We start from the raw sequence: 56,640 nt of genomic DNA, 5'->3' as shown, positions 1-56,640 counted from the left end.
GGCGTTCTTCTTCAGGTCGTCGAGACCACCGCACATGAAGAAGGCCTGCTCGGGGAAGTGGTCGTACTCACCGTCGGCGATCGCGTTGAACGCGGCGATCGACTCGTCGAGCGAGACGTCCGAGCCGTCGACACCCGTGAACTGCTTGGCAGCGTGGGTGTTCTGCGACAGGAAGCGCTCGATGCGACGGGCGCGGTAGACGATGAGCTTGTCCTCCTCGCCGAGCTCGTCGATACCCAGGATCGCGATGATGTCCTGAAGGTCCTTGTACTTCTGCAGAATCGACTTCACGCGCGAGGCGCAGTCGTAGTGGTCCTGCGCGATGTACCGCGGGTCCAGGATGCGGGACGTCGAGTCCAGCGGGTCCACCGCCGGGTAGATGCCCTTCTCCGAGATCGGACGCGACAGAACGGTGGTGGCGTCCAGGTGCGCGAACGTGGTGGCCGGCGCCGGGTCGGTCAGGTCGTCCGCGGGGACGTAGATCGCCTGCATCGAGGTGATCGAGTGACCACGGGTCGAGGTGATGCGCTCCTGAAGGATGCCCATCTCGTCGGCCAGGTTCGGCTGGTAACCCACGGCCGAGGGCATGCGACCCAGCAGGGTCGAGACCTCGGAACCGGCCTGGGTGAAGCGGAAGATGTTGTCGATGAAGAACAGCACGTCCTGCTTCTTCACATCGCGGAAGTACTCCGCCATGGTCAGACCGGCCAGGGCCACGCGCAGACGGGTGCCCGGGGGCTCGTCCATCTGGCCGAAGACCAGCGCGGTCTTGTCCAGAACGCCGGCCTCCGCCATCTCGTCCATGAGGTCGTTGCCCTCACGGGTGCGCTCACCGACGCCGGCGAAGACGGAAACACCCTCGTGCAGCTTCGCCACACGCATGATCATTTCCTGGATCAGAACGGTCTTGCCGACACCGGCACCACCGAACAGACCGATCTTGCCGCCCTTGACGTACGGGGTCAGCAGGTCGACGACCTTCAGGCCGGTCTCGAACATCTCGGTCTTCGACTCGAGCTGGTCGAACGCAGGGGCCTTGCGGTGGATCGCCCACCGCTCGGTGACCTGGGACTCGGCCTCCGGCTCGTTCAGGATCTCGCCGAGGGTGTTGAAGACCTTGCCCTGGGTGATGTCGCCGACCGGGACGGTGATGCCCGCGCCGGTGTCGACCACCGGGGCCTGGCGGACCAGACCGTCGGTGGGCTGCATGGAGATCGCGCGGACCTGGCCTTCACCCAGGTGCTGGGCGACCTCAAGGGTCAGCGTCCGCTTCGCGCCCGGGCTGGCCGGGTCGTCGACCTGGACGTGCAGAGCGTTGTAGATCTCCGGCATCGCGTCGACGGGGAACTCCACGTCGACGACCGGGCCGATCACCCGGGCGACGCGGCCCGTGGCAACGGCCGTCTCAACAGTGGTGGTCATAGTGTCAGTCACTCCCCGCGGTCGCGTCGGCCAGTGCGGCACTGCCACCGACGATCTCGCTGATTTCCTGGGTAATTTCGGCCTGGCGGGCCGCGTTGGCAAGCCGCGAGAGCGACTTGATGATCTCTTCTGCGTTGTCGGTCGCCGACTTCATCGCGCGCCGCGTGGCGGCGTGCTTGGAGGCGGCGGCCTGCAGGAGCGCGTTGTAGATCCGCGACTCGACGTACCGCGGCAGCAGGGCGTCCAGGACGTCCTCGGCCGACGGCTCGAAGTCGAACAGCGGGAGGATCTCGCCCTTGGACGTGTCCTCCGACTCCGCCGTCTCGTCGAGGCTGAGCGGCAGCAGGCGGTTGTCGATCGCCGACTGCGTCATCATCGAGACGAACTCGGTGTAGACGATGTGGAGTTCGTCCACGCCACCCTCGGCGGTGTCCTGCTGGACGGCCGTGATGAGCGGTGCGGCGACCGCCTTCGCGTCCGCGTACGTCGGGCTGTCGGTGAAGCCGGTCCACGACTCCACGACCTTGCGCTCGCGGAAGTTGTAGTACGCCACACCCTTGCGGCCGACGATGTAGACGTCGACCTCCTTGCCCTCGGCCTTGAGCCGCTCGGTGAGCTGGTCCGCGGCCTTGACGACGTTGGAGGAGTAGCCGCCGGCCAGACCGCGGTCGCTCGTGATGAGCAGCAACGCGGCCCGGGTCGGCTTCTCCGTCTCGGTCGTCAGCGGGTGCTGGGTGTTCGAGCCCGTGGCAACCGCCGTCACCGCGCGGGTCAGTTCACTCGCGTACGGCGTCGATGCCGCCACCTGGCGCTGCGCCTTGACGACGCGCGAGGCGGCGATCATCTCCATCGCCTTGGTGATCTTCTTGGTCGCGGTGACGGAGCGGATGCGACGCTTGTAGACCCGGAGCTTGGCTCCCATGGATCAGGTCCCTTCCGTCGTCACTTGCCGGTGCCGGCCGGGGCGTCCTCGCCGAGCAGCTTGCCGTCCGAGGTCTCGAACTGCCGCTTGAAGCCGTCGACGGCCTCGGAGATCGCGCCGATGGTGTCGTCGGACATCTTGGCGCCCTCGCGGATGCTGATCAGCAGCTCCTTCTTCTCCCGGCGGAGGTAGTCGAGGAGCTCCCGCTCGAAGCGGCGGATGTCCTCGACCGGAACGTCGTCCATCTTGCCGTTGGTGCCGGACCAGATGGAGACGACCTGGTCCTCGACCGGGTACGGGGCGTACTGACCCTGCTTGAGCAGCTCGGTCATGCGCTTGCCGCGCTCCAGCTGCGCCTTGGAGGCCGCGTCCAGGTCGGAACCGAAGGCGGCGAACGCCTCCAGCTCGCGGTACTGGGCGAGGTCCACGCGGAGCCGGCCGGAGACCTGGCGCATGGCCTTGTGCTGGGCGGAACCACCGACACGGGAGACGGAGATACCGACGTTCAGTGCCGGACGCTGGTTGGCGTTGAACAGGTCCGACTCCAGGAAGCACTGGCCGTCGGTGATGGAGATGACGTTGGTCGGGATGAACGCCGACACGTCGTTGGCCTTGGTCTCGACGATCGGGAGGCCGGTCATCGAGCCGGCGCCCATCTCGTCGGAGAGCTTGGCGCAGCGCTCCAGCAGACGCGAGTGCAGGTAGAAGACGTCGCCCGGGTACGCCTCACGGCCCGGCGGGCGGCGCAGCAGCAGGGACACGGCGCGGTAGGCGTCGGCCTGCTTCGAGAGGTCGTCGAAGACGATCAGGACGTGCTTGCCCTGGTACATCCAGTGCTGACCGATGGCCGAGCCGGTGTAGGGCGCCAGGTACTTGAAGCCCGCCGGGTCGGACGCCGGGGCGGCGACGATGGTGGTGTACTCCAGCGCGCCGTTCTCCTCCAGCGCGCGGCGGACCGACGCGATGGTGGAACCCTTCTGGCCGATGGCGACGTAGATGCAGCGGACCTGCTTCTTCGGGTCGCCCGAGCGCCAGTTGTCGCGCTGGTTGATGATCGTGTCGACGGCCAGGGCGGTCTTGCCGGTCTGGCGGTCACCGATGATCAGCTGACGCTGGCCGCGGCCGATCGGCGTCATCGCGTCCACGCCCTTGTAGCCGGTGGCCATCGGCTCGTGGACGGACTTGCGCTGCATGACCGTGGGAGCCTGGAGCTCCAGGGCGCGGCGGCCCTCGGTCTCGATCTCGCCGAGGCCGTCGATCGGGTTGCCCAGCGGGTCGACGACGCGGCCGAGGTAGCCCTCGCCCACGGCGACCGAGAGCACCTCACCGGTGCGCTGCACCGGCTGGCCCTGCTCGATGCCGCTGAACTCACCGAGGATGACCGCACCGATCTCGCGCTCTTCCAGGTTCAGCGCAAGACCGAGCGTGCCGTCCTCGAACTTCAGCAGTTCGTTCGCCATCGCCGAGGGCAGGCCCTCGACGTGCGCGATACCGTCACCGGCATCGCTGACCGTGCCGACCTCTTCGCGCGAGGCCGCGTCCGGCTTGTACGCCTGGACGAAGTTCTCCAGCGCGTCCCGGATCTCCTCCGGCCGGATCGTGAGCTCCGCCATCTGGGTTCCCTGCTCTCCTTGTTGGGCCCGAAGTTACTTGCGGTTCCGGGGGGCTCGTCCCCCCAGGGGGTTTCCGCTTACGGCCCAACTCGGGCCGCCGTCATGCTTGTGCTGTTCTCCCGGGGCGTCTTCCGGACCGCAGCCGGACCTCTCGGTCCGGCCGACCGGTCCGGTGCCTGGCCGCCGGTTGTGCAGCTCTTGAGTTGGTGGCTGGATCAGCCGGCCATCCGCCGGGCCGCCTCTTCGAGGCGGTCCGCGATGGTCCCGTTGATGACCTCGTCGCCGATCCGTACCCGGACGCCGCCGCAGACCTCGGGGTCCACGTCGAGGTTCAGGTGGATCTGCCGTCCGTACAGCTCGGCCAGTGCGGCGCCGAGACGCTGCCGCTGCCCTTCGCTGAGCGGCACCGCCGAGGTGACCACCGCGACCATCCGGTCCCGGCGGGCCGCCGCCAGCTTGGAGAGGGCATCGAGCCCTGCCTCCAGGCTACGGCCCCGCGGCTGTGCGACAAGACGGATCACCAGGCGCTCGGTGACCGGGTTGACCCGGCCGCCCAGCAGCGTGCGCAGCAGCTCCGTCTTGGCAGCGGCTGACGCGTTGCGGTCCGTCAGCGCACGACGCAGCTCGGCGCTGGACGCGACGATGCGGCCGAACCGGAACAGCTCGTCCTCGACGTCGTCGAGCCGGTCGTCCCGCTGCGCCGCGACGAGGTCGGCGCTGAAGGCCAGTTCCTCGATCGCGTCGGGCAGGTCGCGCGAGCGCGACCAGCGGGAGCGGACCATTCCGGTCACCAGGTCGAGAGTCGCCTCGCCGACCTGGCCGCCGAGCAGCCGCTCGGCCAGCTGGGCGCGCGCCTCGCCGCCCTGCGCCGGGTCGGTCAGGACCCGACGCAGCGACACCTCGCGGTCGAGCAGAGCGGTGACGGCAGCCAGCTCCTCGGCGAGCTTCACCGCGTCGACGGAGGTGTGGTCCGTCAGCGCGTTGAACCGCTCGCGTGCGGAGGCCAGTGCCTCGCGGCTCGCTCCGTTCATCGGCCGGCCTCAGCCTTCGTCGTGTCCGACGCCGCCTTCGCCTCGAGCTCGTCGAGGAAGCGGTCGATGGTCCGGCTCTGGCGGGCGTGGTCCTCAAGGGACTCCCCGACGAGCTTGCCGGCCAGTTCGGTGGCGAGCGTGCCCACGTCCTGGCGCAGCGCCTGCGCCGCCGCCTTGCGGTCCGCCTCGATCTGGGCGTGACCGGCGGCGATGATCTCCTCACGCTGCCGCTGGCCCTCGGCGCGCATCTCGGCGATGAGCGTCGCGCCCTGCTCCTGCGCCTCCTGGCGGAGTCGCGCGGCCTCGTGGCGGGCGTCGGCGAGCTGTGCTCGGTAGTCCGCGAGCACCTGCTGGGCCTCGGCCTGCGTCGCCTCCGCGTCCTCGATCCGGCCCTCGATCTGCGCCCGGCGCTCGTCCAGAACCTTGTTGATGTTCGGGAGGAGCTTCTTGGCGAGGAAGCCGAAGACGATGAAGAAAGCGATCAGGCCGATGACCAGCTCTGGAATCGGCGGGACCAGGGGGTTCTCAGGAACCTCCACCGCCAAGTGCAGGGCGTTCACATCAGTGCCTTCCGTCTGAATGGATAGTCGATGAGTTTCGTTTACTTGTAAACGAAGCCCATGACGATGCCGATCAGGGCGAGAGCCTCACAGAAGGCGAAACCCATGATCTGGTTGGTGCGGATCAGGCCGGCGGCCTCGGGCTGGCGGGCCAGGGCCTGGGTGCCGTTACCGAAGATGATGCCGACGCCGACGCCGGGGCCGATGGCGGCGAGGCCGTAACCGATCGAGGCGACGTTGCCGACGACCGTGGTCTTCGCGTTGTCACCGGCGGCGGCGAGGTGGTTGACCATCTCGAGAGCAGCGGACATGCCGTTACTTCCTTCTCGTTTCACGTACCGGTGGGGGTTGGCCACCGGACAGCTGTTGGGCGGGAGGCGGGGTGCTCAGTGGTGCTCGGCGAGCGCGCCCTGGACGTAGTTGCAGGCCAGAAGGACGAAGACGTACGCCTGGACGGCCTGGATGAACAGCTCGAACGCCGTCATCAGAAGGGTCATGATGAACGAGGCGCCGGCGTAGACGAAGCCGATCCCGTTCAGCAGGTACCAGCTGGCGATGGTGAACATCAGGATCAGCAGGTGGCCGGCGAACATGTTGGCGAAGAGCCGGACCGCGTGGGTGAAGGGCCGGATGATCAGGTTCGAGAAGAGCTCGATGACCATGAGCAGCGGCAGGACCCAGCCGAGCGACTTGTCGTAGCCGGTGAAGTTCTTGAAGGCGCCGACGAAGCCGTGCTTCTTGAAGGTGAGGAAGACCCACAGGATGTAGACGATCGCCGCCAGTCCGGCGGGGAAGGCGATCACCGACGTCACCGGGAAGGAGGCGACGGGGATGATCGACCAGATGTTCATCATCCACACGAAGAAGAACAGCGAGACCATGAAGGGGACGTACTTGTCGCCCTCCTTCTTCCCCAGCGCGTCGTAAACGAGCCCGCGGCGCACGAAGTCGTAGCCCGCCTCGCCGATCATCTGGAGCTTTCCGGGAACCACCTTCGCCCGGCCGAATGCAGCCCAGAAGAACCACACCACAACGACCGTGCTGAGCAGGGCCAGCAGCATCGGCTTGTTGAACTCGAAGCCGCCGACGGTGAAGAGCGGCTCGAAGACGAAGTTATGAAGCCCGGGAGCATCAAAGCCGCACCCGGAAAAGATGTGGCAATCGGTCTCGACGGCGAGCATCGTTTCAGCACTCACCGCGAGCTCCTTCAGCGTGGCGCATGGGTACGGCAACCTCGTTGTGTCGGCGCGGCGTTGAGCCACGGAGCGGCACTGGACTGGTCTTACGGATTTGGGGGCGGCTGGTCGGCGCGGGGCCGGACCGGATCACAGGCATCGGCCGCGAGAACTGCCCGTTCCATCGCGTGGAATCTGGGAGCTCAGCCGCCTGCGCCATCTGCGCCGCAGTTGGCACCGGACGATAGCAGGCCCGCATGAGGCCATTTATCTCGGCCCTACGGGTCACGTCGGCGACCCCGCCGTCTCCGCCTTCTTGGCGTCTGCGGAGTCGGGGTCCACGTACAGAATCTTCGCCTTCATATGGCCGCGGGTCTGCGCCGCGATCCATACGAGGGTGGCTGCGAGCAGGGTGAACGCAAATGCCTTGGTGTCGAAGAGCGTTGTGTCCTTGAAGGCGATGAGGAACACCGCCACGAACAGGATCTGCACCGTGTACAGCAGCAGGCCCATCATCTGGAACAGCTGCGGAAGCTTCTTCGCGGTCTGTTGCAGGACAACGAGTCCGGCGCCCATCACCAGCACCACCAGCACGGTGCCGACGACGGCGCCGATCGCTCCCGTCGCGCCCGCGACCGCACCGCTCACGGCAGCGGCGATCGCGCCGGTGGCGAGGGTCGGCACAACGGCGTGAAGGAGAAGTCGGGCGTCATTCGACTGCATGGCGGCGCTCCGGCAAAGGGTGGGGGTGGTGTCGTCAGGGACGAGCGTAGACCCGGCCTGAGGGAGAACCTGAGGCCAAAGGGCCGTCGCACTACGGTCCTTCGGCTCTGTCGCCGGGTTTCGTGAACGGTATCACAAACTATTTGATGAGGTCTTTACCTGGTTCGTGTGGACCCTGTCACACCTGAGCGTGAACCTGCGCGTTGGTGCACTGACGGCCGACGGAATGCCTGGTATGGGGTCAACCGCCCCGATTTCCTCCGCACGTTCAGGCGATGGAGCGCCACTCAGCGATGACTCCCCGCCTTCCGGCGGTCCACGAAGCGTGACCGGTCGCCGATCGCGGTGGCGCCGTTGATGCCCGGCGGAATCACCGGCCGCCGCTCCTCCGACGGCGCCTCCGCGGACTCCCCGCCGGCCGTCGCGAGGGCCGCCGCCGGCTCGCTCACGACCCGGCGGTAGCGCGGCGGAACCATCCGCTCCGCCCAGCGCGGGGCGCGCGGCGTGAAGCGCGGGAGCAGGAGGAGCACCAGGCCGACCGCGCTGAGCAGCACGATGCCCAGGACGATCCACATGCTGGCGTCGTTCGCCGAGTAGGCCACCGCACCGAACGCGATCAGCGCCGACCAGAAGTACATGATCAGCACCGCGCGGCTGTGCGAATGACCGATCTCCAGCAGCCGGTGGTGCAGGTGCCCGCGGTCCGCGGCGAACGGCGACTGGCCCTTCCAGGTCCGCCGCACAATGGCCAGAATCAGATCCGCGACCGGCACCGCGATGATCGTCAGCGGGAGCAGCAGCGGGATGTAGACCGGCACCATCGCGTGGGTCGCCTCACGCAGACCGCCCGCCTTCTGGTTGAGCAGGTCCGGGTCGACCTGGCCGGTCACCGAGACCGCGCCGGCGGCCATCACCAGGCCGATCAGCATCGAGCCGGAGTCGCCCATGAAGATCCGCGCCGGGTGCATGTTGTGCGGCAGGAAGCCCAGGCACATGCCCATCAGGACGACCGAGAACAGGGTGGCGGGCGCCGCCGCCTCGATGCCGTAACCGAACCAGAGCCGGTACGTGTACATGAAGAACGCGGCCGCGGCGATGCAGACCATGCCGGACGCCAGGCCGTCCAGGCCGTCCACGAAGTTCACCGCGTTGATGGTGATGACGACCAGCGCGACGGTCAGCAGGGTGCCCTGCATGGGCGTCAGCGCGACCGTGCCGATGCCGGGGATCGGGAGGTACAGGATCGTCAGGCCCTGGAGGACCATCACACCCGCGGCGATCATCTGGCCGCCGAGCTTGACCAGGGCGTCCACGCCCCACTTGTCGTCCAGCACGCCGAGGATCCAGATCAGCGCGGCGCCCGACAGCAGCGCCTGCGGCTCATTGGTCTCGAAGACGCTCTTGAGGTTGGCCAGATGCGCGGCGACCAGCAGCCCCGCGCACAGCCCGCCGAACATCGCGATACCGCCGAGCCGCGGTGTCGGCTCGCGGTGCACATCGCGCGCGCGGATCTCCGGCATCGCACCGGCCGCGATCGCGAACTTCCGTACCGGCCCGGTCAGCAGGTAGGTCACCGCGGCCGTGACGCACAGCGTCAGCAGGTATTCACGCACGGGCTGCCCCATAGAGATAGCTGGCCATCACAGCCACACACCTTATGCGTGTCAGCCCCCTGGCCGTGAATACAGGCAAGGACGCACCCGGCCCGCGAATGGTTCCCGAGTCAGTCCTGATCCGGATAAGGCGGGAAGCGGTGCACCAGAGAGGCGGTCCCGGCGCGGGCCTCGCGGTCCTCCCGCAGCGCCGCCCCGATCAGCTCCGCGATCCGGTGCATCTCGGGCTCGCCCATCCCCTGGGTCGTCACCGCGGCGGTGCCCAGCCGGATCCCGGTCGGGCGCGCCCCGCGCTTCCCGGGAGCCTCGGCGCACGGCAGCGCGCAGGTGTCCAGCACGATCCCGGCGGCGGCCAGCCGGCCCCGGGCGGTGCGCGCGTCCACCCCGAGCGGGGCGGAGTCCGCGGTGATCAGGTGGGTGTCGGTGCCGCCGGTGGTGATCGCCAGGCCCTGGCCGGCCAGCGCGGCGGCGAGTGTGCGGGCGTTGGCGGTCACCTGATGGGCGTACGCGCCGAACGCGGGCGTGGCCGCCTCGGCGAAGGCGACGGCCTTGGCTGCGACCGCGTTCATCTGTGCACCCCCTTGGGTGAACGGGAACACCGCGCGGTCGATCCGCTCGGCCAGCCGCGCCCCGCACAGGATCATTCCGCCGCGCGGTCCGCGCAGCACCTTGTGGGTGGTGGCGCACACCACATCGGCGTACGGGACCGGGCTGGGCGCCGCGCCGCCCGCGACGAGCCCCATCGGGTGCGCCACATCGGCGATCAGATACGCGCCGGTCTCGTCGGCGATGTCGCGGAACGCGGCGTAGTCGATGTGCCGGGGATAGGAAATCGAGCCGCAGACAATGGCTTTGGGCCGCCGCTCGCGGGCCAGCGCGCGGATCGCGTCGTAATCGAGCAGTCCGGTCTCCTCGTCGACGCCGTAACCGGCGAAGTCGAACCACCGGCCGGAGAAGTTGGCGGGCGATCCGTGGGTGAGGTGCCCGCCGTGCGGCAGGGACATGGCCAGGACGGTGTCTCCGGGGCGCAGCAGGGCGGCGTAGGCGGCCAGTACGGCCGAAGACCCGGAGTGGGCCTGGACGTTGGCGTGTTCGGCGCCGAAAAGGGCCTTGGCGCGTTCCACCGCGATCCGCTCGGCGAGGTCGACGATCTCGCAGCCGCCGTGGTGCCGGGCGCCCGGATAGCCCTCGGCGTATTTGTTGCCCAACGGGGAGCCGAGGGCGGCGAGTACGGCGGTCGACGTGAAGTTCTCCGCGGCGATCAGCTGGAGCCCGTCGCGCTGTCGGGCGCTCTCCCCCAGCAGCACGCCGGCGATCTCCGGGTCCTGCCGCAGCAGCGCCGCGAAGTCCGGCGAGCCGGGCGGCCGGGTGACCGCGTCCCGGGCCGCGGCCCGCGCCCGGTCCTCGATGGTCTCGGCCGGTCCGGCGGCCTGGGCACGGCCGGCCGGGGACTGGCTGCGGGGTGACGCGGTGGTCGCGGGCATCGCTGACTCCGGGCCTCGTACGGGGACCAGGGCACGCCTCACGTGCCCCTGGGCCGGTCCGGCCCTGATCCACCGGGCAGGCCCTAATCCCAATGTAGGCGCGGCTCAGCGATCGGGCGCGGTGTGCAGGCCATCGGGGGCCCGGCCCCGGCCCCGGGCCCGCCAAGGGGCTTCCAGGGGCGTTCTAGGCGGGTGCCGGGACCCCGGTGAGGGCGGTGACGACCGGGTCGAGGGCCTGGTTGATCTCGTCGCCGATGGAGCGGAAGAAGGTGATGGGGGCGCCGTAGGGGTCGTAGACCTCGTCGGACTCCGGGTTGGGCGCCAGCAGCCAGCCGCGCAGCGCGGCGGCGGCGCCCACCAGCGCGCGGGCGCGCTCGACCAGCCCTCCATCGGGGAGCTCCGGGTCGGTCGCCGGGAGCGTGGCGGGGTCTATGGCCCGTACCAGCCGGTTGAACTCCTTGAGCGTGAAGGTCCGCAGCCCGGCGGAGTGGCCCATGGAGATGACCTGGGCGCGATGGTCGCGGGTCGCGGTCAGCACCAGGTCGGCCCGGATGACGTGCTCGTCGAGCAGCTCGCGGCCGATGAAGCCGGCCGGGTCCGCGCCGTAGTCGGCGAGCACGGTCGCGGCGTGCGCCTCCATGGGGGCGCCTTCATGGCCCCAGGTGCCCGCGCTCTCCACGAGCAGCCCGCAGCCCCGGCCGTCGCCGAGCCGCTCCTCCAGGGCGTGCCGGTGCAGCCGCTCGGTGATCGGCGAGCGGCAGACGTTGCCGGTGCTGACGTGGAGGATCCGGAACGTGGTGGATCCGGGCGAGGGGGACGAGAGGGCCGGGGAGGGGAAGGTGTCGTCGCCTGGTCCCGCTATGCCACGCCCCAGGGGCGGCATCAATTCGCCACCTCGAGCTCGGGTACCACCTTGCGCAGCTCCTCCGCGCTGATCGCGCCTGCGCGCAGCAGCACCGGGACCGGGCCGGTGACGTCCACGATCGAGGACGGCACCGCGGCGGGCGTCGGGCCGCCGTCCAGGTAGACGGAGACCGAGTCGCCCAGCATCTCCTGGGCGGCGTCGCAGTCCTGCGGGGAGGGGTGGCCGGTGAGGTTGGCGCTGGAGACCGCCATCGGGCCGAATTCGTTGAGCAGCTCGATGGCGACGGGGTGCAGCGGCATCCGCACCGCGACCGTGCCGCGGGTCTCGCCCAGGTCCCAGGTCAGCGACGGCTGGTGCTTGGCGACGAGGGTGAGCGCGCCCGGCCAGAAGGCGTCGACCAGTTCCCACGCCTGCTCGGAGAACTCGGTGACGAGCCCGTGCAGGGTGTTGGGCGACCCGACCAGGACCGGCGAGGGCATCCCCCGACCGCGGCCCTTGGCCTCCAGCAGATCACCGACGGCCTCGGCACTGAAGGCGTCCGCGCCGACACCGTAGACGGTGTCGGTCGGCAGCACGACCAGCTCGCCGCGGCGGACGGCCGAGGCGGCCTCACGCAGACCGGTCGCGCGGTCGGTCGCGTCGCTGCAGTCGTATCGCCGTGCCATTACGGGACCTCCTCGTGCGGAACGAATACTTCGGATGCATCGGATGCATCAGGCGCGGTGACGGGGCGCGTCATGGCGTCGCCCGGCGCGCGGTGGCGAATCGGGGCCTGTTGTTGAGGTCGGGGTGGTCGGCCGCGTCGGCCCAGCCCCGCTCCTCGGTGAAGATCCACGGCACCTGCCCGCCCTGGGTGTCGGCATGCTCGATGACGACGACGCCGCCGGGCCGCAGCAGCCGGTGGGCGGTCCGCTCGATGCCGCGGATGGTGTCGAGGCCGTCCTCGCCCGAGAACAGCGCCAGCTCCGGGTCGTGGTCGCGGGCCTCGGGGGCGACGTACTCCCACTCGGTCAGCGGGATGTACGGCGGGTTGGAGACGACCAGGTCGACCTGCCCGTCGAGTTCGGGAAGCGCGGTCAGCGCGTCGCCGTGATGCAGAACGACGCGGGACCCCTCGACGTTCTTGCGGGCGTAGTGCAGCGCCTCCTCGGACAGCTCCACGGCGTGCACCCGGGACCGCGGCACCTCCTGCGCGAGGGCCAGGGCGATGGCGCCCGAGCCGGTGCACAGATCGACGATCAGCGGCTCGACGACGTCCATGGCGCGCACCGCGTCTATGGCCCAGCCGACCACCGACTCGGTCTCCGGGCGGGGGACGAACACCCCTGGCCCGACGGCGAGTTCGAGGTAGCGGAAGAAGGCCCGGCCGGTGATGTGCTGGAGCGGTTCACGCGCCTCGCGGCGGGCGATCGCCTCCCAGTAGCGGGCGTCGAAGTCCGCGTCGGGGACGGTGTGCAGCTGGCTGCGCTTGACGCCGTGCACATGCGCGGCCAGTTCCTCGGCGTCGAAGCGCGGTGAGGGCACACCGGCGTCGGCCAGCCGCTGGGTGGCCTGGGCCACCTCCGCGAGCAGCAACGATCGGGAGCTCGGGGGGCGCCCCCCGGAATCGTGCGGCACTGGTCCTCCAGCCGGTATGTACTGGTCTTGCGGTCTTACTGGGCGGCGGCGAGCTTGGCCGCCGAGTCGGCGTCCACGCACGCCTGGATGACCGGGTCGAGCTCGCCGTCGAGCACCTGGTCCAAGTTGTACGCCTTGAACCCCACCCGGTGGTCCGAAATGCGGTTCTCCGGGAAGTTGTACGTCCGGATGCGCTCCGAGCGGTCGACCGTGCGCACCTGGCTGCGCCGGGCGTCCGACGCCTCCCGCTCGGCCGCTTCCTGGGCCGCGGCCAGCAGCCGCGAACGCAGGATGCGCATCGCCTGCTCCTTGTTCTGGAGCTGGCTCTTCTCGTTCTGGCAGGAGACGACGATGCCGGTGGGCAGGTGCGTGATCCGGACCGCGGAGTCGGTGGTGTTGACGGACTGGCCGCCGGGCCCGGAGGAGCGGTAGACGTCGATCCGCAGGTCGTTGGCCTGGATCTCGACCTCGACCTCCTCGGCCTCGGGCGTCACCAGCACACCGGCAGCGGAGGTGTGGATCCGGCCCTGCGACTCGGTGGCCGGCACCCGCTGGACGCGGTGCACCCCGCCCTCGTACTTCAGCCGCGCCCAGACGCCCTGCCCCGGCTCGGTGGCACCGCCGCCGCCCTTGGTCTTCACCGCGACCTGGACGTCCTTGTAGCCGCCGAGGTCGGACTCGTTGGCGTCCAGGATCTCGGTCTTCCAGCCGACCCGCTCCGCGTACCGCAGGTACATCCGCAGCAGGTCGCCGGCGAACAGCGCGGACTCCTCGCCGCCCTCACCCGCCTTGACCTCCAGGATGACGTCCTTGTCGTCGCTGGGGTCGCGCGGGACGAGCAGCAGCCGCAGCTTCTCGGTGAGCTCCTCGCGGCGGACGTCCAGCTCCTTGACCTCGTCGGCGAAGTCCGGGTCGTCCGCGGCCAGTTCCCGAGCGGTCTCGATGTCGTCGCCGGTCTGCTTCCAGACGCGGTACGTCGTGATGATCGGGGTCAGCTCGGAGTAGCGCTTGTTGAGCCGCATGGCCTCGCGCTGGTCCGCGTGGACCGCCGGGTCGGCCAGCCGCTTTTCGAGATCGGCGTGCTCGCCGACCAGTTCCTCGACCGCCTCGAACATCGTGTGTTCCTCTGCTGACTGCTGATGTGGCTTCCCGGGGCCGCTGCGCCCCGCTGCCGCTGCGCGGCGGACCGTTCCCCGCCGGGGAGGCGGAGGGTACGGACGACAAAGACGCCGGTCCGGTCCCCCCTGTCCGGGGGCGACCGGAGACCGGCGCCTTGCGGGTCGCTACTTCTTGGCGGCCGCGGCGGACTTGCCGAAGCGGGCCTCGAAGCGGGCCACACGGCCGCCCGTGTCCATGATCTTCTGCTTGCCCGTGTAGAACGGGTGGCACTCGGAGCAGATGTCGGCGCGGATGCTGCCGCCGGCGACGGTGCTACGGGTGGTGAACGACGCGCCACAGGTGCAGCTGACCTGGGTCTCGACGTACTCCGGGTGGATGTCGCGCTTCAAGGGATTCTCCTAGGTTCGGGAGTGCACCGGGTCGTGTTGCGGAATTGCGTCACGTGAACCGGGGCCGACGGTCCAGTCTGCCAGGACTGGCCGTATCTCCCAAAACCGGGGTGCGGACGCAACTATTCCCCCGGTGGTACGGCGGTCGGGACGCGGGTCGGGCGGCTACTTCACGTAGTTGCTCGTACCGCCCTTGTCACCCGCCGAGCCCTTGATCGCCGACTTCGGGATGTCCTGGTCGCGCCGCAGCGCGTCCCAGACCAGCTGCCCCTGCTTGGTCAGCGGCAGCACCCGGGAGGGGTTGATCGGGTCGTACTCCACCGGCAGCGTCACCATGTCGATGCGGTCGGAGGTGATCCCGCCGAGGGTCTTGGCGAGCCCGGTGAGCTGGGGGACCGAGTTGAGGTCGGTGTCGGTGGTGATGGCCTTGGTGGCGGTGTCGGCGATGTTGTAGAGCTTGGTCGGGTTGGACAGCACGCCGACGTTCCTGACCTGGTTCATCAGGGCCTTGATGAAGGTCTGCTGGAGCTGGATGCGACCCAGGTCGCTGCCGTCGCCCCCGGGGACGCCGTGCCGGGTGCGGACCAGGCCGAGCGCGTCCTCGCCGTTGAGGGTGTGCTTGCCGGGCTGGAGGTGCAGATGGCTGTAGCGGTCGTTGATGGGCTTGGTGGTGGTGATGTCCACCCCGCCCAGCGCGTCGATCAGTTTCTTGAAGCCGGTGAAGTCGACCTCGATGAAGTGGTCCATGCGGATCCCGCTCATCGACTCGACGGTCTTGACGGCGCAGGCCGGGCCGCCGACCTCGAAGGCGGTGTTGAACATCGCCCGCCGCTCCTCGGGGACGGTCTTGCCGTCCTTGGTGCAGCTGGGCCGGGTGACCAGGGTGTCCCGGGGGATGCTGACGACGCTGGCCTTCTGGTGGCCCTTGAAGACGTGCACGACCATCGCGGTGTCCGAGCGGGCGCCGCCCTCGTCCTTGCCGTACTCGCCGTTCTTGCCGGCCCGTGAGTCGGAGCCCATGACCAGGATGTCCATCGAGCCGTTGTCGACGTTCTTCGGCCGGTCCTGGCCGAGGGCCGCGTTGATGTCGACGCCCTTGAGGTTGCCGTTGAGCTTGAAGTAGACGTAGCCCAGCCCGGCGCCGCCGAGCAGGACCGCGCCGACCAGCGCGCACAGCGTGATCGTCAGGGCCCGGCGGCGCCGGGTCGGACCCTTGCGCCGGCGGCCGGTGGCACGTATGCCGCGTCCGCGGCCCTCGGCCGCCTGCGCGCTCCCGTTGCTGTCCGCCATCTGCTCCTCAGTCCTTGTTTCCCTCGGCTGCCCCTCGCCGTCAACCCGTGGTCACGGGTGAGTGCCTATTCAGACGGGAGGTTGACCGGAAGGGTTGCACAGGGCGTTATGAGCTCCTTCTTAGAAAATCGCCCTGCGCCGACGTGCGTCATGGGACTTTCGCCCCTCTCACCTGCACTTTCGTCCTGTGATCCAGCTTTGCCCGAACTGTGTGCGCGGTACGAACCTGTGCGGAAGGTCTCAAGGGGGACAGCTCGCCGTGCGGCACGGCTCACACGCCGCACCGCACCGCGGGGACGCCGTAAAAAACACCAGCCCCCCTCACCGGTGCGGCGAGGGGGGCTGGTGTCTGTCGTACTTGCGGCGCCTACGGCCGGCGGGCGTCAGTCGTTGCCGTTGCCCGCGGTCGGCGTCGTCTTCTGGATCTGGAGCAGGAACTCCGCGTTGGACTTGGTCTGCTTCATCTTGTCCAGCAGCAGCTCGATGGCCTGCTGCTGGTCCAGCGCGTGCAGCACCCGGCGCAGCTTCCAGACGATGGCCAGCTCGTCGCTGCCCATCAGGATCTCCTCCTTGCGGGTGCTGGACGCGTCCACGTCCACCGCCGGGAAGATGCGCTTGTCGGAGAGCTTGCGGTCGAGCTTGAGCTCCAGGTTGCCGGTGCCCTTGAACTCCTCGAAGATCACCTCGTCCATCCGCGAGCCGGTCTCGACCAGCGCGGTGGCCAGGATGGTCAGCGAACCGCCGTCCTCGATGTTGCGCGCGGCACCGAAGAAGCGCTTCGGCGGGTAGAGCGCGGTCGAGTCGACACCACCGGACAGGATGCGGCCGGAGGCGGGCGCCGCGAGGTTGTACGCGCGGCCCAGGCGGGTGATGGAGTCCAGCAGGACGACCACGTCGTGGCCCAGCTCGACGAGTCGCTTGGCGCGCTCGATGGCCAGCTCGGCGACGGTGGTGTGGTCCTCGGCCGGGCGGTCGAAGGTCGAGGAGATGACCTCGCCCTTGACCGACCGCTGCATGTCGGTGACCTCTTCGGGACGCTCGTCGACGAGGACGACCATCAGGTGGCACTCGGGGTTGTTGCGGGTGATCGAGTTGGCGATCGCCTGCATGATCATGGTCTTGCCGGTCTTCGGCGGGGCCACGATCAGCCCTCGCTGGCCCTTGCCGATCGGGGTGACCAGGTCGATGATCCGGGTCGTCAGCCCGCCCGACTCGCCCTCCAGGCGCAGCCGCTCCTGCGGGTAAAGGGGCGTCAGCTTGCCGAACTCCGGCCGCTGGCGGCCCTGTTCGGGCGCCATGCTGTTGACCGTGTCGAGCCGCACCAGCGCGTTGAACTTCTCACGCCGCTCGCCGTCCTTGGGCTGGCGGACCGCACCGGTGACGTGGTCGCCCTTGCGCAGGCCGTTCTTGCGGACCTGGGCGAGCGAGACGTACACGTCGTTCGGGCCGGGCAGGTAGCCGGAGGTCCGGATGAACGCGTAGTTGTCGAGGATGTCGAGGATGCCCGCGACCGGGATGAGCACGTCGTCCTCGGACACCTGCGGCTCGTTGCCGAAGTCGTCGCGGCCACGGCGGCCACGGCGGTCACGGTAACGGCCGCGGCGACCGCGCCGGCCGCCCTCGAAGTCGTCGTCCTCGTCGGGCCGGCGGTCGCGCTGGCGGCCACCGCCCTGGCCCTGGCCGCCGTCGCCGGCGTCGGTCTTGCGGCGCTCCCCGCGGTCGCGGTCACGCTGACGGCGGTCGCCCTTCTGCCCGCGGTCCTGGCGGTCGCCGCGGTCCTGCCGCTCGCCGCTCTTGGCGGGCCGGCCCTCGCCGGCCTCCTGCGGGACCGTCGCGGTCTCGGTCCTGACCTCGGCCTTGACCTCGGTCTTGACGTCGCCCGCGAGGGCGGTCTCCGGGCTGCCCGCGGCGGCGGTGGCGCGGCGCCGGCGGCGCTCGCCGGCCGGCTGCTCGTCGCTGACAGGCTGGCCCGGGATGTCGATCTGCTGCTGGGCCCCGGCCTTGTCCGCGGCCTTGTCCGCCCTGGCGGGCTTCTCGGCCTTGGCGGCCGGCTCGGCACCGTCCTCGCCGGTGCGCGCCTTGGAGGTCGTACGGCGCTTGGGCTTGGTCTCGGTGTCGGCGGCGGGCGCGTCGGCCTTGGCGGCGGTTCCCGTGCCGCCGGCCTGCCTCTCCTTGATGACCTCGATCAGCTGGCTCTTGCGCATCCGCGCGGTGCCCTTGATGCCGAGGCCGGAGGCAACCTGCTGAAGCTCAGCCAGGACCATGCCGTCGAGGCCGGTGCCGGAACGGCGGCGCCGCGTGGTAGCAGGCGCGGCGGGAGCGTCCGTGGCGGGCGTGGTGGCACTGCCATCGGTGCGCGCGCCCATCAGATCGGTGGTGTCGCTCACGAAGGGTCCTTCCCTGGAGCGGGCGTCGGCCTGTCTGGCTCGGCGACCGGTTGTGCTGTCCGGCTGGGTCCTTAGGTCTTGCGGACCGGGCCGGGGCGGTGGTCCCGCCGGATACGGCGGAAAGATCAGTTCATGGCTCCGGCGTGAAGATATGCGGTGTGGCTCTGTTTCGTCACGCCGATTCCGGAGCGTGCTCACTTCTGCTCAGGCCATTGCTCCAAGCAGTTTGGGAGGCTCCCGGAAGAAAGTGGTCCCGAAGGGGGACACGAAGCACCGCGCCACACTGGCGTCGAGTACTGACTTGAGGTTAACACTACCGGATCCAACAAACATTCCCCCTCTCAAAGACCGGCAATCGTCGATCACTGGTCGTGATCACCCGGCGAGCGGCAGCACACACGTACCGGCCGCGTCGAGGGTCAGCCGGTTGGCCGCCCACCCCTCTCCCGCCAGTGCCGCGACCTTGTCGGCCGCCGCGTCCTCGACCAGCGCGAGCACCGTCGGGCCCGCACCGGAGATGACTGCGGGGACGCCGTCCGCGCGCAGTCGGTTCACCAGGGCCACGCTCTCCGGCATCGCGGGGGCGCGGTATTCCTGGTGAAGTCGGTCCTCGGTCGCGGCCAGCAGCAGCTCGGGGCGCCTGGTCAGGGCCTCGACGAGCAGTGCGGCGCGGCCGGCGTTCGCCGCGGCGTCCACATGCGGGACGGTGCGCGGCAGCAGTCCGCGGGCGGTCTCGGTGAGCACCGGCTTGCCGGGCACGAAGACCACCGGAACGATGGAATCGGCGGGATCCATCCGGATCGCACGGGCGGTTCCGGTGTCCATCCAGGCGAGTGTGAAGCCGCCGAGCAGGCACGCGGCGACGTTGTCGGGGTGGCCCTCGATCTCGTTGGCCAGTTCCAGCAGCGCGGCGTCGTCGAGCTTCTGCTCGCCGCCTATGGTCACGGCGCGGGCGGCGACGATACCGGCGCAGATGGCGGCCGAGGAGGAGCCGAGGCCGCGGCCGTGCGGAATGCGGTTGGCGCAGACGATTTCCAGTCCGCGCGGCTGCCCGCCGAGCAGGTCGAAGGCGGTGCGCATGGACCGTACGAGCAGGTGGCTCTCGTCGCGCGGAAGGGTGTCGGCCCCCTCACCGGCGATGTCGACGTGCAGCCCGGAGTCGGCGACACGTACGACGACATCGTCGTACAGGCCCAGGGAAAGACCCAGGGCATCGAAGCCGGGACCGAGATTGGCGCTGGTAGCGGGGGTGCGCACCCGGACGGCGGCGGCGCGGAACGCGGGACCGGCCATCGCTCGATGACTCTCCTTGATTGATGCTGCGGTACTGACCCGGAGCACGGCGCCGCGGCACCGAGGTGCCCGGACGGCTCGTGGGGTCTGTTCTGACCTGCCCTGCACACCACTGCGTTATGCCGTGGGGAGGGGAGTTGGGTGCCAGCCTATCGAAGGAAGGTTCTGTCGCGACATAGGGCGCACAGGAGGCGCACGATGCGTGTCGCGCGCTTTCCTGTGCCCCTGGCCTGGCTTTGCAGGCTTTGCGCAATTTGCTGTACGGCGGATGACGGGGGGCCGGCCGCCCCGTCATCCCCTGCCGTACGCGCAGGTCACGAACGTCCGGTCAGCCGAGGCCGAGCCGCTCGGCGGCGGCGTCCGCGTCGATCGGGACGGTGAGCGGCTGCGGCGCTCCGGCCACCGCCCAGTCCGGGTCCTTGAGGCCGTTGCCGGTGACCGTGCAGACGATCCGCTGGCCGGGGTCGACCTTGCCCTCCTCGGCGGCCTTGAGCAGACCGGCGACCGAGGCGGCCGACGCGGGCTCCACGAAAACACCCTCCTGCGCGGCCAACAGGCGGTAGGCAGCGAGGATTTGACGGTCCGTCACAGCGTCGATGAGGCCGCCGGACTCGTCCCGGGCGCGCTCCGCGAACTCCCACGAGGCGGGGTTGCCGATGCGGATCGCGGTGGCGATGGTGTGCGGGTCCTTGACGACCTCACCGCGCACGATCGGGGCACTGCCGGACGCCTGGAAGCCCCACATCCGCGGGGTGTGCGAGGCGATGCCGTCGGCCGCGTACTCCCGATAGCCCTTCCAGTAGGCCGTGATGTTGCCGGCGTTGCCGACGGGCAGCACATGGATGTCCGGGGCGTCGTCGAGCATGTCGACGATTTCGAAGGCGGCGGTCTTCTGGCCCTCGATGCGTACCGGGTTGACGGAGTTCACAAGTGCGACCGGGTACTTCTCGGAGAGGCTCCGGGCCAGCGTCAGGCAGTCGTCGAAATTTCCGTCGACCTGGAGGATCTTGGCGCCGTGGACCAGCGCCTGGCCCATCTTGCCGAGCGCGATCTTGCCCTGCGGGACCAGCACCGCGCAGACCATGCCGGCCCGGACCGCGTAGGCGGCGGCCGAGGCGGAGGTGTTGCCGGTGGAGGCGCAGATGACCGCCTTGGCGCCCTCCTCCTTGGCGCGGGTGATGGCCATCGTCATCCCGCGGTCCTTGAACGAGCCCGTGGGGTTGGCACCCTCGACCTTGAGGTGCACCTCGCAGCCGGTGCGCTCGGACAGCACCTGGGCCGGCACGAGAGGCGTACCGCCCTCCCGGAGGGTGACGATCTCGGTCGTGTCGCTGACCGGAAGCCGGTCGCGGTATTCCTCGATGATTCCGCGCCACTGACGACTGGTGGTGGTCACGGTGGAATTGGCAGACATGGGTTCCTTTACTCCCCTTCGACCCGCATGATGCTGACGACACCGCGGACGGTGTCCAGCTCGCGCAGTGCCCCGACCGTCGACGACAGGGCCGCGTCGGTCGCTCGGTGGGTGACGACGACGAGGTCCGCTTCGCCGTCCTTACCCTGCTGACGGACCGTATCGATCGATACGCCGTGTTCGGCGAAAACCGTCGCGACCTGCGCGAGAACGCCGGGTTTGTCGGCCACGTCGAGACTGATGTGGTAGCGGGTGACGACCTCACCCATGGGGCTCACCGGCAGCGCGGTGTACGCGGACTCCCCCGGCCCGGTGGCACCGGCGAGCTTGTTGCGGCAGACCGCGACGAGGTCGCCGAGGACCGCGGAGGCGGTCGGCGAGCCGCCCGCGCCCGGCCCGTAGAACATCAGCCGCCCGGCCGCGTCGGCCTCCACGAAGACCGCGTTGTACGCCTCGCGCACGGAGGCCAGCGGATGCGTCAGCGGGATCATCGCCGGGTGGACCCGCGCGGTCACCGACGCGCCGTCCGCGGCCCGCTCGCAGATGGCCAGCAGCTTGACCGTGCAGCCCATGCGCTTGGCGGAGGCGATGTCGGCCGCGGTGACCTCGGTCAGGCCCTCGCGGTGCACATCGTCGATGGTGACCCGGGTGTGGAAGGCGATCCCGGCGAGGATCGCGGCCTTGGCGGCGGCGTCGAAGCCCTCGACGTCGGCGGTCGGGTCGGCCTCGGCGTAGCCCAGCGCGGTCGCCTCGTCCAGCGCCTCGCTGTACCCGGCGCCGGTCGAATCCATCTTGTCGAGGATGAAGTTGGTGGTGCCGTTGACGATGCCGAGCACCCGGTTGACCTTGTCACCGGCCAGCGATTCGCGCAGCGGGCGCACCAGCGGGATCGCACCGGCGACCGCCGCCTCGTAATACAGGTCGGCGTTGTGCTTCTCGGCCGCCGCGTGCAGCGCGGCACCGTCGGCCGCCACCAGCGCCTTGTTGGCCGAAACCACACTGGCGCCGTGCTCGAAAGCGGTGGTGATCAGACCCCTGGCGGGCTCGATCCCGCCGATCACCTCGATGACGACGTCGATGTCGCCCCGTTTGACGAGCGCGGTCGCATCGGTGGTGATCAGCTCGGCCGGGACGCCGTCGCGCACCTTCTCGGGGCGGCGGACGGCGATCCCGGCGAGCTCCACGGGCGCCCCGATGCGGGCCGCGAGGTCGTCGGCGTGCGTCGTCATGATGCGCGTCACCTCTGAGCCGACCACACCACAGCCCAGCAGCGCCACCTTCAGCGGACGCGTACGCATCATTCGACCTCGTCTTTTCTTCGATCCAGCGGTTTTCATGCTTGGTCATGCACCAGTCTCACGCACCGGACGGCTCTTTCCGTCGTCGGTCCGGATACCGAGACATTTATTTCATCCGGGGCCCGGTCCCGGCGATCCGCCCCTACCCGACATCCAACCGCAGGAGATCTTCCTCCGTCTCCCGCCGGACGATCACCCGCGCCGCACCGTCCTTGACGGCCACGACCGGGGGCCGCAGCGCGTGGTTGTAGTTGTTCGCCATGGAGCGGCAGTACGCACCCGTGGCCGGTACCGCGAGCAGGTCCCCCGGCGCCACGTCACCGGGCAGGAAGGCGTCGCGCACGACGATGTCGCCGCTCTCGCAGTGCTTGCCGACGACCCGGGACAGCATCGGCTCGGCGTCCGACGCGCGCGACACCAGCGCCACGCTGTACTCCGCGTCGTAGAGCGCCGTACGGATGTTGTCGGACATCCCGCCGTCCACGGACACATACGTCCGCAGCCCTTCGAGCTCCTTGACGGTGCCGACCTCGTAGAGCGTGAACGCCGTCGGCCCGACGATCGCCCGCCCCGGCTCGACCGACAGCCGCGGCACCCGCAGCCCGGCGGCCTCGCACTCGCGGGTCACGATGTCGCCCAGCGCCTTGGCGATCTCGTGCGGCTCGCGGGGGTCGTCGTCGGAGGTGTACGCGATCCCGAGCCCGCCGCCGAGGTCGATCTCCGGCAGCTCGACCCCGTGCTCGTCCCGGACCTCGGCGAGCAGCTGCACCACACGGCGCGCGGAAACCTCGAAACCGGCCATGTCGAAGATCTGCGACCCGATGTGGCTGTGGATCCCGATGAGTTCGAGGCCGTCCAGCTTCAGCGCGCGGCGCACCGCCTCGGCGGCCTGCCCGCCGGCGAGCGCGATCCCGAACTTCTGGTCCTCGTGCGCGGTGGCGATGAACTCGTGCGTGTGCGCCTCGACGCCGACGGTCACACGGATCTGCACCGGCTGCCGCTTGCCGAGCTTCTCGGCGATGTGCGCGACCCGCACGATCTCCTGGAAGGAGTCGAGCACGATCCGTCCCACCCCCACCTCGACGGCCCGGGTGATCTCCTCGGTGCTCTTGTTGTTGCCGTGCAGCGCGATCCGCTCGGCGGGCATCCCCGCGGCCAGCGCCGTGGCCAGCTCACCGCCGGAGCAGACGTCGAGATTCAGCCCTTCTTCGTTCAGCCATCGCACGATGGCCCGGGAGAGAAACGCCTTCCCCGCGTAGAACACGTCGGCGTCCGCCCCGAACGCGTCCTTCCAGGCCCGGCAGCGCGCCCGGAAGTCCTCCTCGTCCAGGAAGTACGCCGGCGTACCGAACTCCTCGGCGAGCGCGGTCACGGCCAGCCCGCCGACGGTGACCACACCGTCGGCGTCGCGCCGGACGGTACGGGACCAGACGTGCGGGTCAAGGGTGTTGAGGTCGGCGGGCGGCCCGGCGTAGTGCCCCTCGGGCAGGACGTCGCCGTGGCGGGGCCCAGCAGGATGCGCGGAACGACTCATAGCGGAAACGATCCCCTCAAAATCTTTCAGAGGTAGTCATCAGAGGCAGTCATCAGGGGTGCGCGACGGCAGTGGGACGGATACATCAGGCGCCTCACACACATCAGACGTATTCAGGAGCAGAGATGCCGAGCAGGCGCAGGCCGTTCCCCAGCACCGTCCCCGCGGCCTCGGCAAGGGCCAGCCGGGCACGGTGCACGGCCAAGGGTTTCTCCTCGCCGACGGGCAGCGGCGGGAACTCCTCCTGGCACCGCAGCCAGGCGTCCGCCGTCGCCTCCAGATGCCGCACCAGCCGGTCCGGCGCCCCCAGCCGCAGAGCACTCTCCGTGGCGGAAGGGTAGGTCGCCAAGCACGTCCGAAGCGCCTGGAGGGTCCGCGACGGCTGCCCGCCCGCCGACCCTTCCGGATCATGCGGACGCCCGGACGCGGCCGGGCCGTTCCCGGCCGCCATCACCTCGCCCGGCTCGCCCGCGAACCCCAGCTCCCCCGCATTGCGCACCATCGCCCGGGTCCGGGCATACGCGTACTGCACCCGGAACCGAGGATTCTCCTCCCGCTGCGCCGGCCGCTCCGGCACCCGCACCGGATCCTGCGCCGCCGGCCGCAGCAGCACCCAGCGCGCCTCGTCCGAACCGAGCCGCGCCACGAGCCCGGCAAGCTCGACGAGAGCGGAGGGGGAGGCCGGGGCGGGGGCCGGTGTGGACGTGAAGGTGGGGGTGGAAGCAGGGCCGGGGGTGGAAACAGAGCGGGAGCTGGAAGCAGGGCCGGAGCTGGATGCGGAAGTGGAAACGGGGCCGGAGGCGGATACGGATGGAGAAGTGGAAACGGGGCCGGAGCTGGATACGGATGGAGAAGTGGAAACGGGGCTGAAGCCGGAAACAGAAGGGCAGTTGGTGGAAACCGCACCCTCACCCGGCCACTCGATCGGACCGCCGTCGGAGCCGTCACCCGAGCCGGCGACCTGCTCACCGGGCCCAGCCGGCTGCCCACCAGCCGCTCCGATCCGCGCCAGCACCTCGGCCACGACCAGCCCGCGCGCGCCACTCCCCACCGAAGCCGCTGCCGAGGCCGCCACCGGGGCCGACGCCCCGTCCCCCTTCCGATCCATGTCCCCGGAAACCCTCAGCTCCCCGGAAGCGCCCAACTCCCCGTACGCCGCGCCCCGCGCCAGTACTTCCCTTACGAGCCCGGCCAGCGCACCGTCGCCCAGCGTGAAATTCAGGAACCCGGGTCCCGCGATCTCGACCCGGGCGATCCCCGCGCTGCCGGCCAGCCGCTTCCGCAGAATCTCGGCCACCTCCCGGGCCGGCCGCCCGGCGGGCTTGGCCAGCTGCAACGCGATGTTGGAGGCGTAGTCCCCACACCCGGGCCGCGGAGGCGGCTGCACCACGATCCGCGCCGGTACGGCCACGGAGAGCTCCCGTTCCTCAACGGCACCGCGCACGGAACGCAGGACGGTACGGGAGAGCTCGGCGGGTGTCACAGGACAAGCGTATGGGAGAAGGGGGGCGTCCATGCGACCCGGTTTCGCCCTGTGGACACCCGGCACGGTCCACCCGGCTCCGCCCCGGCCCGACGACCCGCCGCTTCAGCCCGCCGGCCGCCCCCCGGCCCCGGATTCCCCACCGCTCTCCACGCCGCTCTCGACCCCGTCCCCCACGCCGTTCCCCTGGCCTCCGTCCGCGGCCGTCAAGCCGCCCCCCGACGCCTCGCACCCGCCCTCGCAACCCCCGCCCTCGGGCCCGCGCTCCCGCTGCCGCCCTTCCCGGACCAGCATCCCGACCGTACGCACCAGCTCCGTCGGCTCGAACGGCTTCGCCAGAAAAGCATCGATGCCCACCGTCTCGCCGTTGTCCACTTCGCCCTGGGTACAGGCGCTGACGATGGCGATCGGGATGTCCCAGGTCCGCGGGTCGGAACGCAGCCGCGCGGCGGTGTGCAGACCGCTGAGCCGCGGCATCACGACGTCGAGGGTCACCACATCCGGTCTTACGTGGTGCACGACGTCCAGACATTCGGCACCATCAGCCGCGGTCACGACCTCGAAGCCCTCCAGCTCAAGGTTGACCCTGATCAACTGCCGGATCACCTTGTTGTCGTCCACGACAAGGATCCGACCGGACAAGCCAGGCACACCATGAGACTAGGGGCCGACCTGCGGCTGCGTCCCGGTTTTGCCCACTTCCGCCCCCATGCGGGGGACCTTTCCACGAGCACTGCCGGCACACCCGCCCCATGCGGTAAGGACGACCTTCCCTCGCCTCCCGCACCCCTCCCAAATCCCTGTTCATGAACACCCCATCAGAGCTGGTAGGGTTCTACCCGTCGCCGCAAGAACAGCGGCAACGCCCCCGTAGCTCAGGGGATAGAGCAACGGCCTCCGGAGCCGTGTGCGCAGGTTCGAATCCTGCCGGGGGCACTTCGACCGAAGTGCCGGAAGACCCCGTGACCAGCAGACAAGCGGTCAGCGGGGTCTTTGTGTATGTGCAGGCGGATGCCGCCGAACGCAGCCTCATGACAGTGATCACGTAATGACGACGTAATGATCTTGATGGGCTTCTTTCCAGGTCAGCGCTGCTTTCTCCGCCCCTCGTCATACCACTCGAACACGACGAAGCCCCGGATCTCTCCGGGGCTCACGTCGGCCTGTGGACAGTGCCTGGACAGGCTCAGCCGCCCTCTCCCAGCTCCTCCTCTCCCGGACCGTTCATGATCCGTTCGTTCATCTCGGCTTCCTGGCCGTCGATGCACTTGGCGTAGATCTTCAAAAGCACCTCCACCGAGTGCCCGGCCCGCGCGGCCACTTCCGCGGCAGGAACCCCCGGAGTTGAGCCACTGGGAGACTCCGGCATGCCGCAGGTCGTACGGCCGAGCGGCCAGGACCGACGAGACCTGTGCCGGCTGGAGCGCCAGCTCCCGGGCGCGCTTCCAGGCTCGCGAGTACGACGACGCCGCCACGACGTGCCCCCGCTCACTGTTGAACAGCCGCCCGTCCTCCCCCGTGCCGAACTCCTTCACATGCTCCTGGAGCAGCCGGACCAGCGGCGGCGGGATCGGCACCTGCCGGACCTCTCCCTCATCCCGTTGCTTGAGGCCCCGGCGGTCGTGCACCTCTCCCGAATCAGTCCATGCTTTGCCCGCGGTCGGACGCGTTTCCCGTAGGTCGATCCGACCCCACCCCTTCTCAGGAAGTACGCAGTCCGAGAGGCGCAGTCCCAACGCTTCACCAGGCCGAGCCGCCGCGTGGTACAAGACCCCGCAGAAGGCCCGCAGCCGTTGCCCGCCGGACCGCTCATAACCGCCCACGGAGGTGACTGCGGTGAGGAGTTCACGCGCCTGCCGCGGGTTGATCAGGACACGGCGGTCAACCGCCTGCACCGGCCGCCGCCCGTTCTTCCGCTTTCACTTGATCTTGCTCAGCGGATTGGTAGGCAACATATCCAATTCCATGGCTTTTTCGAGGAAGTTGAAGACAACCGCGCGAATCCGGCAGACCAGTCACAGTGTCGAACGACTCGCCCTTGTCGACGGCCCCGACGAGCTTGGCCCGGAACCGGTCTGCCGGCGGTTCAGTCTTGTGTGACTCACCGAACGGATATCCGTCGGCTGACCAGTGCACTACTCAAGTGGGCTTCTTAGTGATTCCGTTGACGGTGATCGGCCAGACCGACACCGTGGAGGACTTCACGCAGTCCGCTCGGCCCGCTCCTCCAGCCAGGAATTGAACACGTCCCGCCGCACCCGGAGTTCACCGTTCGGCAGCCGGATTCAGCGTGGCGCGATCCGCAATTCGCGCCAGCGGTAGAAGGTGCGCTTGGAGATGCCGCTCAGCTCTTCGAGCATCTGGCGGAACGTGAGCAGTTCCGCCCTCCCATGCGCCATGGCCGTCACCGCCTCGGACCGAGGCGGGGGGGGGCGGCCGGGGATTGAGAGTCCCCGGAAAATGCGGGTGGGCCATTGCCTGCCCCCGGTTATCCTGCCTCGTCCTGAACAGGCCAGGGAGGTCCCCCACCATGAGCAGCACCACGTCGTCCTTTCCCGAGCGGATCGAGCTCTCGGGGGAGGGTCTCGTCCTCCGCGACTGGACGGAGGAGGACCTGGCCGCGATGCCGGAGCTGTTTGACCACCCCGACATCGCGTACTGGACACCGATCGTCTCCCCCTTCGACGAAGCTGCCGCCCGCGCACGGCTGGACCGGGACCGGCGGCTGCGGGCGGAGGGCACTGCCGTCCTGCTCGCCATCACCGTCGACGGCGGCGCACCGCTCGGCGAGGTGATGCTGCGGCGTGCCCCCGAGGGCACAGAGATCGGCTACGCGGTCGGCCCGGCGCACCGCGGCCAGGGGCTGGCGGCGCGGGCGGTGCGGGTGATGGCTGCGTACGCCTTCGAGCAGCTGGGTGCGGGGCAGGTGATCCTGGAGCTGGAGGCCGAGAACGCCGCCAGCGTCGGCGTGGCCAACAAGGCGGGCTTCAGGCTGCTCGACGTGCCGTTGATCACGGGTGAGGAGAAAGGGCGGCCCTTCGCTCTGCAAACGTGGGGGCTGAGCCGCCCCTGACCCTCAGTCCCTGCGCCTGACGTCAACGGCAGTGGCCGTAGGCAGCCTTGAGGTACCGCTCATGACCGATGGCTCCGCAACTCCTGGCGGCTGAGGCCACGGTGGATCGAACGTGTAAAGCGGGGGGGGAGACAGGGGGAGGCAGACTCACCGTGGGGCGAGACGATCTCACCGTGGGGCGAGACGATTGCCACGCTCTCATGCCGGTATGGATCTGTTGGGAGATCCCGGCGTGCCGGAACGACCACGGCACGCCGGCGAAGGGGCGCGGCCCTGTCCGCGGTGAGCTAACTGCCCAGTGCTTCGATGACGCGACGAACCGACTCGATGACAGGCACACCCGCGGCGCCGATCATGGTCGCCACGCCGGAGATGTTGGTGAGAGCGCGGCGCATGGTGCTGTGCGGCACGTCCTGACCGGTTCCGATCGCGCGGAGAGATTCGTCGATGACCTCGCGGTCCTCGGGCGGCACCTGGTTCCGCAGTACCTGAATCGTGGCGATCATGTCCCTGAAGGCCGAGCGAGGGTCGGTCGGGCCCTGGTTCTTGATGATGCCCGTGTTGTGGTCACCGTACTGCTCCACCCTGGGCACGATCACCGTTCTCCGAGCGCGAGTGATGTTGTGCAGTGGATAGGCGTCCGCGCCTACCCACAGGACCCGTCGGCTCACCTTGACGTCAATGACACCGTGCTTGTCCGGCACTTCCCACCGTCCCCCAAGATCAATCCCGTACGTCCACGCCTGCTCAAGGATTGCGGGAGCCGGCCGCCTTCTCCATAGCCCCTGTGGGGCGAGCCCCGGCGTGACTCCAGCCGTGTCGGCACGCCCGTGTCTCCAGAACGGGAAGGCTCCTAGCGGACGAACTCCTCAGCCCCGTAACGCACCCGCGCCGTGGTCCAGTTGACGCCGAGCTTGGTGACGAACTTCCGTGCCAGGGCGAGGTCGGCGCGCGGGGCGATCAGGATCAGTCGCCCGCCGGTGGTGACGGAGCCGCCGCCCAGCTTTTCGCGAGCGACGGGGTCCGCCACCAACGCATCGTGGACGCGGCGGGTGTCGACACCCGGGGCCTCGATGTCGACCGCCTTGGCGTCCGGTGCCGTCCGTGGCAGACAGCGGAAGGTCAGTACCGACTCCTGGTGGTACTGCTTGGCCAGCAGGCCGGCGATGTGGTGCAGACCGGCGGCGGAGACACGGTTCACGTCGAACTCCCGCGACCGCTCGTACGTCGTCTTCTTCAGCTCCGAGGACCAGTAAACCCCGTTCAGGAGACGGGACTTGCCGGCCCGGGCGGCGTTGGCGCGGATGACGTGCCGCACCTCCCGGTCGAACCTGGCCAGCCGTGTCTTGAGTCGCGGATCGGCCGGATCGGTGATCAGGGCCCTGTTGTTGGTGGCGAAGATCTCCGCCTGGGTGGTGGGGTGAGCGGAGAGGGAGATGGGGGCTGCCCGGGCAGTACTCGTGCCCATCGCCGCCGACGCCATGACGCACACCATCGCCAGAATGCCGAACCGCCGCTGCATGCCTGCTGCCCCTCGTCTGCCGTTCCGTCACGCCGCACCGACGGGCGCGGCGTGATCACGGTAGGAGCCGACGGGTGCGCTTCGCCTGGAATTGCTCGGCACTGGCCAAGACTGTTTCCTGTCGGACTGGTTGCCATCCCTTTCGGTCCTGCGCTGACTGGCTGCCGGAGCGCCGGCGGGCCCCGCATCCTTCATCGCACGACAGCCCCACATCCCTGGCGCTGTTCAGCGGGGTCGTTGCGTATGTGCCGGGGGCGGATGCGTGCTGAGCGGTCCCAGGACGGGGGCTGCGGGCTGTTCGGGGACGGGATCTTGAGGCGGCATCTGCTCAGGTCGAATCCAGGAGTGGTGGCGGCCGGTCACCGGCACCGCGCCGGCTCCTACCCGGCGTGTGGTCAATCCTCCGGAGGCTCCGGGGCCGCCCGGCGTTCCGCCTGCCGACCGTTCTCGCCTCGCCGCGTCGTCAACCACGGCCACAGATCCGGCAGCGGTCGGGCAGGGCAGGCGAGCCGGTGCTCGATACGGCACCGCTGGGACGGATCCGGCGGGCACACACCGTAGAGGGCCACCCGCCCGTCGGACAGCACTATCCACCGGTGGTCCGCCGGCACCGTGTGAGCCAACGGCATCATGTCCGGCTCCAACAGCACCGAGGCGTGTTCCAACGTGGCCACGCGGTCCGCCGGCAGGCCGCAGTCCGGGCAGCGCGACTGCCCGCCCTCCAGCCGACGCGGTCCCTCTCCGGAAACCCCCATACAGTGAGGGTCGACGGATCGGGCCGCTGTGCGAAGAGCGTGAATCGGACGGGTCACAGGATGCGGTCGTCCATCGGTGAAACGAAACTCGACGCGGCAGGTGCAAGCGGCCACTGCTGACCAGCGGCACGCGGCCGAGACACCGCGAAGTCCCCCTCCGGCCTTTTCGGGCCGAGGGGCGAACGAGTCGAGGTGCTGATTACTCGTGCTCGCGTGACCGCTCTTTGAGTTCGTCGTGCGGGTGGCGATGTGCCGCCCGTCCGTCGACGGACTCGGCGTGGCGGCTCAGCAGGGCCTGTGCAGTGCGCCCGCGCGGTCAGTGGCTTCGTCGGGTCCGCCCGTAGTCGAGCCGGGTCGGCAGAGCCGAGGCGGCCGGGGCCGGCGGAGGGGGCGCACGTACCCGAACTTGCTGCCGGACACGGGGGTTTCCGGGCTTATGGGGTAACCGAGGTACGGGAATGTAGGGCATATGGGGGTTCTTGACGGGATGGGGGATTCCGCTGCGGCGGTCGGGGCATTACAGCGGAACCGTGGTGCCAGTGCAGTACAAAGGAGACGTGATTCCTGGAAAAGCAGGGATCTTCTCCTGTGCAAGTGATGGTTGCCCTTTTGGGTCTGCGATTTCCTCCCTGTCAGCATCGCCATCCGCCGGACGCAGCATCGTCGGGCAGCCCGTTTCGGCAGAGCTGCGCATTCACAGATGAGGGGAATGATGCGCATTGTCCACCTACGAGCCAGCACTCCGGGGACTCTGGGCAGCGATCATCATGCTCGGTGCGCTCATCGCCGCGATGCTCGGCACGGTCGCTCTCTGGACCGTGGGGGCACCCGCCTATACGTCGCTGGGTGCGGGAGGTGCCACATTCATCGGTGTGGCCACTCTGGGTTTCACCCTCAGGAAGTTCTTGACCGAGTGAGTCCGCCGGCGAGTCCGCACGTGAGTGGGCGAGCGGGGCGCACGGAATTGCCGGTTCCGCTCCTGCCTGCACCGAAGGGCCGGGCCCGGGGAGGCCGGGGCCGGCCACCGTTCCTCCCGCCACTCCTACGCCGACGGCCGCCGGCGCGCCACCGCCGCCACTCCCAGCAGCGCCGCCGCGACCGCGAGCGTCAACGCCGGGTGCGGGCCCGGGAAGTGGGCGGCGGTGTGCAGCGCGCCCATGTAGTCGAAGAGGGGAAGGCCGGTCGCGACGGTGTACCAGAGGGGCAGATAGAGCGCCTGGAAGAGCCGGTGGGTGCGGCTCAGCGTGCCCAGCGCCAGAGCCAGGGAGGGGATGAAGAGGGCTCCGGCGGTCCAGGCTGCGGCCCCGGGCAGGTCGGCGGCGGCGAGCATACGGACCAGCGGGGCGGCGCCGGCCAGGGCGGCGAGCGTCGCACCCGCGGCCCACTCGGCGAGCAGCCGGAGACCGGGGGCCGGGCAGGCGGCGAGCAGGGTGTCGGCACGGTGTTCGTGGCCCTGGGTGCCGAGCCGGGACCACAGCAGGATCGGCCAGATCCAGGCCAGCGGGAGCAGCACGCGCAGAGTGCCGGGCAGCGGGGCGGCGAACCCGGCGAGGGCGAGGAGAGCGGCACCGGCGTACCACCACCAGGGGGTGCCCTGGAGGAGGATGCCGAGTTCGCCCGCGTAGAGCCGGCCGAGCGGCGGGAAACCGGCCGCGGCCGGGGGGTGGGGCGACGGTCCGGGCCGGCGCCGCGGCGGAGCGCACAGCTGTTGCTGATGAGGAGTCAAGATGGTGCGCAGCTCCGGAGTCCGGGGTTCAGGAGAGGGCGCCTGCGGGGCCGGTCCGGACGGGTCCGCTCGACGACGGGCCGGGTCGAAGCGGGGGAACCAGAGGGCGGGGAGCACGGCGAGGGCGAGGGCGAGGAGGAGCACGGCCAGGCGGCCGAGCGTGTAGGCGGGGGTGGGGGTGAACCCGGGCCAGGGAAACGGGGTCAACGGTGCGTCGAGAAGGGTCAGTCCCAGGCTGAACTCGCCGGAGACCGGCAGGTGTTGGGCCACGGCTGCGTCGCGCAGGGACTCGACCACGGCGTTGACGCCGGTGCCCCCGAGGGGCAGGCCGGGGCCCTGGCCGCCGGTCGCCAGGGCCAGCCAGCTGCCGAACCAGACGACGTTGCCCAGCCCCGTCCGCAGCAGCGGCAGGGACTCGAAGAGCAGCGCGAGGGCGGCGGTCAGCGCGACCATGGGCAGCGCCAGGAGGGCATAGGGGCGGCAGAGCGCCAGCGGGTCGACGGTGGCGGACTCGCCGCGGGCGAGTTGCATGACGAGCGCGGTGGCGGCGAGGGCGACCAGCATGGACGTGAGGAGCAGGAGGTTGCCGAGGAACTTGCCGGCCAGGTACGCGGGGGTGCGGAGCGGGGTCGCGGCGAGCAGCCTGCCCACCCCCGAACTCCGGTCGCGTTCGAGGGAGTTGCGGGTGAGGTAGAAGCCGCCGAGGCTGATCCACAGGCCGCCCGCCAGGGCCGTGGCCGTGCCGACGTAGGCGCTGTTGTAGCGGCCCCGGTAGTCGCCGAGCTGGAGGATCACCCAGTGGGCGCCCGAGTCGGGAACGGCCACGTAGCCGAGGAGCACCGCGGCGGCCAGGGTGGCGAGGTAGGCGGGGCGGCGGACGCGGTCCCGGAAGTCGGCGAGGGCGGCAGCGGTGACACCGCGCGTCAATTCCCTTGAAAGGAGGGAGGGTTGGTGGTGCATGGCGGTCAGGCTCCCTCGGGTGCTCGGGCGGTGGGCGGGCCGTGGACGAGGGCGAGGTAGGCGTCTTCGAGGTCGGGGGGCAGCGGGGCCGCGCCCTCGTACGGCTGGTGCGGCGACAGCAGGCGGATGCGTACGCCCTCGGGGGTGCGGGCCAGGCGGCTGACGGTGTACCGGGCCTGTACCGCCGGGACGGAGGCAGGATCGACGAGGACTTCCCAGACCTGGCCGGCCACCGTGCGGAGCAGTTCTTCGGGGGTGCCGCGGGCCCGGAGGCGGCCGGCGGTGAGGACCGCGATGTCGGACGCGACCGACTCGACGTCGGAGACGATATGGGTGGAGAGCAGCACCACCCGCTCCGCCGCCAGCTCGCCGAGCAGGTTGCGGAACCGGACCCGCTCCTCGGGGTCGAGGCCGGCCGTCGGCTCGTCGACGATGATCACCTGCGGGTCGGCGAGCAGGACCTGCGCGATGCCGATCCGGCGCAGCATGCCGCCCGAGTAGGTGCCGAGGGGGCGCTTGACGGCGTCGGTGAGGTTGACGAGTTCCAGGAGGTCGTCGATACGCGCACGGGCCGCCGCGCGCGGTACGCCCTTGGCGGCGGCCAGGTAGCGCAGGAACTCGCGTGCGGTGAGGTTCGGGTAGACGCCGAAGTCCTGCGGGAGGTAGCCGAGTGCCCGGCGCAGCGGCTGCGGCCCGGCGACCGCGTCGGCGCCGTGGAAGAGGACGGTGCCGGCGGTGGGGCGGGTGACGGTGGCGGCGATCCGCAAGAGGGTGGACTTCCCCGCCCCGTTGGGGCCGAGGAGCCCGCACAGGCCGGGCGTGAGGCGGAGCGTCAGATCGTCCACGGCGGGCTGTGCGCGGCCTTTGTAGCGCTTGGTGACGGCGCGGAGGTCGAGCATGTCAGCCGCGCTCCCCGGCGGTTGCGGCGGCGCCGGTGGGGGAGACCGGCCGGCCGTCCTTGATGACGGCGGTGCCTCGCGGGACCTCGACCCGGAACCTGGCGTCGCAGAGGGCGAGACCGCTGCACCCCGCGTCGATGTCGAGGGTGTCGCCCTTGAGGACCCACCTGAGGTGCTCGGTGCCGGCCGCCGCGGCGAACCAGCGGGTCACCTTGATGTCGTGCCGGTCACCGGCGATCAGCTCGGTGGCGACCTCATGGGTGGTGAGCTTCAGGGTCCTGCCCGTGTAGGGGAAGGTCTTGGTGACGGGGGTGGCCTTGGCGGCGTCCACGGAGCAGGCGGTGAGCGGCAGGACGGCCGCGGCGGCGAGCGCGACGAGGGCGGCGGGACGGCGGGTGCGGCGGCCGGCGGGCCGGTACGGGCGGGGCATCGGAGTCTCCTGGGGCGCGGTGTCGCCGGGCGCAGGAACGCCCGGCGGCTGACGCCGGAAAGGATTCCGGGGCGGGGGTGGCGGGCACATCTGCCGATCGGCAGATATCGGGACCCTGGTTTCCCGCCCTCTCGGTGCCGGGACACCCTACTGCCGTGCGGCCGGCGGCAGCAGGCAGTTCACCCGCCAGCCCGGTCCCCGCTCGCCGGTCTCCTCCGCCACCGCCGGGCCCGCCTCCAGTGCGCCGCCGAGGGCGCGGACGCGCTCGGCGAGGGCGACGAGGCCGGTGCCGCCGCCCCGCCGGGTGGCCGCGGGCGCCCCCTGCGGTCCACCGGCGTCGTCGGCCACGGAGATCCGCAGCCCGCCGTCCGGGGACCGTCCCGCCGTCACCATCACCCGGGTCGCCCCCGGTGCATGCCGCCGCACGTTGGTCAGGGCCTCCAGCACGACCCGGTACGCGGTGTCCTCGGCCTCCCGGGACAGGGCGCCCGCCGGCTCGGCCCCCTCCCCCGCCCCGATCCGTACATCGACCCGTGCCGGGGTCATGGCGGCGAACCGCGCGACCAGTTCGGGGAGGTCGGCCAGGCCGTGGTGGCGGGTGGGCGGCGGCTCCAGCGGTGCGCGGTCGCCGGCCTCGCGCAGGGTCTGCACGGTGCGGTCCATGGAATCCAGCGCCCGCAGCCCCGCCTGCTCGATCCGTTCCAGGAGGGCGCGGTCGTTCCCGGGCCCGTCGCCGTCCAGTTGGGCGGCCTGCGCCTCCAGGACGATCCCGGTCACCTCATGCGCGACGAAGTCATGGAGATCCCGGGCCAGTTCGAGACGCTGCTCGCGCCGGGCCAGCGCGACGGCGTGCACACGCCGGGTGTCCAGCGAGCGCAGATAGAGCCCGACGCCGGTCGCGCCCGCGGCGGGGAAGAGGGCCAGCGCCACCATGACGACCGATTCCTTCGGCCCGGTCTGCACCGCGTGCAGGGTGAAGCGCAGCGGGAGCGCGACCGCCGCCGCCCCCACGAGCGCGCCGAGCGCGGCTGCCCGGGATCGGGGCAGCCGCCGTATCGCCCGGTAGAGGAGGACGAGCAGCGCGACCGACTCGAACGGCGCCCAGAGGAGGACCAGCCCCGGCGTGCCCGCGTAGGCCAGGTCCGCGGCCAGGGAGGCGAGTGCGGTGCCGCCCGCCGCCTGCGCGAGGGAGATCCGCCCCTGCGGCCAGGCCGAGATCGCGACGACGAGGGCGAGCGCCGCCATGACCGCCAACACCGAGCCGGCCGGCGGCGCCACCGCGGCCGGGGCGAGCACCGATGCCACGGCCGCGCCGCACCACCACCGGCGGCGCCGCGGACGCCGTGACACAGCTCCGTGATCCATACGGGAAAGGCTAGGAGACCGCCCCGCGACGGGGAGCGCCGGTCACCGGGATCCGCGCGACGTCGCCCTACGGCATCCGGCCCGTCGCGTACCCCATCTCCCAGGCCCGGACCGCGATGCCGACGCGGTTACGGACGCCCAGCTTCCGCTGGATGCTGGCGACATGGGTCTTCACCGTGCCCGCCGAGATGAACAGCTCACCGGCGATATCGGCGTTCGTCCTGCCTTCGGCGACCTTCCCGGCGATCTCGATCTCCCGCTCCGTCAGCGCCTCGTCGGCCCGCCGCCGCTGCCGGTTGTGCCGGCCCTGCGCTCCGGCCGGGGCGCCGGTGACGTGCTGGAGCAGCCGGACGGTGACCGACGGGCTGATCAGGCTGTCACCCGCCATCGCCGCCCGGACCCCCTCGACCAGCAGCGCCGGTCCCGACCGCTTCAGCAGGAACCCGGAGGCGCCGAACCGCAGTGCGGGATAGACGTATTCATCGAGGTTGAAGGTCGTGACGACCACCACCCGCACCGGATGCGGCGCCTCGGGACCGGCCAGCATCCGGGTCACCTCCAGGCCGTCCCGCCGCGGCATCCGGATGTCCACCAGTGCCACGTCCGGCATCAGCCGCCGTGCCGCGTCCACCGCGGCCACGCCGTCGGCCGCCTCGCCGACGACCTCCATGTCCGGCTGGTTCTCCAGGATGCGCCGCATTCCCCGGCGGACCATCTCCTGGTCGTCGGCGATCAGTAGGCGAATGGTCACGGGGGGATTGTGCCAGCCCGCGGCGGAGGAACGGACGGGGTGGGCGGTACGGGCGTGCTCAGCCGTCCAGCCGCACCGGCAGCGACTCGATGCCGTAGACGATGGAGAGTTTGCGGAAGGCGAGCTCCTCCGGGGCGGCGGCGAGGCGCATCGAGGGGAAGCGGCGGACGAGGGCGGGGTAGGCGGCCCGGAGTTCCATGCGGGCGAGTTCGGCGCCTACGCAGCGGTGGATTCCGTAGCCGAACGCGAGGTGGGAGGGAACGTTGCGGGAGGGGTCGAACCGCTCCATGTCGGGGCCGAGTTCGCCGTCGCGGTCGGCGCCGCTGAGGGAGCACAGGACGACGTCGCCGGCAGCGATCTGCACGCCGCCGATCTCCATGTCCTCGCGGGCGAAGCGGGGGAAGGCGACCTGGACGACGGTGAGGTAGCGGAGGAGTTCCTCGACATAGCGGTCGACCGCCTCGTCGCCGTCCTTGAGGGCGGCGAAGTGCTCCGGGTCCTGGAGGAGGACCAGCGCGCCGAGCGCCAGCATGCTGGCGGTGGTTTCGAAGCCGCCGGTCAGCACGCCGTCGGCGAGGCCGGCCAGCTCCTCGTCGGAGACCGAGTCGCCGTGCTCCTTCACGATCATGCCGAGCAGGCCGTCACCGGGGTTTTCGCGCTGCTTCTTGACGATGTCCCGGAAGTAGGAAAGGGATTCGGATATGGCGCCGAATGACGCGTTCGCCCCGCTGAAGAGGTCGAAACGGGCGGCGCTCAGCCGCTCGAAATCGGCCCGGTCCTCGTAAGGGACGCCGAGGAGTTCGCAGATGACCAGGGAGGGAATGGGCAGCGCGAAGGAGTGGACGATATCGACCGGTGTACCGTCCCGGCCGGCCGCTTCCATGGCGTCGAGGCGCTCTTCGACGATTTCGTGGATACGGGGGGTGAGCCGGCTCAGCCGGCGCATGGTGAATTCGGGGGTGAGCAGGCGGCGGAGGCGGGTGTGGACGGGCGGGTCGGCGAATCCCAGGCCGCCGGGATTCTGTTCGGCGCCGGCGCCGGCCTTGCCCACGAGGTTGGTGAAGTCGGAGCTGAAGGCGTTGGCCTTGCCCAGTACCGCCTTGACCTCGTCATAGCCCGTGACGAGCCAGACATTGGCGGCGATCGGCACCGGGAGCTTGCTGATGGGCTCCTTTTCGCGGACGGCCGCCAGATCGTTCACCGGATCCAGCCCCTCGCGCCGCAAGGGCATCAGGACAGGTTCGGGCAAGAAAGACATTCGAGACAGGTCGAAGCCCTTCTTGCTCGTTCTCACCAGATACATACGGCCGGCCCAGGCGATGATCCGGGAACGGAGGGTCGTCATGACGCTACTACTGCCTTTCGTCGCGGGGGACGGTCGCCCGCGCTCAGCCGCCCCCGGGGGCCGAAACGGCGCGGGACCTCCACTCGGCGTGCACGGATGTGACGTACGCCATAGCCCCTCGCGTGCGGCGCCATGGCACAGGTCCATGGCGTCGACCGGTGCGTTCGGTCGTCCGCATCAGCGTGACGAGCTCGGCCTTCTGCTATTCGTTGCGACCGAGTTTACAAACTGCCGTTGAGCTCGTTCACGGAACAACCCCGGGATGCCCCTGCGGGGCCCCTGGCTCTTCCCCAAGGACGCGGGACGGACCGCGACGGGTTGCCCGCACCGCTCCGCATCCCGGTCAAGTCCCGTGTGCGCGCCGACCTCTGCCCGGAACGCCGTATGCGACATAACGGAAATATAGGCTTCCGCTTGCTACGTTGCCGGATATGGCAGATATGACGGCGCCAGCGGCAAAAAGGGCCGCCGGCGCGCGCGCCGCGGGTGCTCCCCCGTCCTGGCCGCCGCTCCCCAAAAGGCGGGGCATCGAACTGGCCCTCCTCATGGGCGCCGTGTTCCTCAGCGTCTGCGGATATGTGGTGGTCGGCTTCGCCCGGGCGCATCCGGTGCCGAGCGGGGCAGCCGGCTACGGGGCGGGGCTGGGCGGGCTGGCGCTGCTGGCTCACCTGGCGGTGCGGCTGCGCGCCCCGTACGCCGATCCGCTGCTGCTGCCGACCGCCGTCCTGCTCAACGGGCTCGGGCTGGTGCTGATCTTCCGGCTCGACCTGGAGACGCCCGCCGACCCGGCCGCGCCCGCGCAGCTCGTCTGGTCCACCGTCGGCATCGGGCTGTTCATCGCGGTGGTGGTGCTGCTCCGCGACCACCAAACGCTCCAGCGGTATGCCAATGCGAGTGCCGCGGTGGGGCTGCTGCTGATGGTGGTGCCGATTTTCTTTCCCGCGGTCAATGGCGCCCGGATCTGGATCCGAGCGGCCGGATTTTCCATTCAGCCGGGCGAGTTCGCCAAGGTGCTGATCACGGTTTTCTTCGCCGCATATCTCGCGGCGAACCGTAATGCGCTGGCGTATACGGGACAGTCCGTGGGTCGATTGCGGCTGCCGGCCGGGCGGGTACTGGGGCCGGTGGTCACGATTTGGCTGATCAGTGTCGGGGTGCTGGTACTGGAACGGGATTTGGGAACCTCGCTGCTTTTCTTCGGGATTTTCGTGGTGCTGCTGTACGCGGCCACCGGGCGGACCGGGTGGCTCGCGGTCGGGGTGCTGCTGGCGGCGGCGGGCTCGGCGGCCGTCAGCGCGGTGGAGCCGCATGTGAACGGGCGCGTGCGGGACTGGCTGCATCCGTTCGCCGGGATCGCGGCGGGCCGGGGGCCGGGGCAGCTGGCGCAGTCGCTGTTCGCGTTCGCCGCGGGCGGGGTGTTCGGGACCGGCCTCGGGCAGGGGCACTCGTATCTGATCGGGTTCGCGCAGAAGTCGGACTTCATCCTGGCCACCTGGGGCGAGGAGTTGGGGCTGGCCGGGCTCACCGCGCTGCTGGTGCTGTACGCGCTGCTGGTGGGCCGCGGGTACCAGGCGGCGCTCGGGCTGCGCGATCCGTTCGGCAGTCTGCTGGCCGTCGGGCTCGCGGCGCTGCCCGCCCTCCAGGTCTTCGTGATCGCGGGCGGGGTGACCGGGCTGATCCCGCTGACGGGGATGGCGCTGCCGTTCCTGGCCCAGGGCGGGTCGTCCGTGGTGACCAACTGGATCATCGTCGCGCTGCTGGTGCGGATCAGCGACCGGGCGCGCGCGCCGCGGCCCGCCCCGGACCCGGCGGCGCCCGGCGCCCCGGGAGGCGCCCGGTGACCCGCGCCATCCGGCACACCGCCGCCTTCTCCTTCCTGCTGCTGGTGGCGCTGCTGGTCAACGCCGTCCGGGTGCAGGTCCTCGAAGCGGACGGCTACAACGCCAACCCGGCCAACCGGCGGGCCAGCATCGTCCGTTACGCCCAGCCGCGGGGCACCGTGGAGGTCGGCGGCAGGCCGGTCACCGGCTCCCGGGACAGCGGCGGGCGGCTGCGGTACGAGCGCACCTACACCGAGGGGCCGCTGTACGCACCGGTCACCGGCTTCTCCTCGCAGCTCTACGGCACGTCCCTGATCGAGCACGCCGAGGACGGCATCCTCGCCGGCACCGACTACCGGCTCGAACTCTTCCCCTGGTGGGACCGGCTGACCGGTACGCACCGGCCGGGCGGCCGGGTCGAGACCACCATCAACCCGGCGATGCAGCGCGCGGCGTACCGGGGGCTGGACGGCAGGAAGGGCGCCGTGGCGGCGATCGAACCGCGCTCCGGGCGGGTGCTGGCGCTGGTGAGCAGCCCCTCGTACGACCCCAACGAGCTTTCAGGCAACGGGGCTTCGGTCTCCGACGCCTGGCGGCGGCTGAACCGGGCGGCGCAGCAGCCGATGCTCAACCGGGCGCTGCGGCAGACCTATCCGCCCGGCTCCGTCTTCAAGGTCGTCACCGCGACGGCCGCGCTGGAGAGCGGCCGGGTGCGGGACCTCGACGCCCCGCTGGACATCCGCGACCCGTACACCCTGCCGGGCACCCGCACCTCCCTCGGCAACCCGGCGCCGGGCTGCGAGGACGCGGGCCTCAAGGAGGCGTTCCGGCTCTCCTGCAACACCGTCTTCGCGCGGCTGGGCGTGGACGTCGGGCTGCGCGAGATGGCCGCCACGGCGGAGCGGTTCGGGTTCAACGACCGCGGGCTGCGCATCCCCTCCCCCGTCGCGCCGAGCACCTTCGACACCCGCATGGATCCGGCGCAGCTGGCGCTCTCCTCCATCGGGCAGTACGACACCGCCGCCACCCCGCTCCAGATGGCGATGGTCGCGTCGGCGGTCGCCAACGACGGCCAGCTGACCCCGCCGTACCTCGTCGACAAGGTGACCGACGCGGGCGGGGTGCTGGTCGCCGCCGGGGCGCGGGGCCCCACCCAGCAGGTGATGAACCCGGCCACCGCCGAGCAGCTCCAGGAGATGATGACCGAGGTCGTGGCGCACGGCAGCGGCCGGCCGGCGGCGATCGACGGGTTCACGGTGGGCGGCAAGACGGGGACGGCGCAGCACGGGGTGCGCAACGAGGGCACGCCGTATGCCTGGTTCATCTCCTGGGTGCGGAAGAAGGACAACCACGAGCCGGTGGTGGCGGTGGCGGTGGTCGTGGAGGACGCGGAGGCCGAGCGCGAGGACATCAGCGGGGGCGGCAGCGCCGGGCCGATCGCGCGGGCGGTGATGGCGGCCGGGCTGCGGTGAGGGAGCTGCGGTGACGCAAGTCCGGAAGCGCAGCCGCCCGGCCCGGCCCCACGGACTCCCCGGCTCCCCGGCTGCCGGACTCCTCAACTCCAGGTCCACAATGGCCGTATGGCTTCCGAGGAGATCCCGTCCGCGCCCCCCGCGGCGCGCCCGCTGCTGTCGCTCGCCGAGGTCGAGGCGCTGGCCCGGCGCGCGCACGCGGGGCAGACCGACAAGGCGGGCCGCCCGTACGCCGAGCATCTGGCCGCGGTCGCGGCGGGCGTACGGGAGCGCGGCGGCAGCCCGGAGCAGATCGCGGCGGCCTGGCTGCACGACGCGGTCGAGGACGCCGCGCTGAGCGAGGCGTGGCTCGCACAGGCGGCGCTCGCCCCGGCGACCAAGGCGATGGTGCGGGCCGTCACCAAGCGTGCGGGCGAGCCCGTCGAGGAGTACACCGCACGGATCCTGGCCACGCCCGGCGCGCTGCTGGTCAAGGAGTCCGACCTCGCCCACAACGCCGATCCGGCGCGGCTGGCCGTCCTGGACGCGCCGACCCGGGAGCGGCTGACGGCCAAGTACGCCCGGGTGCGGGCCCTGCTGGGCCTGTCCTGAGCCGGCCCACCGGAAGTACTCCACCGGATTTCACGCACCGGATGTCACCCACCGGACGCCCGCACGGAAAGGTGTCGTACACAGCTAGTCTGCCGCGATGACTCCCCCGCAGACTTCGCAGCCGCAGTCCCCGGAACCGCCCGCGGCCCGGGTGATCGCCGCGCTGGACGGCGTCGGCGTCCGCCGCTACACCACCGGCCGGGTCATCCTCGACGGCATCGACTGGATCGTGCGGTCCGGTGAGCACTGGGCGCTGCTCGGCGCCAACGGTGCCGGCAAGACCACCGTTCTGCGCCTCATCGGTGCCCTGATGTTCCCGACCGTGGGCACCGTCGAGGTGCTCGGCCACCGGCTCGGCTCGGTGGACGTCCGCGAACTGCGGGCCGTCATCGGACTGGTCTCCGCCGCGCAGAAGGTCCCCCAGGACGCCACCGGGCACACCGTGGTGCTGACCGGCGCGACCGGTACGGTCCAGCCGCTGTGGCGCGCGTACGACGCGGCGACCCGCGAGCGCGCCCACGAGCTGCTCGCCGAACTGGACTGCAAGGAGCTGACGGACCGCCCGTTCGGCGTCTGCTCGGGCGGCCAGCGGGCCCGGATCCTGATCGCCCGCGCGCTGATGGCCGACCCTTCTCTGCTACTGCTCGACGAGCCCTTCAACGCGCTCGACCTGCCCTCCCGCGAAGACCTGATCGACGCGCTGCACCGACTGGCCCTGGCCCGGCCGGAGTTGGCGACGGTGACCGTCACCCACCACCTGGAGGAGCTGTCCCCGGCCATCGGCCACGCCGTACTGCTGCGCGACGGGCGGGTGCAGGCGCGCGGCCTGGTGGCGGAGGTGCTGACGGGTGCGCGGATGACGGCCTGCTTCGGGCGGCCGATCGAGGTGTCCCGGCACGAGGGGCGCTGGCTGGCACGGTCGGGGAGGAGCTAGGCCCGGTCGTCACACTCCCGTCGTCCGCCCGAAGGGCGAGCCGGGCGGCGTCCGGTGCGTGCTCTCGGCGTGCCGGGCGACGGCAGACGGACGGGAGTGTGACGACCGGGCCCAGGGGGTCGCGGTGGCGCCGTCGGCGGGGTCCGGCAGGATACGTGGCGCGCGAGACCCTTCCTCTCTTCTCCTCGCCACGGGGGCCACCGATGACCGCGACATCCACCGCAACATCCGCATTCCGCGCCGCATACGGGCAGACCATGGCACGCTGGCCGGTCCCGGTCGAACGGCTGGACCTGGGCGGGGAGTTCGGCACCACCCGCGTCAACGCCTGCGGGCCGGCCGGCGCACCGCCGCTGGTGCTGCTCTCCGGCGGCGGCGCCACCTCGGCCTCCTGGTACGCGCATGCCGCCGGGTTCGGGCGGACGCACCGGGTGTACGCCGTGGACCTGATGGGCGCGCCGGGGCTGAGCGTGCCCGCGGGTCGGGCGCTGCGCACCCCGGACGACCTGATGGCCTGGCTGGACACCGTGCTGGACGGGCTCGGGCTGGACGCGACGGCGCTGCTGGGGCATTCGTACGGGGGCTGGATCGCGCTGCGGTACGCGGTGCACGCACCGGAGCGGGTGGCGCGGCTGGTGCTGCTCGACCCGACGCAGTGCTTCGCCGGCTACCGGGCGTCGTATCTGCTGCGGGCGGCGCCGCTGTTCCTGCGGCCCGGTGAGGCGACCACCCGGCGGTTCCTGGCGTGGGAGACCCGGGGCGGCCGACCGGTCGCGCCCGAGCTGGTGCGGCTGATGGGGCTGGGCGCCCGGGACTTCCGGGGCGCGAGGACGGTCACCGGTCCGCGGCCGGACGTGGCGCGGCTGGGCACCGCCGCCCCGCCGGCGCTGGTGCTGCTGGCGGGGCGGAGCAAGGCGCACGATCCGCGGCGGGTCGCCGAGCAGGCACAGCGGACGCTGGCCGGCGCGCGGATCGAGACTCTGGCGGGCGTCGGGCACCACGCGATGCCGGAGAGCGAGGTGGCGGAGCTCGACCGCCTCGTCACCGGGTTCCTGGCGGAGTGAGCCGACACCTCACAACGCGGCGACCCAGTCGGGCGGTTCCTCGGGTCTCCGCGCCCACTCCTCCCCCAGCGCCGTCACTCCCGTACGGGCCGCCACCACCCTGCCCGTGATGGCGCACGCCCAGGCCCGCGATCAGCTCCCGGGCCTCGTCCTCGGGGCGGAAGAGGGAGAAGAAGCGTGGTCAGTCCGCGGCCTCCCCCTGGGCTATCGCGTCCGCGACCTCCGCCGTACGGGCCGCCTCCTCGGCGGCGAACCGCTCGGCGTCCAGCTTCTCCGCCACCTCCTCGTCCTGGGTCATCAACAGATCCAGGTTGGCGTCGCCCAACTCGAAGACGCCCATGTCCAGATAGGCGCGCTGGAGGCGTTCGCCCCACAGGCCGATGTCCTTGACGCACGGCACGATCCGGCTGAACAGCAGCTTCCGGAAGAGGTGCAGGAATTCGGAGCGCTCGGTGAACTCGGCGGCCTCCTTGCTCGGTATGCCGTAGTTCTCCAGGACCTCCACACCGCGCAGCCGGTCGCGCATCAAGTAGCAGCCCTCGATGACGAATTCCTCGCGTTCGCGGAGCTCGGCGTCGGTGAGCTGCTTGTAGTAGTCGCGCAGCGCCATCCGGCCGAAGGCGACATGGCGGGCCTCGTCCTGCATGACGTAGGCCAGGATCTGCTTCGGCAGCGGCTTGTCGGTGGTGTCGCGGATCATTCCGAAGGCGGCCAGTGCCAGCCCCTCTATCAGCACCTGCATGCCCAGGTAGGGCATGTCCCAGCGGGAGTCCTTGAGGGTGTCGGCGAGCAGTGCCTGGAGGTTGTCGTTGATCGGGTAGAGCATCCCGATCTTCTCCTGGAGGAAGCGGCTGTAGATCTCGGCGTGCCGGGCCTCGTCCATGGTCTGGGTCGCGGAGTAGAACTTCGCGTCGAGGTCCGGTACGGATTCCACGATCCGCGCGGCGCACACCATCGCACCCTGCTCACCGTGCAGGAACTGGCTGAACTGCCAGGCGGCGTAGTGCTGGCGGAGCTCGCCGCGGTCCTTCTCCGTCATCCGGTCCCAGTACTTGGTGCCGTACAGCGACATGGCCTCGTCGGGGGTGCCGAGCGGATCCTTGGGGTCGACCTCCAGGTCCCAGTCGATCCGCAGGGTGGCGTCCCACTGCTTGTCCTTGCCCTTCTGGTAGAGGGCGAGCAGCCGGTCGCGGCCGGCGCCGTATTCCCAGCTGAACCGGGCCGCGCCGGCGGCGGGCACAGCCCACAGGGGGTCGCCTGGGTCCTGTGCGTACAGCTCTCGGGTCGACACCGACGCCTCCTCCCACCCCGCCGAACACCGTGTCGCGGCCGGATGGTTGGCAGGCTCACACGCTTCTTACTCGCGGGTCAATAAGTCGTGCGCGAGGGATTGACGCCCTTGCTGACAAGCAGTCTCATAAGGGGGAGTCGCATGTGACCGCGGGTAACCCACGAGCGAGGTGTAGCCGGAGCCATGACGAGTGCGCCCACCGCAATGACCCTGACGGATACCGAAGTCCTGCGGGACGCCCTCGGGCTGCTCAAGGACCGGGAGCAGGTCGCCGAGCGCCTTCTCGACTCCTCCGCCAGGCACTCCTTCGACCCCGACACCGAACTCGACTGGGACGCGCCCCTCGAAGAGGGCAAGTGGTTCTGGCCGCCGGAACTGGTCTCGCTCTACGACACCCCGCTGTGGAGGCGGATGTCGCCGGAGCAGCAGCAGGACCTCTCCCGGCACGAGGCCGCCTCGCTCGCGTCCCTGGGCATCTGGTTCGAGATCATCCTGATGCAGCTGCTGGTACGGCACATCTACGACAAGCCGGTGACCAGCGCCCATGTCCGCTACGCACTCACCGAGATCGCCGACGAGTGCCGGCACTCCAAGATGTTCGCCCGCATGATCCAGAAGGGCGGCGCGCCGGCGTACCCGGTCTCCCGGCTCAACCACAACCTCGCCCGGATCCTCAAGACCGTCTCCACCACGCCCGGTTCGTTCGCCTGCACCCTGCTCGGCGAGGAGATCCTGGACTGGATGCAGCGGCTGACCTTCCCGGACGAGCGGGTGCAGACGCTGGTGCGCGGGGTGACCCGGATCCATGTCGTCGAGGAGGCCCGGCACGTCCGGTACGCCCGCGAGGAGCTGCGCCGCCAGATGGTCACCGCTCCGCGCTGGGAGCAGGAGCTGACCCGGATCAGCTCCGGCGAGGCGGCCCGGGTCTTCTCCGTCGCCTTCGTCAACCCGGACGTCTACACCAACGTCGGCCTGGACAGGCGCGAGGCGATAGCCCAGGTCAAGGCCAGCGGCCACCGCCGCGAGGTGATGCAGAACGGCGCCCGGCGACTGACCGACTTCCTCGACGAGATCGGCGTACTGCGCGGTGTCGGCCGCCGGCTGTGGCGCAGCTCGGGCCTGCTGGCGTGAAGGAGGCGAATACCTCACATCTGTCCCGAGCACCTGTACGAACCGGAATCCTCGGCGGTTACGCTGCTGTTCATGAACGGCAGCGGCACCGCCCCAGCAGTACCCCGACCCGCCTACCGCAGGCTCAGCGTGGAACAGCGCCGCAGCCAGCTGCTGGCCGCGGCGCTCGGCCTGTTCGCCCAGCGCGCGCCCGAGGACGTCTCGCTGGACGACGTCGCCACCGCCGCCGAGGTCTCCCGGCCGCTGGTCTACCGCTACTTCCCGGGTGGCAAGCAGCAGTTGTACGAAGCGGCGCTGCGCAGCGCCGCGGACGAGCTGGAGCAGTGCTTCGCGGAGCCGAAGACCGGCCCGCTCACCCAGCGGCTGGGCCATGCGCTGGACCGCTACCTGGCCTTCGTCGACCAGCACGACGCCGGGTTCAGCGCACTCCTCCAGGGCGGCAGCGTCGTGGAGACCTCGCGGACGTCCGCGATCGTGGACGAGGTGCGGCGCGCCGCGGCCGGGCAGATCCTGCGGCATCTGGGCGAGCCGGAGCCGGGCCCGCGGCTGCGGATGACCGTCCGGATGTGGATCACCGCCGTGGAAGCCGCCTCGCTGATCTGGCTCGACGAGGACAAGCAGCCCGCGCTCGACGAGTTGCGCGACTGGCTGGTGGACCACTTCGTCGCCCTGCTGACGGCGACCGCGGCCCGCGACCCGCAGAGCGCGCGAGTGACCCGGGCGGCGCTGCGGCTGGAGACCGCCCAGGGCCCGGCCGGCGATCTGGCGCGCCGCGTCCTGCCTCTCGTCAGCGAGGCCGGTCACCTACTGTGACCTGCGGCTTTATCACACCGGCCGGTTGACGCGCCCGGGCGGGCCACCGCCCCGCCCGGCGCCTCGCGGTGTGACACTGGGTCGGTGCGAAGCGAGAACACCCTGTTTGTCGGCGGGCCCCTGGACGGCCGGGTCCTCCCGGTCCTGGTCGGCCCGACCGGCCAGCCGCCGAAGACGTACGAGATCCCGGTGCCGAACGACGACGGCCGGCCGCCGACGCTGCACGTCTACCGCCGGGTTCCCGGCCGGGTGGGGCGGCTGGGCCTGCCGCGCGGCTGGAAGTACGAGTACGACCCGGAGGGCACCGTCAGCGGCGGCCCCAAGTGGCCCTGGACGAAGCGTAGTTGAGCAGAGGCCAGAACCGGCCGGCGGACCGTCCCCGGGTCCGCCGGCCGGAGTCGGGGCGCGGCGTCAGGCCGTGAGCGAGGCGAGGTAGGCGCCGGTCTTCTCGGGCTCGAAGAAGAAGTTCTCGAAGTCGGACGGGTCGTCGAAGCCGTTGGCGAACCGGTCGGCGACCGGCTGGAGCTGGCCGGCCGCGCCGATGAGGTTCAGCACGTGCTCCGGCGGCGGGGCCAGCATCGCGTTGGTCCACTTGGTGACGTGCTGCGCGGTGTTCCAGTAGCGGTCGAAGGTCTCCTGCATCCAGTCCGCGTCGAACGGCGCCTCGCCGTGCTCCACGATGGAGGCGAGGTAGGACGCCGCGCACTTGGCGGCCGAGTTGGAGCCCTGGCCGGTGATCGGGTCGTTGGCGACCACGACGTCCGCGACGCCCAGCACCAGGCCGCCGGAGGGCAGCTTGCCGATGGGGTTGCGCACGGTCGGGGCGTAGCGGCCGGCCAGCGTGCCGTTGGCGTCGGTCAGTTCGACCTCGGTGGCGCGGGCGTACTCCCAGGGCAGGAACGTCCGCATGAGCTCCAGGGTCTTCGCCAGGTGCTCGCCGGGGTCCTTGATGCCCTGGAACGCGTCCAGCGGGCCGCCGGGGATGCCCTCCCAGAAGAGGATGTCGGCGCGGCCGGAGGTGGTCAGGGTCGGCATGACGAAGAGCTCGCCGACGCCGGGGACGAGGTTGCAGCGCACCGCCTCGGACTCGGGGTGCTCGGGGCGCGGGCCCAGGCCGTGGACGTAGGAGACCGCGAGCGCCCGCTGGGGGGCGTCGTACGGCGAACGGGCGGCGTCCCGGCCGAACATGGACACCAGCTCGCCCTTGCCGGCCGAGACCAGCGTCAGGTCGTAGCGGCTCGCGAAGAAGTCCAGGTCGGAGACGGCCGCGCCGTGGATGACCAGCTGACCGCCGCGCTGCGCGAACGTCTCCATCCAGCCGGCCATCTTGACCCGCTGGTCGACGGACTGGGCGTGGCCGTCGAGCCTGCCGACCCAGTCGATGGCGCGCTGCGAGCCGCCGGGCGCCTCGTGGCTGCCGGGGGCGGCGACCGAGACGCCCAGGCCCTCGATGCGCGGGGCCTGGTTCTCCCAGAAGTTGAGCTGGAGGTCGCGCTCGTGCTGGAGGGCGGTGTGGAACATGCACTGCGTCGACATGACCCGGCCGGAGCGGATCTCGTCGGCGGTGCGGTTGGACATGAGGGTGACCTCGTAGCCCTGGGACTGGAGGCCGAGGGCGAGTTGGAGACCGGACTGGCCGGCTCCGACGATGAGTATCTTCCGCATGACGGGGCTCTTCTCTGCTACTGCTGCTGTACGGGGGTGAGGGGTGGCAGGGGGGAAGGGCAGGCTATTCGGGCGTGGTCGCCAGTGCGTGGCCGACGAGCGCGAGCAGCGACTCGATCACCGTGGCCCGGCGTCGCGCGTCCATGATCACGACCGGCACCTCGGGCGGTACGGTCAGCGCGTCGCGGACGTCGTCCACCTCGTACGACTCGGTCCCCTCGAAGTGGTTGACCGCGACGACGTACGGCAGCCCGCAGCTCTCGAAGTAGTCCAGGGCCGGGAAGCAGTCGTCCAGCCGCCGGGTGTCCGCCATCACGATCGCGCCGATCGCGCCGCGCACCAGGTCGTCCCACATGAACCAGAAGCGCTGCTGGCCGGGCGTGCCGAACAGGTACAGCACCAGGTCCTGGTCGAGGGTGATCCGCCCGAAGTCCATCGCGACCGTGGTCGTGGTCTTCTCCGGGGTCGCGGACAGATCGTCCGTCTCGGCGCTGGCCTGGGTCATCACCGCCTCGGTCTGGAGCGGGGTGATCTCCGAGACCGAGCCGACGAAGGTGGTCTTGCCGACGCCGAAGCCGCCCGCCACCACGATCTTGGTGGCGACCGGCGCCCGCGAGCGGTCCGTCTGCCAGCTCTGAAGCCCCGCGTCGGCGGCGGTGACCGCCGTGTCGGACGCTCCCACGGAACCGGCGGTCGGGTTCGTTCCGGCCGATATCGTGTCAGAGCCTGTGAAGTCCACTCAGCACCCTTTCCAGCAGCGCGCGCTCGGGCCGGCCGGTGCCGTGCCCGGTGCCGTAGACGCGAATCCTTCCCTGGTCGGCGAGGTCGCTGAGCAGGACGCGGACCACGCCCAGCGGCATCTTGAGCAGCGCGGAGATCTCCGCGACCGAGCGCATCCGGCGGCACAGCTCGACGATCGCCCGCATCTCCGGCATCACGCGGTCCCCCCAGCCGCCCGAGGTGAGCTCGCGGCGCTCCTCGGGGGCGTCCAGCGCCGCCACGAACGTCTCGACGAGCAGCACATGGCCGAACCGCGTCCGGCCTCCGGTGAGCGAGTACGGGCGGACCCGCGCGGGTTTGCGGTCCCCGCCGCGCACAGGGAGTTTGGGGGCTCTGCTCATGCCGATCCCTCGCTTCGCTCGGCCTCGCATCCGCTCGGCGCGCACCTCACGACGGCTCGCTCGCTTCGCTCGCTCACTGGACGTTCTCCATCGACTTGCGCAGTTCGGTGCGGAGTTCGGGGGTCAGGACGTGGCCGGCGCGGCCGACGAACAGCGCCATGTGGTAGGCGATGACGCTCATGTCGCAGTCCGGGGTGGCGTGCACTCCGAGCAGCGAACCGTCACTGATCGACATGACGAACAGGCTGCCCTCCTCCATCGCCACCATCGTCTGCTTGACGGCCCCGCCGTCCATCAGCTTCGCCGCCCCGCTGGTGAGGCTGCCGAGCCCGGACACGATCGTGGCCAGGTCGGCGCTGGAGCCCTTGGGCCCGTCGCTGTCACCAGGGCGGGCCGGCGGGCCGGCCACCCGCTCGGGGTCGGAGGACAGCAGCAGCAGACCGTCGGAGGAGACCACCGCGACCGAACGGATCCCGGGGACCTCGTCGACCAGGTTGGTCAACAGCCAGTGCAGATTCCGGGCCTGACTGCTCAGGCCCTGTCCGTGCGCAGTGGGTGCTTGCGCCTTCAATCGCGTGCCTCCTCGACAACGTGGCGATCTCCCGGGGCCCCCGCTCCGTCGGTCTCCGTCTGTGGGATGGTCTGCTCCGCTGTACGTTCCGCGATCTCGGCCGCCACATCGCGCCGGCCGTCCCGCGCCCCCTGCTGGAATCCGCCGAGCCGGCGGCGCAGCGCCTCGGCATGGGACGTGCCCGTCCTGCGCGGCGCGGCGGGCGCCTGCTGCTGCGCCACGGCCCTGGGCGTGCGCTTGGGCAGCCCGGTCGCGGTGGTCCGGCGCGGCGCCGGAACCGGTGCGGCCGGGGCCTCGCTCGGCTCCGGGGCATCGGCCTGCTCCGGGGCATCGGCCTGCGCCGGGCCGGGCTCCGGACGGCTGTGCTCGTCCGGGCCGATGGCGTACGGGCCGTCGGGGACCACGTCCTCGGCAGCCGCGGCCGGCGCGGTACGGCGGCCCTTCCGGGATGCCGGGGCGCCCTCGGCCGGGGACGCGGTGTCCTCGGGGCGCGTGTGCTCGCCGGTGGTGCTGCTGCTGGTGGTGCTGCCGGTGCCGGCCGGCGCGGCCGTGGCGTACGGGCCGGACGACTGCGGGCCGTACGGGCTCGGTTCGGGCCCGGCGGCGGGAGCGGGCTCCTCCGGGGCGGCCGGCGGCACGGCGGCGGCCGTTCGGGCCGGTTCTGCCTCCGGTTCTGCCTCCGGTTCTGCCTCCGGCTCCGGCTCCGGTTCTGCCTCCGGCTCCGGCTCCGCCGGGGTGCCGAGCCCGGCCGCGTCGATGGCGCGCTCCGCCGCGGCCACGAACGGGTCCTCGACGCGGGCCGGTTCGGCCGGTGCGTCCTGCGCGTCCTGCCGCTCGGGCGGCGGCGCGTCCTGGGCGGCGGGCGCGGCGGCGGGCGCGGGCCCGTCCTGGGCGGCAGCCGCGGGATCCGGCCGGTTCAGCCGCGTCTGGAGGGTGTTGGAGTTCGCCTCCGCGACCGAGCCCGGCAGGCTCGGCGCGGGACCCGCGCCGCCCCGGCCGGGCGCGGCGGTGGTCCCGGGCGCCGGACGGGTCGGCAGGATCGAGCCGGGCAGCACGACGACGGCGGCGACGCCGCCCTCCTTCTGGGCGCGCAGCTGGACCTGTACGCCGTGCCGGGCGGCCAGCCGCACGACCACGTACAGGCCCAGGCCCAGCGCCTCGTCGACGGTCTCGGAGGTCGAGGCGGCCTCGGCGTCCGACAGCCGCTCGTTGAGCTCCGCCAGCCGGTCGGGGGTCATCCCTATGCCCTCGTCCTGGACCGAGAGCATCAGCTCGCCGCTCTCCAGCAGCCAGCCGGACAGCTCGACATGGGCGTCCGGCGGTGAGAACGCGGTGGCGTTCTCCAGGAGTTCGGCGACCAGGTGGCTGACGTCGTCGGCGGCGAACCCGGCGACCTGGGAGTGCGGCGGCAGCGACTGGATGCGCACCCGCTCGTACCGCTCGATCTCGCTGACCGCGGCGCGCAGCACGTCCAGCAGCGGGACCGGCCCGGGGTGGTTGCCGCCGTGCTGCTCGGCGCCCGCCAGGACCAGCAGATTCTCGCTGTTGCGGCGCATCCGGGCGGCGAAGTGGTCCAGCTTGAAGAGGGTTTCCAGCCGCTCCGGGTCCTGCTCGCTCTCCTCCAGCGACTCGATGACCGCGAGCTGGCGCTCCACCAGGCCGAGGGTGCGCAGCGCGAGGTTGACGAACCGGCCGTGTACGCCCGAGCGCAGCGCGGCCAGCCGCTCCTGGAGCTCCGCGGCCTCCTCCCTGAGCGCCTCCGCCTGGTCCTGGAGGACCTCGCGCTCGGCCACCAGCCGCTGCCGGCCGCCGACCAGCCGCTTGCGCTCGCCCTCCAGTTCGGCGGTGCGCCGGGCCGTCTCGCCGACCTGCGCGTGCAGCGCGTTGACGGACCGTACGGCGGCGGCGAACTCGTCGTTGCGGCCCTTGTAGCCGATGGGCTCCTCGTGCGCGGGGTCCGCGGCCACCCGCTTGGCGCCGAGCCGCAGCGCGGCCAGCGGCTGGGTCATCGTGCGGGCGGCCCAGACGCCTGCACCGACGGCCAGCAGCAGGCAGGCTCCGGCCAGCGCGATGCGGATCTCCAACTGGTCCACGTCGTCGTCGCGCAGCGCGCCGAGGCGGTGGACGTCGGCGGTGGCCATCGCGGACTCGACGCCCCGCATCAGCCCGATCCGGGCGGTGAGCGCGGCCTGCACCCGGCTCCGGCTGAGCGCGATGGCGGCGGAGTCCAGATAGGGACGGCCGGTCAGCTGGGTCAGATAGCGCTCGGCGGCATCGGCGTCGGGGCCGTTGACGGTGCGCTGGTAGCGGTCCCGGCCGCCCTGGCTGGCGGCCTGGCTGAAGTCGTCCAGCGCGCCCTGCTCCCGGACGTTGGCGACCTGGGCGGCGGCGGTCAGCCGGGGCTGCGTACCGCCCGCCTTGAGCCCGGCCATCAGCAGCGCGCGGGTACTGGCGGCCTGGTCGGCGGCCCGGCCCAGGGCGGGCAGCGCGCGGGTGTCGGCGTCAGCGGGGTCGGCCCGGCCGGGCAGCCCGCGGGCGATGTCGTCGCCGATCGCGCCGAGCGCCTGGACGACCTGGCTGTAGGCGTCGTGGACCTGCTCGGCGGTGGCGGGCCCGGCGAGCGCCTTCTGCCGGGTCTGCGGCAGCTCCTTGAGGAGCTTGTCGGCGGCGGCGAACGCGGTGGTGCCGCCGGCCGTGCCCTGGGCGTCGGAGCGCAGTTCGTCTATCTGCCGGTCCACTTGGGCGCGCTGGGACGAGGTCGGGGCCGTGCTGAGGTTGATGCCGGTGCGCCCGGCGGCGACGTACGCGGTCATCGCGTCGCGCTCGTCGGCGAGGGAGTGCGCCAGGGTGATGGCGTGCGAGTTGAGCTGGGCGAGATCGACCAGTTGCTGGCTGGTGTCGGCGTTGTCGGCGACGGTCGCGAGGCCGGGGGCACCGGCTCCGAGGACGGCGACGGCGACCACGGCCACGGCTCCCATGAGCCGGTTGCGCACTCTCGCGGGGCGCCGCTCCGTACCGTCCGCGCCACTGCCCGTCGCGCCGGGAGCCGTATTCGGTACCGAGACCGAACCGGCCGGTGATCCCGGCTTCCCTGCGCCGCCTCGAAGCCGCATCTTCCGCACCGCTGCTCGCATTCCTGTCTCGCCTGCCCACGCCGTGCCGGCGTCGCGGACCCGGCTCTCTCTCCGCTCGCGGGGCGGACCTGCGCGAAGACCGCGGCAGCGCACAATTCCGCGAAGGGGAACAGCCCGGCTGTGCGCGTCGCGACGAACGTCCTGGACCACCCCATTTGATCCGGGAAGAGACCATTCCATCGGCGCCGCGCAGTGGCTCGGCAACACATGCCCGGCCACCTGAACGAGTGAACATCAAACGGAGTTTGACCATCAACTTCCGCGCGGTACCAATTCTGGCCGCAACCTCGCGCAACCCCCGGACGGGTTTGGAGATGCGTGCCCGCCCTGGAAGGATGCGCGCCCGCAGCCCGCAGCCCCTCCCCTCGGGCCCGTCCGTGCCCCGCTGACCTGCCGGTACGTCACCACCCGCGGGCTGCCCGGCCACCGTCGGGATCCGGCCGCCTCCGGCAGACTTTCCGCCATGCGCATCGAACTCGCCACCGAGCCCGGTGATCCCCAACGCCCAAACGAGGACTACGCGTCCGTCGCCGTGCCGGCCTCCGGCCAGGGCGGCGTCCTGATCCTGCTGGACGGCGTGACACCGCCGGAAGGGGACTACGGGTGCGTCCACTCCGTGCCGTGGTTCACCGCGCGGCTCGGCGGCGCAATGCTCGAACTGTCGGTTTCACACCCGGATATGACGCTGACTGAGGTGCTGGCAGCGGCCATCTCCAGGGCGGCCGAGAATCATCGGGGCGCCTGTGACCTTTCTCACCCCCGCACTCCGCAGGCAACGGTGGTCGCCGCACGCTGGTCCGACCGCGCCGTCGAGCACCTGGTGCTCTCCGATTCCGTACTGCTTCTGGAGAAGGCGGACGGCTCGGTGCATCCCGTGCAGGACGCCCGGCTCGGTGAACTCCCGCCCGCGGTCCGCGAACAGCGCGCCGCCGTACGGGCCCTGCCGCGCGGCTCCGCCGAACGCGCCGCCGCGGCCGGCGCCTACGTCCGCGCGGTCGAGGCGCTGCGCAACGCCGAGGGCGGCTTCTTCACCGCCGCCGCCGACCCGGCCGTCGCCGCCCGCGCGGTCACCGGCAGCACCCCGCGTGCGGAGCTCCGCTCGCTGACCGCGCTCAGCGACGGCGCGAGCCGCTGGGTCGAGGTCTTCCGGGAGGGCTCCTGGGCGGACTGCGTGGCGCTGGTGGCCGCGTCCGGCCCGCAGGCGCTGATCGACCGGGTACGGGCGGCCGAGGCCGCCGACCCGGAGGGCACGGCGCACCCCCGGGGGAAGGCCCGGGACGACGCGGCGGTGGTCCACGTGGCCCCGTGACCGGACCGCCGCGGCCGGTCGGCGCCGGCTACTGCCACCGCCCCCGGCCGCCCTCGCCGGGTGCGCCCGCCCCTTCTCCCTCGTGTTGCCCCTCGTGCTCCCCCTCCTGTTCCTGCTCGGCGTTCAGCCGGTGCAGCAGGCGGGCGAGTTCGGCGACCTCGGCACGGTCCCAGGAGGCGAGCCGGCGGGCGTAGCGGGCGCGGCGGGCGGTGCGGACGCGGCCGAAGCGCGCCCGGCCCTCGTCGGTGATCCGCACCAGGACCGCGCGGCCGTCGGCCGGGTCCGGTTCGCGGGTGACCAGCCCGAGCCGCTCCAGGGCGTGCAGCTGGCGGCTTATGGTGGCCTTGCCGACGCCGAAGAAGCCGGCGAGGTCGGTGGCGCGCTGGGCGCCGGCGTCGGCCAGCCGGACCAGCAGGCCGTAGGCGGCCGATTCGAGGTCGGGGTGCACCTCGCGGGACATTTCGCCGGACGAGGCGCGGGCCCGGCGGAGGAATACGGCCAACTCGCGTTCCAGGGCCAGGAATACGTGGTCCACGCCCATCGGTTCGCCGTCCGCCGTACCGCCGGCTCCGGTGTTGTGCACGTCAGCGCCCTTTCCCGCGTTTTCCTCTATTTCCAGCAATTCCCGCGTTTCGCTGCCTGAAAATTTCTTTCCCGGGCCGCCGAAACCGCAGTTGGGCCAGTATTTCGCAGGAGTAGACCAACGGAAGCCCCGCGACCCCCTTTTACCACGGGGGTCTACGCGCGTACCGTCAGCTCTGGCATGGCCACACCACTCAATGGCGCCAGTTCCTCCCTCCTCAAGGTCACTTCTTCGCACCGTCACCGCAGCGAGATCCACCGAGATCTACGGAGGCACGTATGCCCGTGCTCAGATCCGGAACCCCCCACCGCCCCGCGCGCTCCCTCGCGACCGCGATCGCGGCCCTCCTGGCGACCGTCGCGCTCCTCCTCGGCCTGCCCGGTACGGCCGACGCGGCGGCCGGCCGGCACGCACCCGAACCCACCCACCCCGACCAGGACTGGGCCGGCTCCCAGGTCGCCCGGCACGAGGGCGCCACGACCGGGCTCCTGCCGCCGCCGCCCTCGCTCACCGCATCCGTCGAGGGCGTCGACGTCAGCAGCCACAACGGGAATGTCGCCTGGTCCACCCTCTGGAACAGCGGCGTCCGGTTCGCCTACGTCAAGGCGACGGAGTCCACCAGCTACACCAACGCGTACTTCGCGCAGCAGTACAACGGCTCCTACAACTCCGGCATGATCCGCGGCGCCTACCACTTCGCCACCCCCGACACCTCCAGCGGCGCCGCCCAGGCCAACTACTTCGTCGCCCACGGCGGCGGCTGGTCCAAGGACGGGAAGACGCTGCCCGGCGCGCTGGACATGGAGTACAACCCGTACGGCGCGACCTGCTACGGGCTCAGCGCGGCCGGTCTGGTCAACTGGATGAAGGACTGGTTCGCCACCTACAAGGCGCGCACCGGCCGGGACGCCGTCCTCTACACCTCCACCGGCTGGTGGAAGCAGTGCACCGGCAACTCCGCGGCCTTCGGCAGCAGCAACCCGCTGTGGGTGCCGCGCTACGGCTCCTCGGTCGGCGAGCTCCCGGCCGGCTGGGGCTTCCACACCATCTGGCAGTACACCTCGACCGGCCCGGCGGTCGGTG

General features: G+C 71.0%; 52 protein-coding genes, 1 tRNA gene and 1 pseudogene (1 of these 54 running past the window's edge). 13 read left to right on the top strand and 41 right to left on the bottom strand.

The window, feature by feature from the left end; genetic code table 11:
* The 23 genes from atpD to IEZ17_RS01740 all read right to left on the bottom strand — a co-directional run.
* A protein-coding gene (atpD, locus tag IEZ17_RS01850) for a F0F1 ATP synthase subunit beta (RefSeq protein ID WP_189295591.1) crosses the window boundary here: on the bottom strand, positions 1-1,422 show its 5' portion. 21 nt of this gene lie to the left of the window's left edge; the window shows 1,422 of its 1,443 coding nt (coding positions 1-1,422); its start codon is at positions 1,420-1,422; the stop codon falls past the left edge of the window.
* Positions 1,423-1,426: 4 nt separating this feature from the next.
* Entirely contained in the window at positions 1,427-2,344 is a 918-nt protein-coding gene (locus tag IEZ17_RS01845) for a F0F1 ATP synthase subunit gamma (RefSeq protein ID WP_189295588.1), read from the bottom strand.
* Positions 2,345-2,364: 20 nt separating this feature from the next.
* A complete protein-coding gene (gene atpA, locus IEZ17_RS01840; protein ID WP_189295586.1) occupies positions 2,365-3,957 on the bottom strand; it encodes a F0F1 ATP synthase subunit alpha in 1,593 nt (530 codons plus the stop codon).
* A 215-nt stretch (positions 3,958-4,172) separates the two neighbouring features.
* Positions 4,173-4,988 (bottom strand): F0F1 ATP synthase subunit delta, encoded by an 816-nt coding sequence (locus tag IEZ17_RS01835; RefSeq protein WP_189295584.1) that lies wholly within the window; start codon positions 4,986-4,988, stop codon positions 4,173-4,175.
* A complete protein-coding gene (locus IEZ17_RS01830; RefSeq protein WP_189295582.1) occupies positions 4,985-5,548 on the bottom strand; it encodes a F0F1 ATP synthase subunit B in 564 nt (187 codons plus the stop codon). Before IEZ17_RS01830 ends, IEZ17_RS01835 begins: the two co-directional genes overlap by 4 nt.
* Before the next feature lie 41 nt (positions 5,549-5,589).
* On the bottom strand, positions 5,590-5,859 hold the full coding sequence (gene atpE / locus IEZ17_RS01825; RefSeq protein WP_189295580.1) for an ATP synthase F0 subunit C: 270 nt from the start codon (positions 5,857-5,859) through the stop codon (positions 5,590-5,592).
* Between the two features lie 75 nt (positions 5,860-5,934).
* Positions 5,935-6,729 (bottom strand): F0F1 ATP synthase subunit A, encoded by a 795-nt coding sequence (atpB, locus tag IEZ17_RS01820; RefSeq protein ID WP_189296200.1) that lies wholly within the window; start codon positions 6,727-6,729, stop codon positions 5,935-5,937.
* A gap of 279 nt (positions 6,730-7,008) precedes the next feature.
* Positions 7,009-7,446 (bottom strand): Cg1360 family ATP-synthase-associated protein, encoded by a 438-nt coding sequence (locus IEZ17_RS01815; RefSeq protein ID WP_189295578.1) that lies wholly within the window; start codon positions 7,444-7,446, stop codon positions 7,009-7,011.
* Positions 7,447-7,733: 287 nt separating this feature from the next.
* Positions 7,734-9,071, bottom strand: coding sequence for an MraY family glycosyltransferase (locus IEZ17_RS01810; protein ID WP_189295576.1), 1,338 nt, complete (start codon positions 9,069-9,071; stop codon positions 7,734-7,736).
* Between the two features lie 98 nt (positions 9,072-9,169).
* On the bottom strand, positions 9,170-10,543 hold the full coding sequence (gene glyA / locus IEZ17_RS01805) for a serine hydroxymethyltransferase (protein WP_189295574.1): 1,374 nt from the start codon (positions 10,541-10,543) through the stop codon (positions 9,170-9,172).
* Positions 10,544-10,727: 184 nt separating this feature from the next.
* A complete protein-coding gene (locus IEZ17_RS01800; RefSeq protein ID WP_373299712.1) occupies positions 10,728-11,429 on the bottom strand; it encodes an arsenate reductase/protein-tyrosine-phosphatase family protein in 702 nt (233 codons plus the stop codon).
* Positions 11,426-12,073: an L-threonylcarbamoyladenylate synthase gene (locus IEZ17_RS01795; protein ID WP_159508052.1), complete on the bottom strand. Its 648-nt coding sequence runs from the start codon at positions 12,071-12,073 to the stop codon at positions 11,426-11,428. The genes IEZ17_RS01800 and IEZ17_RS01795 overlap by 4 nt, the downstream gene beginning before the upstream one ends.
* Positions 12,074-12,143: 70 nt before the next feature.
* On the bottom strand, positions 12,144-13,025 hold the full coding sequence (gene prmC / locus IEZ17_RS01790) for a peptide chain release factor N(5)-glutamine methyltransferase (RefSeq protein WP_189295572.1): 882 nt from the start codon (positions 13,023-13,025) through the stop codon (positions 12,144-12,146).
* A gap of 35 nt (positions 13,026-13,060) precedes the next feature.
* Positions 13,061-14,140 carry a peptide chain release factor 1 gene (gene prfA / locus IEZ17_RS01785; protein WP_189295570.1) on the bottom strand — a complete coding sequence of 360 codons (1,080 nt, stop codon included), beginning with the start codon at positions 14,138-14,140 and terminating at the stop codon, positions 13,061-13,063.
* A gap of 168 nt (positions 14,141-14,308) precedes the next feature.
* On the bottom strand, positions 14,309-14,533 hold the full coding sequence (gene rpmE / locus IEZ17_RS01780; RefSeq protein WP_030065532.1) for a 50S ribosomal protein L31: 225 nt from the start codon (positions 14,531-14,533) through the stop codon (positions 14,309-14,311).
* A gap of 165 nt (positions 14,534-14,698) precedes the next feature.
* Positions 14,699-15,823: an LCP family protein gene (locus IEZ17_RS01775; RefSeq protein WP_189295568.1), complete on the bottom strand. Its 1,125-nt coding sequence runs from the start codon at positions 15,821-15,823 to the stop codon at positions 14,699-14,701.
* Between the two features lie 383 nt (positions 15,824-16,206).
* Positions 16,207-18,210 carry a transcription termination factor Rho gene (gene rho / locus IEZ17_RS01770; RefSeq protein WP_189295566.1) on the bottom strand — a complete coding sequence of 668 codons (2,004 nt, stop codon included), beginning with the start codon at positions 18,208-18,210 and terminating at the stop codon, positions 16,207-16,209.
* A 375-nt stretch (positions 18,211-18,585) separates the two neighbouring features.
* The gene (thrB, locus tag IEZ17_RS01765) at positions 18,586-19,503 is read right to left on the bottom strand and encodes a homoserine kinase (RefSeq protein ID WP_189295564.1); all 918 of its coding nucleotides are present in this window, start codon (positions 19,501-19,503) and stop codon (positions 18,586-18,588) included.
* Between the two features lie 328 nt (positions 19,504-19,831).
* Positions 19,832-20,917 carry a threonine synthase gene (thrC, locus tag IEZ17_RS01760; protein ID WP_189295562.1) on the bottom strand — a complete coding sequence of 362 codons (1,086 nt, stop codon included), beginning with the start codon at positions 20,915-20,917 and terminating at the stop codon, positions 19,832-19,834.
* Between the two features lie 8 nt (positions 20,918-20,925).
* Positions 20,926-22,218, bottom strand: coding sequence for a homoserine dehydrogenase (locus IEZ17_RS01755; protein ID WP_189295560.1), 1,293 nt, complete (start codon positions 22,216-22,218; stop codon positions 20,926-20,928).
* A gap of 139 nt (positions 22,219-22,357) precedes the next feature.
* Positions 22,358-23,749, bottom strand: a complete 1,392-nt coding sequence (lysA, locus tag IEZ17_RS01750) for a diaminopimelate decarboxylase (protein WP_189295558.1) — start codon at positions 23,747-23,749, stop codon at positions 22,358-22,360.
* Positions 23,750-23,852: 103 nt separating this feature from the next.
* On the bottom strand, positions 23,853-25,232 hold the full coding sequence (gene nrtL / locus IEZ17_RS01745) for an ArgS-related anticodon-binding protein NrtL (RefSeq protein WP_189295556.1): 1,380 nt from the start codon (positions 25,230-25,232) through the stop codon (positions 23,853-23,855).
* 105 nt (positions 25,233-25,337) lie between these two features.
* The gene (locus tag IEZ17_RS01740; RefSeq protein WP_189296195.1) at positions 25,338-25,862 is read right to left on the bottom strand and encodes a response regulator; all 525 of its coding nucleotides are present in this window, start codon (positions 25,860-25,862) and stop codon (positions 25,338-25,340) included.
* A gap of 234 nt (positions 25,863-26,096) precedes the next feature.
* Here IEZ17_RS01740 and IEZ17_RS01735 point away from each other — a divergent pair.
* Positions 26,097-26,168, top strand: a tRNA-Arg gene (locus IEZ17_RS01735).
* A 250-nt stretch (positions 26,169-26,418) separates the two neighbouring features.
* On the opposite strand, the gene IEZ17_RS44105 is transcribed toward IEZ17_RS01735, so the two are convergent.
* Entirely contained in the window at positions 26,419-26,601 is a 183-nt protein-coding gene (locus tag IEZ17_RS44105; protein ID WP_308427579.1) for a hypothetical protein, read from the bottom strand.
* An 832-nt stretch (positions 26,602-27,433) separates the two neighbouring features.
* A pseudogene (locus IEZ17_RS01725) lies at positions 27,434-27,631 on the bottom strand (helix-turn-helix transcriptional regulator).
* Positions 27,632-27,762: 131 nt separating this feature from the next.
* Between IEZ17_RS01725 and IEZ17_RS01720 the strand changes: the two are divergent.
* A complete protein-coding gene (locus tag IEZ17_RS01720) occupies positions 27,763-28,305 on the top strand; it encodes a GNAT family N-acetyltransferase (RefSeq protein ID WP_189295554.1) in 543 nt (180 codons plus the stop codon).
* 287 nt (positions 28,306-28,592) lie between these two features.
* Here IEZ17_RS01720 and IEZ17_RS01715 read toward each other — a convergent pair whose 3' ends face one another.
* The 3 genes from IEZ17_RS01715 to IEZ17_RS41925 all read right to left on the bottom strand — a co-directional run bounded on the left by IEZ17_RS01715 (position 28,593) and on the right by IEZ17_RS41925 (position 30,582).
* Positions 28,593-29,009: a hypothetical protein gene (locus IEZ17_RS01715; RefSeq protein WP_189295552.1), complete on the bottom strand. Its 417-nt coding sequence runs from the start codon at positions 29,007-29,009 to the stop codon at positions 28,593-28,595.
* 149 nt (positions 29,010-29,158) lie between these two features.
* A complete protein-coding gene (locus tag IEZ17_RS01710; protein WP_229851674.1) occupies positions 29,159-29,827 on the bottom strand; it encodes a hypothetical protein in 669 nt (222 codons plus the stop codon).
* Between the two features lie 395 nt (positions 29,828-30,222).
* The gene (locus tag IEZ17_RS41925) at positions 30,223-30,582 is read right to left on the bottom strand and encodes a DUF6083 domain-containing protein (RefSeq protein WP_229851672.1); all 360 of its coding nucleotides are present in this window, start codon (positions 30,580-30,582) and stop codon (positions 30,223-30,225) included.
* Positions 30,583-31,301: 719 nt separating this feature from the next.
* Between IEZ17_RS41925 and IEZ17_RS01705 the strand changes: the two genes are divergently transcribed.
* On the top strand, positions 31,302-31,499 hold the full coding sequence (locus IEZ17_RS01705) for a hypothetical protein (RefSeq protein WP_189295550.1): 198 nt from the start codon (positions 31,302-31,304) through the stop codon (positions 31,497-31,499).
* Positions 31,500-31,624: 125 nt separating this feature from the next.
* Here IEZ17_RS01705 and IEZ17_RS01700 read toward each other — a convergent pair whose 3' ends face one another.
* The 6 genes from IEZ17_RS01700 to IEZ17_RS01675 all read right to left on the bottom strand — a co-directional run bounded on the left by IEZ17_RS01700 (position 31,625) and on the right by IEZ17_RS01675 (position 38,016).
* On the bottom strand, positions 31,625-33,268 hold the full coding sequence (locus IEZ17_RS01700) for an ABC transporter permease subunit (RefSeq protein WP_229851669.1): 1,644 nt from the start codon (positions 33,266-33,268) through the stop codon (positions 31,625-31,627).
* Positions 33,269-33,273: 5 nt separating this feature from the next.
* A complete protein-coding gene (locus tag IEZ17_RS01695) occupies positions 33,274-34,167 on the bottom strand; it encodes an ABC transporter ATP-binding protein (RefSeq protein WP_189295548.1) in 894 nt (297 codons plus the stop codon).
* A 1-nt stretch (position 34,168) separates the two neighbouring features.
* Entirely contained in the window at positions 34,169-34,597 is a 429-nt protein-coding gene (locus tag IEZ17_RS01690) for a hypothetical protein (RefSeq protein WP_189295546.1), read from the bottom strand.
* Between the two features lie 147 nt (positions 34,598-34,744).
* Positions 34,745-35,962 carry a sensor histidine kinase gene (locus IEZ17_RS01685; protein ID WP_189295544.1) on the bottom strand — a complete coding sequence of 406 codons (1,218 nt, stop codon included), beginning with the start codon at positions 35,960-35,962 and terminating at the stop codon, positions 34,745-34,747.
* Positions 35,963-36,029: 67 nt separating this feature from the next.
* A complete protein-coding gene (locus IEZ17_RS01680) occupies positions 36,030-36,713 on the bottom strand; it encodes a response regulator (protein WP_189295542.1) in 684 nt (227 codons plus the stop codon).
* Positions 36,714-36,771: 58 nt separating this feature from the next.
* Complete coding sequence (locus tag IEZ17_RS01675) at positions 36,772-38,016, bottom strand: cytochrome P450 (protein ID WP_229851746.1); 1,245 nt, start codon at positions 38,014-38,016, stop codon at positions 36,772-36,774.
* Positions 38,017-38,489: 473 nt separating this feature from the next.
* Here IEZ17_RS01675 and IEZ17_RS01670 point away from each other — a divergent pair, with 473 nt between their 5' ends.
* From IEZ17_RS01670 to IEZ17_RS01650, 5 genes are all read left to right on the top strand, one after another.
* A complete protein-coding gene (locus IEZ17_RS01670) occupies positions 38,490-39,899 on the top strand; it encodes an FtsW/RodA/SpoVE family cell cycle protein (RefSeq protein ID WP_229851666.1) in 1,410 nt (469 codons plus the stop codon).
* On the top strand, positions 39,896-41,350 hold the full coding sequence (locus IEZ17_RS01665; protein ID WP_189295538.1) for a penicillin-binding transpeptidase domain-containing protein: 1,455 nt from the start codon (positions 39,896-39,898) through the stop codon (positions 41,348-41,350). The genes IEZ17_RS01670 and IEZ17_RS01665 overlap by 4 nt, the downstream gene beginning before the upstream one ends.
* A gap of 108 nt (positions 41,351-41,458) precedes the next feature.
* Entirely contained in the window at positions 41,459-41,941 is a 483-nt protein-coding gene (locus IEZ17_RS01660; protein WP_189295536.1) for an HD domain-containing protein, read from the top strand.
* Positions 41,942-42,038: 97 nt separating this feature from the next.
* A complete protein-coding gene (locus IEZ17_RS01655) occupies positions 42,039-42,875 on the top strand; it encodes an ABC transporter ATP-binding protein (protein WP_189295534.1) in 837 nt (278 codons plus the stop codon).
* A 203-nt stretch (positions 42,876-43,078) separates the two neighbouring features.
* Positions 43,079-43,939, top strand: a complete 861-nt coding sequence (locus IEZ17_RS01650) for an alpha/beta fold hydrolase (protein WP_189295531.1) — start codon at positions 43,079-43,081, stop codon at positions 43,937-43,939.
* 181 nt (positions 43,940-44,120) lie between these two features.
* On the opposite strand, the gene IEZ17_RS01645 is transcribed toward IEZ17_RS01650, so the two are convergent.
* On the bottom strand, positions 44,121-45,230 hold the full coding sequence (locus tag IEZ17_RS01645) for a ferritin-like domain-containing protein (protein WP_189295529.1): 1,110 nt from the start codon (positions 45,228-45,230) through the stop codon (positions 44,121-44,123).
* 183 nt (positions 45,231-45,413) lie between these two features.
* On the opposite strand from IEZ17_RS01645, the gene IEZ17_RS01640 reads away from it, so the two are divergent.
* The 3 genes from IEZ17_RS01640 (at position 45,414) to IEZ17_RS01630 (ending at position 47,522) form a co-directional block, all read left to right on the top strand.
* On the top strand, positions 45,414-46,361 hold the full coding sequence (locus IEZ17_RS01640) for an AurF N-oxygenase family protein (protein ID WP_373299711.1): 948 nt from the start codon (positions 45,414-45,416) through the stop codon (positions 46,359-46,361).
* Positions 46,362-46,433: 72 nt separating this feature from the next.
* Positions 46,434-47,174 (top strand): TetR/AcrR family transcriptional regulator, encoded by a 741-nt coding sequence (locus IEZ17_RS01635; protein WP_189295527.1) that lies wholly within the window; start codon positions 46,434-46,436, stop codon positions 47,172-47,174.
* An 84-nt stretch (positions 47,175-47,258) separates the two neighbouring features.
* Positions 47,259-47,522: a DUF8847 domain-containing protein gene (locus IEZ17_RS01630; protein WP_189295525.1), complete on the top strand. Its 264-nt coding sequence runs from the start codon at positions 47,259-47,261 to the stop codon at positions 47,520-47,522.
* 63 nt (positions 47,523-47,585) lie between these two features.
* On the opposite strand, the gene IEZ17_RS01625 is transcribed toward IEZ17_RS01630, so the two are convergent.
* From IEZ17_RS01625 to IEZ17_RS01605, 5 genes are all read right to left on the bottom strand, one after another.
* Positions 47,586-48,839, bottom strand: coding sequence for a styrene monooxygenase/indole monooxygenase family protein (locus tag IEZ17_RS01625; RefSeq protein WP_189295523.1), 1,254 nt, complete (start codon positions 48,837-48,839; stop codon positions 47,586-47,588).
* A 64-nt stretch (positions 48,840-48,903) separates the two neighbouring features.
* Positions 48,904-49,521 (bottom strand): GTP-binding protein, encoded by a 618-nt coding sequence (locus IEZ17_RS01620; protein WP_189295521.1) that lies wholly within the window; start codon positions 49,519-49,521, stop codon positions 48,904-48,906.
* A gap of 37 nt (positions 49,522-49,558) precedes the next feature.
* A complete protein-coding gene (locus IEZ17_RS01615) occupies positions 49,559-49,960 on the bottom strand; it encodes a DUF742 domain-containing protein (protein WP_189295519.1) in 402 nt (133 codons plus the stop codon).
* A gap of 73 nt (positions 49,961-50,033) precedes the next feature.
* Positions 50,034-50,531: a roadblock/LC7 domain-containing protein gene (locus IEZ17_RS01610; protein ID WP_189295517.1), complete on the bottom strand. Its 498-nt coding sequence runs from the start codon at positions 50,529-50,531 to the stop codon at positions 50,034-50,036.
* On the bottom strand, positions 50,528-53,509 hold the full coding sequence (locus tag IEZ17_RS01605) for a sensor histidine kinase (RefSeq protein WP_189295515.1): 2,982 nt from the start codon (positions 53,507-53,509) through the stop codon (positions 50,528-50,530). Before IEZ17_RS01605 ends, IEZ17_RS01610 begins: the two co-directional genes overlap by 4 nt.
* A 619-nt stretch (positions 53,510-54,128) precedes the next feature.
* Between IEZ17_RS01605 and IEZ17_RS01600 the strand changes: the two genes are divergently transcribed.
* The gene (locus IEZ17_RS01600; protein ID WP_189295513.1) at positions 54,129-54,974 is read left to right on the top strand and encodes a protein phosphatase 2C domain-containing protein; all 846 of its coding nucleotides are present in this window, start codon (positions 54,129-54,131) and stop codon (positions 54,972-54,974) included.
* A gap of 28 nt (positions 54,975-55,002) precedes the next feature.
* On the opposite strand, the gene IEZ17_RS01595 is transcribed toward IEZ17_RS01600, so the two are convergent.
* Complete coding sequence (locus IEZ17_RS01595; RefSeq protein ID WP_229851743.1) at positions 55,003-55,515, bottom strand: MarR family winged helix-turn-helix transcriptional regulator; 513 nt, start codon at positions 55,513-55,515, stop codon at positions 55,003-55,005.
* A 320-nt stretch (positions 55,516-55,835) separates the two neighbouring features.
* Between IEZ17_RS01595 and IEZ17_RS01590 the strand changes: the two genes are divergently transcribed.
* A partial coding sequence (locus IEZ17_RS01590; protein WP_189295511.1) for a lysozyme occupies positions 55,836-56,640 on the top strand: 805 nt, incomplete at its 3' end.

This window comes from Streptomyces albospinus (assembly GCF_014648695.1).
GTDB lineage: Bacteria > Actinomycetota > Actinomycetes > Streptomycetales > Streptomycetaceae > Streptomyces > Streptomyces albospinus.
This window is presented reverse-complemented; position numbering and strand designations above follow the sequence as displayed.

Bases quoted from the DNA above. Each gene is read 5' to 3' on its own strand.
- IEZ17_RS01775 (WP_189295568.1), bottom strand. From the start codon at position 15,823: ATGGCGGACAGCAACGGGAGCGCGCAGGCGGCCGAGGGCCGCGGACGC.
- IEZ17_RS01660 (WP_189295536.1), top strand. From the start codon at position 41,459: ATGGCTTCCGAGGAGATCCCGTCCGCGCCCCCCGCGGCGCGCCCGCTG.
- IEZ17_RS01685 (WP_189295544.1), bottom strand. From the start codon at position 35,962: ATGGATCACGGAGCTGTGTCACGGCGTCCGCGGCGCCGCCGGTGGTGG.
- thrC (WP_189295562.1), bottom strand. From the start codon at position 20,917: ATGTCTGCCAATTCCACCGTGACCACCACCAGTCGTCAGTGGCGCGGA.
- IEZ17_RS01615 (WP_189295519.1), bottom strand. From the start codon at position 49,960: ATGAGCAGAGCCCCCAAACTCCCTGTGCGCGGCGGGGACCGCAAACCC.
- IEZ17_RS01710 (WP_229851674.1), bottom strand. From the start codon at position 29,827: ATGCAGCGGCGGTTCGGCATTCTGGCGATGGTGTGCGTCATGGCGTCG.
- IEZ17_RS01810 (WP_189295576.1), bottom strand. From the start codon at position 9,071: ATGGGGCAGCCCGTGCGTGAATACCTGCTGACGCTGTGCGTCACGGCC.
- glyA (WP_189295574.1), bottom strand. From the start codon at position 10,543: ATGCCCGCGACCACCGCGTCACCCCGCAGCCAGTCCCCGGCCGGCCGT.
- IEZ17_RS01690 (WP_189295546.1), bottom strand. From the start codon at position 34,597: ATGCCCCGCCCGTACCGGCCCGCCGGCCGCCGCACCCGCCGTCCCGCC.
- IEZ17_RS01625 (WP_189295523.1), bottom strand. From the start codon at position 48,839: ATGCGGAAGATACTCATCGTCGGAGCCGGCCAGTCCGGTCTCCAACTC.
- IEZ17_RS01670 (WP_229851666.1), top strand. From the start codon at position 38,490: ATGGCAGATATGACGGCGCCAGCGGCAAAAAGGGCCGCCGGCGCGCGC.
- atpB (WP_189296200.1), bottom strand. From the start codon at position 6,729: ATGCTCGCCGTCGAGACCGATTGCCACATCTTTTCCGGGTGCGGCTTT.
- IEZ17_RS01835 (WP_189295584.1), bottom strand. From the start codon at position 4,988: ATGAACGGAGCGAGCCGCGAGGCACTGGCCTCCGCACGCGAGCGGTTC.
- IEZ17_RS41925 (WP_229851672.1), bottom strand. From the start codon at position 30,582: ATGGGGGTTTCCGGAGAGGGACCGCGTCGGCTGGAGGGCGGGCAGTCG.
- IEZ17_RS01600 (WP_189295513.1), top strand. From the start codon at position 54,129: ATGCGCATCGAACTCGCCACCGAGCCCGGTGATCCCCAACGCCCAAAC.
- atpE (WP_189295580.1), bottom strand. From the start codon at position 5,859: ATGTCCGCTGCTCTCGAGATGGTCAACCACCTCGCCGCCGCCGGTGAC.
- IEZ17_RS01635 (WP_189295527.1), top strand. From the start codon at position 46,434: ATGAACGGCAGCGGCACCGCCCCAGCAGTACCCCGACCCGCCTACCGC.
- IEZ17_RS01605 (WP_189295515.1), bottom strand. From the start codon at position 53,509: ATGGGAGCCGTGGCCGTGGTCGCCGTCGCCGTCCTCGGAGCCGGTGCC.
- IEZ17_RS01595 (WP_229851743.1), bottom strand. From the start codon at position 55,515: ATGGGCGTGGACCACGTATTCCTGGCCCTGGAACGCGAGTTGGCCGTA.
- prfA (WP_189295570.1), bottom strand. From the start codon at position 14,140: ATGTTCGAGGCGGTCGAGGAACTGGTCGGCGAGCACGCCGATCTCGAA.
- IEZ17_RS01695 (WP_189295548.1), bottom strand. From the start codon at position 34,167: ATGCTCGACCTCCGCGCCGTCACCAAGCGCTACAAAGGCCGCGCACAG.
- IEZ17_RS01815 (WP_189295578.1), bottom strand. From the start codon at position 7,446: ATGCAGTCGAATGACGCCCGACTTCTCCTTCACGCCGTTGTGCCGACC.
- IEZ17_RS01755 (WP_189295560.1), bottom strand. From the start codon at position 22,218: ATGATGCGTACGCGTCCGCTGAAGGTGGCGCTGCTGGGCTGTGGTGTG.
- thrB (WP_189295564.1), bottom strand. From the start codon at position 19,503: ATGGCCGGTCCCGCGTTCCGCGCCGCCGCCGTCCGGGTGCGCACCCCC.
- atpA (WP_189295586.1), bottom strand. From the start codon at position 3,957: ATGGCGGAGCTCACGATCCGGCCGGAGGAGATCCGGGACGCGCTGGAG.
- IEZ17_RS01795 (WP_159508052.1), bottom strand. From the start codon at position 12,073: ATGGCACGGCGATACGACTGCAGCGACGCGACCGACCGCGCGACCGGT.
- IEZ17_RS01655 (WP_189295534.1), top strand. From the start codon at position 42,039: ATGACTCCCCCGCAGACTTCGCAGCCGCAGTCCCCGGAACCGCCCGCG.
- IEZ17_RS01845 (WP_189295588.1), bottom strand. From the start codon at position 2,344: ATGGGAGCCAAGCTCCGGGTCTACAAGCGTCGCATCCGCTCCGTCACC.
- IEZ17_RS01640 (WP_373299711.1), top strand. From the start codon at position 45,414: ATGACGAGTGCGCCCACCGCAATGACCCTGACGGATACCGAAGTCCTG.
- IEZ17_RS44105 (WP_308427579.1), bottom strand. From the start codon at position 26,601: ATGCCGGAGTCTCCCAGTGGCTCAACTCCGGGGGTTCCTGCCGCGGAA.
- IEZ17_RS01650 (WP_189295531.1), top strand. From the start codon at position 43,079: ATGACCGCGACATCCACCGCAACATCCGCATTCCGCGCCGCATACGGG.
- IEZ17_RS01720 (WP_189295554.1), top strand. From the start codon at position 27,763: ATGAGCAGCACCACGTCGTCCTTTCCCGAGCGGATCGAGCTCTCGGGG.
- IEZ17_RS01675 (WP_229851746.1), bottom strand. From the start codon at position 38,016: ATGTATCTGGTGAGAACGAGCAAGAAGGGCTTCGACCTGTCTCGAATG.
- IEZ17_RS01700 (WP_229851669.1), bottom strand. From the start codon at position 33,268: ATGCACCACCAACCCTCCCTCCTTTCAAGGGAATTGACGCGCGGTGTC.
- lysA (WP_189295558.1), bottom strand. From the start codon at position 23,749: ATGAGTCGTTCCGCGCATCCTGCTGGGCCCCGCCACGGCGACGTCCTG.